The 57432-nt window shown below is 52.7% G+C and carries 52 protein-coding genes (2 of these 52 running past the window's edge); 33 read left to right on the plus strand and 19 right to left on the minus strand.

Annotated features, from left to right (window positions below; genetic code table 11):
* A protein-coding gene (locus tag ACIP1X_RS02670; protein ID WP_400749074.1) for a 3-keto-5-aminohexanoate cleavage protein crosses the window boundary here: on the plus strand, positions 1-24 show its 3' end. It extends 915 nt beyond the left edge of the window; only the last 24 of its 939 coding nucleotides appear in the window; its start codon lies beyond the left edge, outside the window; the stop codon is at positions 22-24.
* Between the two features lie 123 nt (positions 25-147).
* The gene (locus ACIP1X_RS02675; RefSeq protein WP_400749077.1) at positions 148-1512 is read left to right on the plus strand and encodes an MFS transporter; all 1365 of its coding nucleotides are present in this window, start codon (positions 148-150) and stop codon (positions 1510-1512) included.
* Between the two features lie 202 nt (positions 1513-1714).
* Here the strand turns inward: ACIP1X_RS02675 and ACIP1X_RS02680 are convergent, their stop codons facing one another.
* On the minus strand, positions 1715-2194 hold the full coding sequence (locus ACIP1X_RS02680; RefSeq protein ID WP_400749426.1) for a MarR family winged helix-turn-helix transcriptional regulator: 480 nt from the start codon (positions 2192-2194) through the stop codon (positions 1715-1717).
* Positions 2195-2488: 294 nt separating this feature from the next.
* On the opposite strand from ACIP1X_RS02680, the gene ACIP1X_RS02685 reads away from it, so the two are divergent.
* Complete coding sequence (locus ACIP1X_RS02685) at positions 2489-3979, plus strand: glycoside hydrolase family 1 protein (RefSeq protein ID WP_400749080.1); 1491 nt, start codon at positions 2489-2491, stop codon at positions 3977-3979.
* Between the two features lie 12 nt (positions 3980-3991).
* On the opposite strand, the gene ACIP1X_RS02690 is transcribed toward ACIP1X_RS02685, so the two are convergent.
* Positions 3992-4957, minus strand: a complete 966-nt coding sequence (locus tag ACIP1X_RS02690) for a helix-turn-helix domain-containing protein (protein WP_400749082.1) — start codon at positions 4955-4957, stop codon at positions 3992-3994.
* A 142-nt stretch (positions 4958-5099) separates the two neighbouring features.
* Here ACIP1X_RS02690 and ACIP1X_RS02695 point away from each other — a divergent pair, with 142 nt between their 5' ends.
* The 4 genes from ACIP1X_RS02695 to ACIP1X_RS02710 all read left to right on the plus strand — a co-directional run bounded on the left by ACIP1X_RS02695 (position 5100) and on the right by ACIP1X_RS02710 (position 8943).
* Entirely contained in the window at positions 5100-5633 is a 534-nt protein-coding gene (locus ACIP1X_RS02695) for a 2,4'-dihydroxyacetophenone dioxygenase family protein (protein WP_259197963.1), read from the plus strand.
* A 17-nt stretch (positions 5634-5650) separates the two neighbouring features.
* A complete protein-coding gene (locus ACIP1X_RS02700) occupies positions 5651-6703 on the plus strand; it encodes a Rieske 2Fe-2S domain-containing protein (protein WP_400749084.1) in 1053 nt (350 codons plus the stop codon).
* Positions 6700-7653, plus strand: coding sequence for a PDR/VanB family oxidoreductase (locus tag ACIP1X_RS02705; RefSeq protein ID WP_400749086.1), 954 nt, complete (start codon positions 6700-6702; stop codon positions 7651-7653). Before ACIP1X_RS02700 ends, ACIP1X_RS02705 begins: the two co-directional genes overlap by 4 nt.
* Positions 7654-7926: 273 nt before the next feature.
* Positions 7927-8943: an NAD(P)-dependent alcohol dehydrogenase gene (locus ACIP1X_RS02710; RefSeq protein WP_400749088.1), complete on the plus strand. Its 1017-nt coding sequence runs from the start codon at positions 7927-7929 to the stop codon at positions 8941-8943.
* Between the two features lie 98 nt (positions 8944-9041).
* On the opposite strand, the gene ACIP1X_RS02715 is transcribed toward ACIP1X_RS02710, so the two are convergent.
* Positions 9042-10196 (minus strand): MFS transporter, encoded by a 1155-nt coding sequence (locus ACIP1X_RS02715; protein ID WP_400749091.1) that lies wholly within the window; start codon positions 10194-10196, stop codon positions 9042-9044.
* Between the two features lie 290 nt (positions 10197-10486).
* On the opposite strand from ACIP1X_RS02715, the gene ACIP1X_RS02720 reads away from it, so the two are divergent.
* On the plus strand, positions 10487-11245 hold the full coding sequence (locus ACIP1X_RS02720) for an IclR family transcriptional regulator (RefSeq protein ID WP_400749094.1): 759 nt from the start codon (positions 10487-10489) through the stop codon (positions 11243-11245).
* Positions 11246-11387: 142 nt separating this feature from the next.
* On the opposite strand, the gene ACIP1X_RS02725 is transcribed toward ACIP1X_RS02720, so the two are convergent.
* From ACIP1X_RS02725 to ACIP1X_RS02745, 5 genes are read right to left on the minus strand one after another with little or no spacing between them, the layout of a single operon-like run.
* Positions 11388-12317, minus strand: coding sequence for a 3-keto-5-aminohexanoate cleavage protein (locus ACIP1X_RS02725; RefSeq protein WP_400749097.1), 930 nt, complete (start codon positions 12315-12317; stop codon positions 11388-11390).
* Positions 12314-13237 carry a 3-hydroxyacyl-CoA dehydrogenase family protein gene (locus ACIP1X_RS02730; RefSeq protein WP_400749100.1) on the minus strand — a complete coding sequence of 308 codons (924 nt, stop codon included), beginning with the start codon at positions 13235-13237 and terminating at the stop codon, positions 12314-12316. Before ACIP1X_RS02730 ends, ACIP1X_RS02725 begins: the two co-directional genes overlap by 4 nt.
* Before the next feature lie 11 nt (positions 13238-13248).
* Entirely contained in the window at positions 13249-14040 is a 792-nt protein-coding gene (locus tag ACIP1X_RS02735) for an SDR family NAD(P)-dependent oxidoreductase (protein ID WP_259197949.1), read from the minus strand.
* Positions 14041-14391, minus strand: coding sequence for a cupin domain-containing protein (locus ACIP1X_RS02740; RefSeq protein ID WP_259197947.1), 351 nt, complete (start codon positions 14389-14391; stop codon positions 14041-14043).
* A 5-nt stretch (positions 14392-14396) separates the two neighbouring features.
* A complete protein-coding gene (locus tag ACIP1X_RS02745) occupies positions 14397-15218 on the minus strand; it encodes a cyclase family protein (RefSeq protein ID WP_259197944.1) in 822 nt (273 codons plus the stop codon).
* Between the two features lie 744 nt (positions 15219-15962).
* Between ACIP1X_RS02745 and ACIP1X_RS02750 the strand changes: the two genes are divergently transcribed.
* Genes ACIP1X_RS02750 through ACIP1X_RS02780 form a run of 7 tightly spaced genes read left to right on the plus strand, consistent with a single transcriptional unit; the run spans position 15963 to position 23578 of the window.
* Entirely contained in the window at positions 15963-17336 is a 1374-nt protein-coding gene (locus ACIP1X_RS02750) for an outer membrane beta-barrel protein (RefSeq protein WP_400749105.1), read from the plus strand.
* Positions 17337-17384: 48 nt separating this feature from the next.
* Positions 17385-18590 (plus strand): amino acid ABC transporter substrate-binding protein, encoded by a 1206-nt coding sequence (locus tag ACIP1X_RS02755; protein WP_400749107.1) that lies wholly within the window; start codon positions 17385-17387, stop codon positions 18588-18590.
* 9 nt (positions 18591-18599) lie between these two features.
* A complete protein-coding gene (locus tag ACIP1X_RS02760) occupies positions 18600-19475 on the plus strand; it encodes a branched-chain amino acid ABC transporter permease (RefSeq protein WP_259197938.1) in 876 nt (291 codons plus the stop codon).
* Complete coding sequence (locus ACIP1X_RS02765) at positions 19475-20449, plus strand: branched-chain amino acid ABC transporter permease (protein ID WP_400749110.1); 975 nt, start codon at positions 19475-19477, stop codon at positions 20447-20449. The genes ACIP1X_RS02760 and ACIP1X_RS02765 overlap by 1 nt, the downstream gene beginning before the upstream one ends.
* Positions 20446-22038, plus strand: a complete 1593-nt coding sequence (locus ACIP1X_RS02770; RefSeq protein ID WP_400749113.1) for an ATP-binding cassette domain-containing protein — start codon at positions 20446-20448, stop codon at positions 22036-22038. Before ACIP1X_RS02765 ends, ACIP1X_RS02770 begins: the two co-directional genes overlap by 4 nt.
* On the plus strand, positions 22035-22862 hold the full coding sequence (locus ACIP1X_RS02775) for an IclR family transcriptional regulator (protein WP_400749115.1): 828 nt from the start codon (positions 22035-22037) through the stop codon (positions 22860-22862). Before ACIP1X_RS02770 ends, ACIP1X_RS02775 begins: the two co-directional genes overlap by 4 nt.
* 26 nt (positions 22863-22888) lie before the next feature.
* Positions 22889-23578 carry a DAPG hydrolase family protein gene (locus ACIP1X_RS02780; protein ID WP_400749118.1) on the plus strand — a complete coding sequence of 230 codons (690 nt, stop codon included), beginning with the start codon at positions 22889-22891 and terminating at the stop codon, positions 23576-23578.
* A 61-nt stretch (positions 23579-23639) separates the two neighbouring features.
* Here the strand turns inward: ACIP1X_RS02780 and ACIP1X_RS02785 are convergent, their stop codons facing one another.
* Together ACIP1X_RS02785 and mhpT are read right to left on the minus strand one after the other, a co-directional pair.
* Positions 23640-24884, minus strand: coding sequence for an OprD family porin (locus ACIP1X_RS02785; protein WP_400749121.1), 1245 nt, complete (start codon positions 24882-24884; stop codon positions 23640-23642).
* A gap of 80 nt (positions 24885-24964) precedes the next feature.
* Positions 24965-26179, minus strand: coding sequence for a 3-(3-hydroxy-phenyl)propionate transporter MhpT (gene mhpT, locus ACIP1X_RS02790; RefSeq protein WP_400749124.1), 1215 nt, complete (start codon positions 26177-26179; stop codon positions 24965-24967).
* A gap of 431 nt (positions 26180-26610) precedes the next feature.
* Here mhpT and ACIP1X_RS02795 point away from each other — a divergent pair, with 431 nt between their 5' ends.
* From ACIP1X_RS02795 to ACIP1X_RS02835, 9 genes are all read left to right on the plus strand, one after another.
* On the plus strand, positions 26611-27441 hold the full coding sequence (locus ACIP1X_RS02795; protein WP_400749127.1) for a p-hydroxycinnamoyl CoA hydratase/lyase: 831 nt from the start codon (positions 26611-26613) through the stop codon (positions 27439-27441).
* 85 nt (positions 27442-27526) lie between these two features.
* Positions 27527-28975 (plus strand): aldehyde dehydrogenase, encoded by a 1449-nt coding sequence (locus ACIP1X_RS02800; protein ID WP_400749130.1) that lies wholly within the window; start codon positions 27527-27529, stop codon positions 28973-28975.
* A 138-nt stretch (positions 28976-29113) separates the two neighbouring features.
* Positions 29114-31003, plus strand: coding sequence for a feruloyl-CoA synthase (locus ACIP1X_RS02805; RefSeq protein ID WP_400749132.1), 1890 nt, complete (start codon positions 29114-29116; stop codon positions 31001-31003).
* Between the two features lie 70 nt (positions 31004-31073).
* The gene (locus tag ACIP1X_RS02810; protein ID WP_400749135.1) at positions 31074-32822 is read left to right on the plus strand and encodes an acyl-CoA dehydrogenase family protein; all 1749 of its coding nucleotides are present in this window, start codon (positions 31074-31076) and stop codon (positions 32820-32822) included.
* A gap of 1 nt (position 32823) precedes the next feature.
* Positions 32824-33699: an amidohydrolase family protein gene (locus tag ACIP1X_RS02815; RefSeq protein WP_400749137.1), complete on the plus strand. Its 876-nt coding sequence runs from the start codon at positions 32824-32826 to the stop codon at positions 33697-33699.
* Positions 33696-34148, plus strand: coding sequence for a MarR family winged helix-turn-helix transcriptional regulator (locus tag ACIP1X_RS02820; RefSeq protein WP_259197915.1), 453 nt, complete (start codon positions 33696-33698; stop codon positions 34146-34148). Before ACIP1X_RS02815 ends, ACIP1X_RS02820 begins: the two co-directional genes overlap by 4 nt.
* A 28-nt stretch (positions 34149-34176) precedes the next feature.
* Positions 34177-34794: a TetR/AcrR family transcriptional regulator gene (locus ACIP1X_RS02825; RefSeq protein WP_400749139.1), complete on the plus strand. Its 618-nt coding sequence runs from the start codon at positions 34177-34179 to the stop codon at positions 34792-34794.
* A 175-nt stretch (positions 34795-34969) separates the two neighbouring features.
* Positions 34970-36940 carry a CocE/NonD family hydrolase gene (locus tag ACIP1X_RS02830; protein ID WP_400749142.1) on the plus strand — a complete coding sequence of 657 codons (1971 nt, stop codon included), beginning with the start codon at positions 34970-34972 and terminating at the stop codon, positions 36938-36940.
* 83 nt (positions 36941-37023) lie between these two features.
* Positions 37024-37689 (plus strand): TetR/AcrR family transcriptional regulator, encoded by a 666-nt coding sequence (locus tag ACIP1X_RS02835; RefSeq protein WP_400749145.1) that lies wholly within the window; start codon positions 37024-37026, stop codon positions 37687-37689.
* A gap of 88 nt (positions 37690-37777) precedes the next feature.
* Here ACIP1X_RS02835 and ACIP1X_RS02840 read toward each other — a convergent pair whose 3' ends face one another.
* Positions 37778-38647 carry a helix-turn-helix domain-containing protein gene (locus tag ACIP1X_RS02840; protein WP_400749147.1) on the minus strand — a complete coding sequence of 290 codons (870 nt, stop codon included), beginning with the start codon at positions 38645-38647 and terminating at the stop codon, positions 37778-37780.
* Positions 38648-38799: 152 nt separating this feature from the next.
* On the opposite strand from ACIP1X_RS02840, the gene pobA reads away from it, so the two are divergent.
* Positions 38800-39984, plus strand: coding sequence for a 4-hydroxybenzoate 3-monooxygenase (pobA, locus tag ACIP1X_RS02845; protein ID WP_400749149.1), 1185 nt, complete (start codon positions 38800-38802; stop codon positions 39982-39984).
* A gap of 280 nt (positions 39985-40264) precedes the next feature.
* Here pobA and ACIP1X_RS02850 read toward each other — a convergent pair whose 3' ends face one another.
* Together ACIP1X_RS02850 and ACIP1X_RS02855 are read right to left on the minus strand one after the other, a co-directional pair.
* Positions 40265-41170: a carbohydrate kinase gene (locus ACIP1X_RS02850; RefSeq protein WP_400749151.1), complete on the minus strand. Its 906-nt coding sequence runs from the start codon at positions 41168-41170 to the stop codon at positions 40265-40267.
* Between the two features lie 68 nt (positions 41171-41238).
* Positions 41239-42189 (minus strand): AraC family transcriptional regulator, encoded by a 951-nt coding sequence (locus ACIP1X_RS02855; protein WP_400749154.1) that lies wholly within the window; start codon positions 42187-42189, stop codon positions 41239-41241.
* 294 nt (positions 42190-42483) lie between these two features.
* Between ACIP1X_RS02855 and ACIP1X_RS02860 the strand changes: the two genes are divergently transcribed.
* From ACIP1X_RS02860 to ACIP1X_RS02880, 5 genes are all read left to right on the plus strand, one after another.
* Positions 42484-43791, plus strand: coding sequence for an ABC transporter substrate-binding protein (locus tag ACIP1X_RS02860; RefSeq protein WP_400749157.1), 1308 nt, complete (start codon positions 42484-42486; stop codon positions 43789-43791).
* A gap of 66 nt (positions 43792-43857) precedes the next feature.
* Positions 43858-44784, plus strand: a complete 927-nt coding sequence (locus ACIP1X_RS02865; protein WP_400749160.1) for a carbohydrate ABC transporter permease — start codon at positions 43858-43860, stop codon at positions 44782-44784.
* Positions 44785-44794: 10 nt separating this feature from the next.
* The gene (locus tag ACIP1X_RS02870; protein ID WP_007936731.1) at positions 44795-45625 is read left to right on the plus strand and encodes a carbohydrate ABC transporter permease; all 831 of its coding nucleotides are present in this window, start codon (positions 44795-44797) and stop codon (positions 45623-45625) included.
* Between the two features lie 70 nt (positions 45626-45695).
* Positions 45696-46793 (plus strand): ABC transporter ATP-binding protein, encoded by a 1098-nt coding sequence (locus tag ACIP1X_RS02875; RefSeq protein WP_400749163.1) that lies wholly within the window; start codon positions 45696-45698, stop codon positions 46791-46793.
* 64 nt (positions 46794-46857) lie between these two features.
* Positions 46858-47631, plus strand: coding sequence for an L-iditol 2-dehydrogenase (locus ACIP1X_RS02880; RefSeq protein ID WP_400749166.1), 774 nt, complete (start codon positions 46858-46860; stop codon positions 47629-47631).
* A gap of 123 nt (positions 47632-47754) precedes the next feature.
* Here the strand turns inward: ACIP1X_RS02880 and ACIP1X_RS02885 are convergent, their stop codons facing one another.
* The gene (locus ACIP1X_RS02885) at positions 47755-48978 is read right to left on the minus strand and encodes a DUF3422 domain-containing protein (protein WP_400749169.1); all 1224 of its coding nucleotides are present in this window, start codon (positions 48976-48978) and stop codon (positions 47755-47757) included.
* A gap of 213 nt (positions 48979-49191) precedes the next feature.
* Positions 49192-49815 (minus strand): TetR/AcrR family transcriptional regulator, encoded by a 624-nt coding sequence (locus ACIP1X_RS02890; protein WP_400749172.1) that lies wholly within the window; start codon positions 49813-49815, stop codon positions 49192-49194.
* 248 nt (positions 49816-50063) lie between these two features.
* Here ACIP1X_RS02890 and ACIP1X_RS02895 point away from each other — a divergent pair, with 248 nt between their 5' ends.
* From ACIP1X_RS02895 to ACIP1X_RS02905, 3 genes are all read left to right on the plus strand, one after another.
* A complete protein-coding gene (locus ACIP1X_RS02895; protein WP_400749175.1) occupies positions 50064-51245 on the plus strand; it encodes an NAD(P)/FAD-dependent oxidoreductase in 1182 nt (393 codons plus the stop codon).
* 642 nt (positions 51246-51887) lie between these two features.
* Positions 51888-52565 (plus strand): GntR family transcriptional regulator, encoded by a 678-nt coding sequence (locus ACIP1X_RS02900; protein ID WP_400749177.1) that lies wholly within the window; start codon positions 51888-51890, stop codon positions 52563-52565.
* Positions 52566-52604: 39 nt separating this feature from the next.
* Complete coding sequence (locus ACIP1X_RS02905; protein ID WP_400749180.1) at positions 52605-53354, plus strand: AraC family transcriptional regulator; 750 nt, start codon at positions 52605-52607, stop codon at positions 53352-53354.
* 38 nt (positions 53355-53392) lie between these two features.
* Here ACIP1X_RS02905 and ACIP1X_RS02910 read toward each other — a convergent pair whose 3' ends face one another.
* The 4 genes from ACIP1X_RS02910 to ACIP1X_RS02925 form a co-directional block, all read right to left on the minus strand.
* Positions 53393-54829, minus strand: a complete 1437-nt coding sequence (locus ACIP1X_RS02910; protein WP_400749183.1) for an NAD-dependent succinate-semialdehyde dehydrogenase — start codon at positions 54827-54829, stop codon at positions 53393-53395.
* A gap of 39 nt (positions 54830-54868) precedes the next feature.
* The gene (locus tag ACIP1X_RS02915; protein WP_400749186.1) at positions 54869-56491 is read right to left on the minus strand and encodes a choline dehydrogenase; all 1623 of its coding nucleotides are present in this window, start codon (positions 56489-56491) and stop codon (positions 54869-54871) included.
* A gap of 76 nt (positions 56492-56567) precedes the next feature.
* Entirely contained in the window at positions 56568-57290 is a 723-nt protein-coding gene (locus ACIP1X_RS02920) for an amino acid ABC transporter ATP-binding protein (RefSeq protein WP_400749188.1), read from the minus strand.
* Positions 57283-57432: the end of an amino acid ABC transporter permease gene (locus ACIP1X_RS02925; protein WP_400749191.1), read on the minus strand. It continues 501 nt past the right edge of the window; the window shows 150 of its 651 coding nt (coding positions 502-651); its start codon lies beyond the right edge, outside the window; it ends in the stop codon at positions 57283-57285. Before ACIP1X_RS02925 ends, ACIP1X_RS02920 begins: the two co-directional genes overlap by 8 nt.

Here is a 57432-nt window from a genome sequence, read left to right on the forward strand (position 1 = left end):
GGCGCGCAAAACGTGGGTTTCTAAAATCCAGTCCGGCGAACGCCACCCCTAACATCCATGTATGCAGGTCGATGACCACTTATCGAGTGGTCGCTGCTAAGCGCTTCGTGGAAAAAACAATAATAATACCAGTGCGAGGGTTTCACTATGACCAACATCCAGACGGTCAGCGAAAACGATGCTGATGCAAGTAGCACTGCCAGCGGCTCAATAGCGGAAAATGCTGTCTATCGAAAGATCACCTTGCGGCTGGTTCCGTTGCTTTTCTTAGCCTACCTGCTCGCTTTTTTGGATCGTATTAACGTCGGCTACGCAAAGCTTCAGATGAGTGCCGATCTGGGATTTTCAGAAGCCGTATATGGATTGGGCGCAGGCATTTTTTTCATCAGCTATCTGCTGTTTGAAGTGCCTAGTAATCTCTGGCTTGAGCGCGTCGGCGTACGGATTACTCTGTTGCGCATTATGGTTCTCTGGGGGCTTGTATCTGCCTCGACCATGCTCGTGCAGACCCCTGAGCAGTTCTATTTCGTGCGACTGCTTCTAGGCGTCTGCGAAGCCGGTTTTTTCCCTGGCATCATCCTCTACCTCACCTACTGGTTCCCCAGTTCACGGCGTGGAAAGGTTACAGGCCAGTTCATGTTTGCGATCCCTGTTGCTGGCATCATCGGTGGGCCACTATCGGGTTGGATTATGTCTTCGATGGATGGCGTCAGCGGTCTGCACGGCTGGCAGTGGATGTTCTTGATTGAGGGGATACCGACTGTCTTGCTCGGATGCCTTTGTTACTTTCTTCTCGCAAACCGCCCCTCCGAAGCGAAGTGGCTATCGGCTAGCGAAAAGCAGGTAGTTATCATCGCCATGGAGAGGGATACGGATTCCAGCGTGAGTAACGGGCATGTCGGAATGCTGTCCAAAATGCGCCTCGCCCTGAGCGACTCCCGGGTTTGGTTACTTGCATTTATTTACTTCACCACCGCCTGTGCCAATTACACCTTCACCTTTTGGTTGCCCACGATCATCAAAGGGTTGGGTGTCACGAACGTCTCGCATATTGGGATATATTCGGCAATCCCCTACGTGTTTGCTGCACTCGGCGTGCTCTTTGTGTCGGCGAGTTCTGACAAGCGCAAGGAGCGTCGTTGGCACGTAGGGGGATCACTTATCCTTGGAGCAATTGGTCTGGCTACCACTCCATTTCTGAACAACTCGTTACCGGCAACGTTGCTTGTGCTCAGTTTCGTGGGCTTCTTCCAGTTCGGTGCAGGTATCGCCTACTGGGCTATTCCTTCGACCTACCTAAACAAAGCCACGGCAGCGGTAGGCATAGGGTTGGTCAGCTCGATCGGCGTAATCGGTGGATTCGTCAGCCCGGCATTGCTTGGTTTCATCAAGGATCTAACAGGCAGTCTCGACAACGGTATTTTCACCATCGCATTGCTGATGCTTGCAGGCGGGCTGGCAATCATTGTTGCTCTGCCTGCAAGAGCAGTACGTGTAGGTACTGAACCGTAGAGATACACGTTCACCAATCTCCCGGCAGCCATAACGTCTACGGCTCCGCGACCGTCTTGGCTGACCAAGTGATTTTGCTTTGAGTACAAAAGGGCCCTTAAAGGGCCCTTTTCAATCGTGCAGGATTCGAGAAATTCTTCTTCGCTACTTATTCATCTTTATCAAGGGGCGATGTCCTTCCCGGCAGTCTGCTACCAGCCAACTACCGGTAAACCTTCTGCAGTAATCTCAACAACTCAGCCCTCTCGGCATTGTCCAAGCTGGCGGTAGACGCCTCGTCACTACTAGCAGCGACTTCTTGTAAACGCGCTAGAAGCTTCTCACCCGCCTTACTGAGATACAGACCGTAGGATCGCTTGTCTGCCTTGCTACGGATCCGTAACGCTAAACCAGCTTTCTCTAATTTGTTAACCATCTGAACTACTTGGGGTGGTTCGATTGCGAGCGCCTTCGCCAGTTCAGTCTGAGTAGGGCCAGGGTTCCGGGCTATGATGGCCAGGGCTGAAAACTGCGCGGGGCGTAGATCGTATTCCGCTAATTGCTCTACGAAATGCTGAAATACCTTGATCTGTGCTCTGCGCAGAGCATAACCGATGAGGTTATCGAGGCCTGTAGAATTGGCTTCGGCGTCCAGTGCGTCGCTGTCAGCATGAGCGCCGGATTTGACTGTAGAGGTTCTCATATTTGGAGGCGCCTTGGAAAAATCAGTTAATGAGTATAACTGAATGGACGGCTTTCGATGGTGACTTTGAGCGGGCAGCATAGGGGATTCGCCTTTTATCTGAGGCTAAGCCGTACGAAGGGGCATAACCAGAGACCTTTTGGTGCAGAGCATTGGGCAGGCGACGCAGCACAAGACGGCGATCAACTGTATTTAGTCATCATCTGATGATTAAATGCCTCGCGGTCATCGTTCGCGGTTCGTCAACGAGCTGTGCTGTACATATTTCGCGTCGCCCGATCAAAGGAAACTGTCATGAAAACAGGTCTCATTGCCTGCATATCGTTAGCCATATCCCTCAGTGCCCAAGCTACCGTGCCCACCAAGGCCTCGGAACCATTTCGCTGGGGAGCCGCTTCCGCTGCTTATCAAATTGAAGGTGCGACTCGAGTGGACAATCGAGGCCCATCTGTATGGGATGTCTACCTAGACGACCACAGCCTAGCGGGGCCAGGTGTCTCAGGGGCAACTGCAATAAATTTCTATGATCGCAGGCAATACCTGAAAGACATCGCGTTGATGAAGAGCCTCGGATTCACGAGCTATCGTTTTTCCATTTCTTGGACGCGTTTGCTGCCAGACGGTCTGGGCCCTGTGAATCCTCTTGCTGTTAACCATTACCGACAATTCATTAATGATTTGAAAGCTGCCGGTATCCAACCAATGCTGACTCTCTACCATTGGGACATGCCAGCGAGCCTCGCGCGCGATGGTGGCTGGGCTAACCGAAAGTCGGTTGCCTGGTTCCAACGCTACGCTGAAGTAGTATTTGCCAACTTTGCAGATCAGGTAGACCTGTTCGTCCTGGTTAACGAGCCTTCTGTGGAGAGGGCCACTCAGGTCATGGCCGAAGAGCGACTCAATGGTCAACCTGGTGATTTAGCTATCGTTCCGAGCGCTGCTCATTTAGGGGAGGCGTTGAAGGTCTTCAATCACATCCTCTTGGCGTCTGCTGCCGCCAAAGAAAGCTTTACTGCCCATGGCTACAAAGGTCGGTTGGGCCTCGCTTTGCCCTTGTTCCCGATTTTGACTGCAGAAAATGCCTCGTCGTCCGACGAACAGGACGCCAAGTCTGCTGATGGCGTGTTGAATCGTTGGTTTCTTGATGCCATTTACAAAGGAACCTATCCAGCTGATGTTCTGAAGCTTGCCGATACCATGCACCTTGATATTGATGTTCAAGCCGGTGATGCAAAGAGGGTAGGTGCAGCTGAATTCGATTACCTGGGTGTCAACTACTACTCACCGCTGTTCATTAGCCATAAAACTGGTGCAGAGGGTTACGCGCCAAAAATGTGGTTGCCAGAAGGGGCCTTAGCCGCGTTCAACGGCGCAGTTCGACCTGACCAGTTCAAGGCATTGCTTGATCGTATCCGCGTCGAATACGGTAATCCTCCTGTCTTCATCACTGAAAATGGGGCGGGTTTTCCCGGAGAGGACGTGCTCGTTAACGGCGAAGTCCGGGATGAAAACAGATGCAGATATATTGTGGATCACGTCGCCGCTATGGTGGAGGCGATGAAAGCCGGTGCGGATGTACGCGGTTACCATGTCTGGTCAAGCCACGACAATCTCGAATGGTTGAGCGGCTACGGTAGCCGGTTTGGTCTGATCTACGTGGATTTCGATACGCAAAAGCGAACTCCCAAGAACAGTGCGTTGGTCTATGCACGTTTGGTCAAGGGGGATCCCGTCAAATCCAAAGACTGTGACTCACCAGTCTCATCAGCTCAAAAGATTAATTGATAACGAATGCGTTTATTCCTTCTCGGTTTGGTTGCGGATTTCGGAGGGAGTCATACCAAACCGTTCCTTCATCGCTCGACTGAAATGGGCCTGGGTGGAATAACCACAAGCGAAACCAATCTCCCCAACCGTTAAAGCTCGCTTCATCGGATTGAGCAAGTCATCGAAGGCGCGCAACGCTCTCTGTTCCCAGACATAGCGGGCCGGACTTGTACCTTCCTGGTGAAAAAGTCGATTCAATTGGCGCAGCGAAAGGCGGATTGCCTGAGCAACCTCGGCGGGCGAAAGCTCAGGATTTACTAGGTGCTGAAGAATGTAGCGCTTGGCCAATAACTTGGATAGCTCACTGGTAGCACTCGTTCGCTGGTCATCAAGCTGAGTCCTTAGCAGCATGCTCAAGGTGTCATAGATAACACCCGAGAGATGATCTTGTTCACCCGAGGACTCCTGAGTCATACATTCGCTGACGGTGCGCTTGAGGAGACTGGCCGACATTCTCGAGGTTTGGCTATCCGGGGTGATTTTAATTGGGAGCTGATCCGCAGCTATACCGGTGCGTCGAGTAAAGGCGGCTTCTGGTACATCCACCAAGCTCTCGTGCATCTCAGTGAGAAAGCCCAAGAGGAACGGGGTGCGAGTGTCGTATATAACCAGGTCACCCTGCGTTAGCAGCAAATGACGGCCATCCTGTACGAAGAAACCAGAGCCTTGCTGGATCTGGCAGACGAAAACTGAGTTTTTGGGGCACTGCTCGACCAGCAGCGCATCGCGCTCCACAAAATGATCATTGCCTGAGATGTCAGCTAACCCTATCTCTCCAACCCTGTGATTCGCTTGGCGAGCCATCAGTCCTTGGTAGGATAAGGAGGACGATCGCAGTCCCACGAGTGCAGTGCGGTTATAAGCGTTCCAGTAGTCCACCCTTTGAAGAGGCGGAACGCTCAGAGTATCGGCATAGGTACGAATTAGAGAGGCCATTGAGCAACCGCCTTCTTGTTGTTGTGATTATCCCAATGTCCCAGCGAGTCAAGCATCGCGTCCCGGCGAGGCAAATGCCCTAGACAGTGAGTGGTTACAGTCGTCACCAGAACATAACAACAACGCACTGGAGACAACAACCATGGTAGCCAACGCAATCTCAGAGTTCTGGCGCGACATCCGGCCAATCGAGTCCCCGTTCAAGCCTGATGCCTTGCCCGAAGCCTACATACCCAATGCCGCCACTGAGGATGAGCGGTATTACGTGCCTTTTACTGAAACAGTTGCATCCCGCCCGTTATGGATTTCCCCACAGCAAAATCGTTGGTGCGACATCCTGCTCGCTCGTGAAGCCGGCTTGGTCAATCGCCACTACCACCCTCATGAAGTTTTCGCCTATACGATCTCCGGCAAGTGGGGTTATCTCGAGCATGATTGGACTGCCACGCGCGGTGACTTCGTCTATGAGACTCCCGGAGAAGGACACACATTGGTTGCCTTTGAGCATGAGGAGCCAATGCGTGTTTTCTTTATCGTTCAAGGGCCGTTGATATGGCTTGATGAAGCAGGCAACTCCATTGGGCATTTCGATGTGCATGACTACATCGCAATGTGTCGTGAGCACTACGAAAAGGTTGGGCTCGGCGCTGACCTTGTCGATACTCTTTTCCGCTAGTGCAGCGAGGAGGCCCTATGAGCTTCTTGAAGAACGTTTGGTATGTCGCGGCCCTAGAACACGAGCTGGATGCGGGCCCGCTGGCCCGCAAGATTTGCGGTGAACCCATCCTTTTGACAAGGTTGGGTGATGGCACTCCCAGTGCATCTAGCAACCGGTGCCCTCATAGATTTTCGCCCTTGGATCAAGGGAAAATCGTGGGGGACGGTGTTATCCAGTGTCCTTATCATGGCCTTCATTTTGATGTTAAGACGGGGGCTTGCGTACACAATCCTCATGGTGACGGACTGATTCCCAGGGCGGCTCGCTTGTTGACGTACCCTGTATCCATCCGACATGGCGCATTGTGGATTTGGATGGGTGAACACACCGCGGCCGACACTAATCGTATCCCTGATTTCTCGTTTGTCAGTGATGAAGGGATGCGAACATTGGCAGGGCTGATTCCAGTCAATGCAAACTATCAATTGATCGCCGACAACCTGATGGATCTCTCTCATGTCGAGTATCTGCATGCAGGTGGCTTAGGTAGTGACGCAATCAAGCATGGTAAACACGAGGTTATCCAAGAGGGTGACACAGTGTTTTCCAATCGCTGGTGCCCGGATGACCTTGCTCCTCCGGTGTGGGATGCGTTATTCGACAACTACGGCAAACCCGTCGATCACTGGTTGAATATGCGATGGGATCCACCGGGTATCATGCGGCTGGATGTTGGAGTGTCGCCAGCAGGGCTTGGGCGAGAACAGGGGGTTTGGGCATACTTCAACCACTTCCTGACACCCGAAACAGAAAACTCTACGCATTACTTTTGGTCTGTCAGCCGTCCATTCAAACTGCATGATACTGAAGTCGATCAGGCTATCGACTCCACGGTGAAGGTCGCGTTTGTCATGGAGGATGTGCCCATCATCGAGCGAGTCCAGGTAATGATGGACGGGCAGGATTTCGATGCGTTGCGTCCAGTTCTTTTGGGTGTCGATACGGGAGCTCTGAGGGCGCGTCGGGTCTTAAAGCAACTTCGCGAACGCGAGCTTGCTGCCATAGACGCGGGGAGGGCGCAGTCATGAAAAGCGAGCGCTTGCCCTTTGAAGTCACCGTGGTAAAGCGAACAGATAGTGCAGTGGGTGTAATGGTGCTTGATCTTGTTCCGTTCGAAGGTGGCACGCTGCCCTCCTTCGAACCTGGAGCCCATATCGACGTCCTCACACCGGCTGGGGCCATCCGCCAATATTCCATATGCAATAACCCGGAAACCTCCGGGTATCGACTGGGTATTCTCCTGAATCCAAGCTCCAGGGGGGGATCGGCAAGCATGCACAGTACGATCAGGGAGGGTGATCGCTTGCACATTGGTGCTCCCAGAAATCTCTTTCCGTTATTAGAAAGCAGTGAGCCGAGTCTTCTGCTCGCAGGTGGAATTGGAATCACTCCTTTACTGGCGATGGCCTGGCACCTTCATGTCAATGACCGTCCGTTCGTTCTGCATTATTTCGTCCGTTCTCGAGCGCGCGCCGCATTCGCCAAAGAAATTCTTGAGGGGCCGTTCTCGGGAAGCGTTCAAATACACGCCGATGATGACGTCCGGATAGACTTGGAGAGTCTTCTCAATTCTTCTGATCGCGGGCATCTTTATCTGTGTGGGCCAGAAGGATTCATGGAGGCGGTGATCAGAGCGGCGGATCTGTGCCGTTGGGATCAGCGTCGAGTTCACAAGGAGCACTTTCAGCCACTACCGTTTGACGGTGTAGAAAAAACTTTCACCGTCGTCGCGGCTCGTAGCGGTGCAGCATTCAAGGTTAATCCTGGAGAGAAGATTGCGGATGTGCTCGAAGCGGCAGGAGTGGACGTGCAACTGTCCTGCGAGCAAGGCGTCTGTGGCACCTGTTTGACGCGGATCATTGAAGGAACGGGTGATCACCGCGATAGTTTCCAGAATAGCGCGGAGAAAGCGCTCAACACTCATCTGGCCATATGTTGTTCAGGATCTCTGTCCGAACGCCTGGTGCTGGATATCTAGCAAGCTGCGAAACCTGCTGCACATCGTCGTTTTGCCAAGCCATGGCCGACATGTGCAGCCTTCCCATGTTTTAACGCTCCAATCCCCTCCGTTTCTTAACCATAATCAGCCTCTTGTCGTTCAAGCTTGCACCCTGAGAAGTCGGCCTTGAATTCGGTTTGACGATAAGCTCGTACGCGCTCATGATAAATCATCCATTGATGATTATTTTGTTTCGGCTGCACTGAGTCAATGGAATGCACATCCGCCATTTTCATAACAAGGAAAGGTCAGATGCTAGTAGCACGGTTAGGCTCAACACCAGGTATCGACAATATTTCGATCCTGACAGAAAACGATTTATCCCAACCAGATCCGGGGCCCGGTGAAATATCTGTGAGGCTACAAGCGAGCTCACTGAACCAGCATGATTACAATGTAATTTTAGGACGTCTTCCTGCTGAGGCTGGTCGCATCCTTTTGTCAGATGCTGCAGGAACCGTCGAAGCTGTAGGCGCTGGAGTAACTGAGTTTTGTGAAGGCGACCAAGTCATATCCTGTTTCTTCCCGCAATGGATTGACGGGCGGCAAGGCATTCCAGGGTTCTCCACTGTTCCGGGGGATGGTGTGGATGGATACGCTCGCGAACACGTCATCCGGCCAGCGAGCTGGTTTGTTAGGGCTCCTCGACATCTTAATGTGCTCGAGTCGTCATCCCTGCCAACCGCTGCCCTTACCGCATGGAGGGCATTGGTGGTTGAGAATAAAGTTAAACCTGGTGATTCAGTTTTGATTCTTGGTACCGGGGGCGTGTCGATCTTTGCTTTGCAGTTCAGCAAAATGCTCGGCGCGCGGGTCATCGCCACGTCCTCTAGTAATGAGAAACTGCAGCGAATCAGTTCGCTTGGAGCAGATGATCTCATCAATTACATCGAGGTGCCTGAGTGGGGGCAGCGCGTCAGGGAGTTGACCGATGGACAGGGTGTTGACCATGTCATTGAAATAGGGGGACAAGGTACGCTCCCTCAATCCATTGAAGCCTGCCGAGTGGGAGGGCGAATAGCGTTGATCGGCGTGCTTACAGGTATTGGAGGTTATGTGCCTTTAGCAGCCATGATGGGCAAACAAATCCGCTTGCAAGGTTTGACGGTGGCTTCGCGCAGTGACTTGCAGGAGATGATTTCGGCAATGGAGGTCAATAAAATCCGGCCGATAATCGATGCGACGTATTCGCTCTCAAACTTGCGTGATGCACTGCGTCAAATGGAGAGCGGTAAGCATTTCGGGAAAATCGCGATCGATCATCGATAGGCAGGCTCGCCGGTCGCCTCTACGCTTATCCTGAAACTGATACGAGGAAGGTTGCCAGTCGGGTCAGCCTTCCTCGAATCCTTAGTTGCTACGCGTCTTCAAGAAGTGGAGGTGCGGAGTCGCTGATGGCTGGTGCGTAAACCCACTGCGCTAATGACTGCCAAGCCCGCCGCGCAGGCAAATATTGCACTGGGTCTTCCAGGGATCAGCTCCATTCCCGCAGAGACAAACTGTCCGAAGAAAATAGCCATGGAAAGGTAGGCTAAGTTGCGCCCTAGAAGTTGGTTGTGACTTTGCTCAATTGTCATATGGTTCACCAGCGGCACGGATAGTCCAAAGCCTGAGCCCAATGCAACAGCGCCGATCAGGTAGGTCGAGACGCCTTCGCCTACTGCAAAGAACATGTGGGCAATGGCGTAACAGATGAAGGAGATCGCGAGCGTTGCATGCTCGCCAACGCGCTTCACGACGCGAGGCATAATGGCCGCGGCGGCGACTGCGATCAGCGACACAAAGGAGAGGAAATAGCCTGTCTTTGCCTCATTCATCCCCATTTCATTCAGCGAGATCGGCAGCACAATTATGCCGGTAAAAAAGCTGAGCATAGATAGCACTGCTGCAACGTAGACAATCTTCAGGGCCTTTGGCATCGCGGTGTGGGTCATGGCGTTGCTAACCGGCTGAACGCTCGACTGCGTGCGGGGTACGAATAACAACAACATTCCAGCAAACACCCATGCAACGAGATACAGCGTGAATGGCCAAGCCCATCCGATCGTGGCCAGCAGTCCACCGATGAACAGGAAAATCACGCCACCGAGTTCGATGGCCATGCCTTGTCTGGCAATCATCGTCAGGCGGGCTGAGCCATCGTACAACGCAGAGATCATTCCCGTGCCGCTGGACATCACCAATGCAGTCGCAGCTCCAAGCAAGAGTCGATCAGCGAAGACTGCCCAAGGGCCGTGCAGTACTGCGCCAACGATGCCTAGGGCGCCATAGGCCACCAGTCCAATAAGCAGTGAGTTATACAAGCCGTAACGTTGCACCAGCCTGGCAGCAAGCGGCCCGAATAGCACGACTCCTAATGCCGGCAAGGTAACCAGTAACCCAACGCCATGATCAATGCCTAACTCCGCTGCGATGCGTGGCAATCCTGGGACGATGACACATCCCACCATGATGGTGAGACAAGCGACTGCGAGAAGCGTAAACGCCGCAAAGCCTGAAGGGGGGGATGGTGATGTGGGCATACTCACTCCGAGAAAACACTGTCCGTTCTATGGGATTAAAATCCGTTGTGCGGAACAGATGCTCGGTTTTTTCCCCTCGGGTGTCAAGGCGTGTCCGCCTAATGGCTGATTGCGAGGGGGTGACACAGGTTGAGGATAGGGACGGATTTAAGTGATTGGAGACAGCAGGGCAGGCGACGGATTTAAGAAAATGGAGCGCTGTCCTCTCTTAAGTGCTGTCACTAGGAGAGAAAGGTGATTGGGTTGATAGGGTATGATTCTCGCTTTCTGGTAACGCCTAGAGATCCCAAATGAGCCAAGACAAGGAAGCTTCCAGTAAACAGGTGATCGCTCGTGCGGCAGCTATGCTATCGGCACTCGAAAAATTCCCGTTTGGTGCGAGCCTCAGTCAACTTAGTGAAGCCTGTGGACTGCCGCGTACGACAGTGCATCGCATGGTGGGATCCCTCGAAGCTCAGCAGTTGGTAATCACTGATACAAATGGCGTGCGTCTTGGGCCGGCTTTGGTTCGACTGGCGGCTTCAGCGCATAAAGATGTCATTGGCATTTCTCGCCCATACATCGAGGCGTTGGGGCGTAAAACAGGAGAAACCGTCGATCTCTGTATTTATCGGGGCACCCATTCCGTCTTGGTAGATCAATACGTATCTAATCAAGAGTTGCGTGTTGTTTCTCCAATCGGCACCGCCTTCCCAATCCATTGCACCGCCCACGGCAAGGCGTTGCTGGCTGTGCTCAAGGAACAGGTTTTGGAGACGATGTTTTCCACAATTGATTCGTTCGACACGCGCACGGCGAACACCTTGAAAGACGTGAAGGCACTCCGAAAAGAATTAGTGAATATCTCACGCGCCGGTTACGCCGTGGATCGAGAGGAGCACGCTCGCGGGGTTTGCGGAATTGGTATCCACCTGCACACGGGATTTGTCGACCAATATGCGCTCGCGCTTGCGGTTCCGATGCTGCGTTTCGAAGAAAACTTCGACGAACTGAAAGCGGCTCTGTTGCAATGCAAAGCAGAGATTGAATCGGTGATAGGTGTTCCCTGACGTAGCTGATCAAGTGTTGGGCTTGCTAGATCTCCAGGGCTACGAATGATCAGTGATGTTGCATGCGGCACCTGGTGAATTTTGGCACTCATTGAAAAGCCCCTGGCGGGGCAGGGGCTTAGTGGGAGCGCTGAAAGGCAATTCAGAAATTGACGTTATCTTTCCCTTTCAACCCGAGGATCGCTCGAGCCTCAGCGGGCGTTGCAATCTCCATACCTAGCTCAGTGAGAATCGCCTTTATCTTGGTAACCTGCTCGGCGTTACTTACAGCAAGCTGGCCCTTACTGATGAACAGGCTGTCTTCCAAGCCGACCCGTACGTGTCCTCCTAGCATCGCAGACTGCGTGACCATCCCCATTTGTGCTCTACCGGCGGCGAGTGTTGACCACACGTAGTCCTTACCGAACAGCTTGTCCGCGGTGCGCTTCATGAAGACCAAATTTTCCGGATCCGATCCAATGCCTCCCAGAATGCCGAAGACCCCCTGGATAAAGAACGGCGGCTTCAGTAAGCCTTTGTCTACGAGGAACGCGAGGTTGTAGAGATGCCCAACGTCATAGCACTCGTGCTCGTAACGGGTGCCATGATCACGCATCAACTCAAGCGTGCGCTCAATATCGCGGAATGTATTACGGAAAATGAATGCGTCGCTGGTGGCGATGTAATCTTTTTCCCAGTCGAACTTCCACTCCTTGATTTTGCCCGCGAGCGGATGAAAGCTGAAGTTGATCGACCCCATGTTGAGCGAGCACATTTCAGGACTGAATTTCAACGCGGCGGCGAGTCGGTCTTCAGGCGTCATTTCCGGACTGCCGCCTGTGGTGAGGTTTATCACCGCGTCAGTCGCTTCCTTGATGCGTGGTAAGAATTTTCCAAATACTTGCGGATCACCTGTCGGCCGTCCGTTTTCCGGATCGCGTGCATGCAAATGAAGGATAGCGGCGCCGGCGTTAGCGGCATCGATCGCTTGCTCTGCGATTTGATCAGGAGTGTAGGGCAGGTGAGGTGACAGCGTTGGGGTGTGTATCCCGCCAGTAATCGCGCATGTCACGATGATTTTTTGATTGCTCATTTCTGACGCTCCGTCTGTGGCTTGAGCATCCGGGTCAGGTGGTTATTCAGCCGTTCAGTCACTTCGGCTTGACGCCCTGCAGGCCACTCAAGAAAGCCGCGCCCCGTCTTCGCTCCCAACTCGCCGCGATTGACCCGCTCAGTGAGGCTAGGCAAAGGTTGGCTGGACTTGTCCAGGTCGGAAAGAATCACCGAATGAATGTCCAGGGTTAAATCAAGCCCTACCATGTCCGCGTTCTCTATAGGCCCGAATACTGGCAGCCGTAAGCCGAAGCTGTTTTTGACGACAAGGTCGACGGTGTTAGCGTCACAGACACCATTGCTGATGATCGCGTGGGCTTCGCGCCAGAGTGCATGTTGAAGGCGATTGCCAACGAAACCGGGCACATCTTTGTTTACGCGAACAGGCAGCTTTCCGCATGAAAGCAATAGGTCATAAACACGGTCGATCGCCCAGTCAGCTGAATCTTCCGTACGAATGACCTCGACCAAAGGAATCAACGGTGCTGGGTTCCACCAATGCGCGCCTACGATTCGGGCGCGAACCTGTGAATCAAGATGCTCGCCGATGTACCTGATCGGGATTACAGAAGTGTTACTTGCAAAGATTGCCTCTCGCGGTGCCAACCTTGCCAGCTCAGAAAAGATCTCCTTTTTTATTTCCAGTTTTTCCGGGCCAGCCTCGAACACTACATCAGCTTGCGCAACTGCCTCGCTGAGTTCAGTGCAAGGCTTAACGTTCACGGCCAGGCCATCATCAAGTCCAAGGTTTTGCAGCCCGTTGCGAACCTTAGTCGTAAGCGATTGAAGGCTGGCCTCAGAGGAGTCATATACCCGTACGGTATATCCATTGGCGGCAAAAACCTGAGCGATGCCGGCCCCCATTAGGCCGGAGCCTATAACAGCGATTTGGGTAGTCATATGTTTAATCCCTAGCCGGCGGTATAGCCGCCATCGATATAGAAAATCTGACCGGTGCAGAAATCCGATGCCCCTGAGAGCAGGAACTGCGTAGCACCAACCAAATCTTCGGGTTCGCCGAGTCGACCGAGCGGGATACGGGCCAACATTCCCGTACGGGCATTGATTCCCCTTTCTGTGTCTTCGAACATCCATGCCGTAAGAGGAGATCGAAACACTGTGGGAGCGATGGCGTTTACCTGGATACCTTGGCGTCCCCATTCACACGCCAAGGAGCGGGTAAGCCCATCCACGGCATGTTTCGAAGGGCAGTACGCGCTATAGCCAGCAGAGTGCCCCAGCTTTCCTCGAGTAGACGAGACGAAGACGATTTTTCCACCGCCCTCTTGTTGCATGAATTGATCGGCAGCTGCTCGAGCCATCAACCATGAGCTCTTCACGTTCGCATCCATGACTGCCTGCCATGCGTCGACAGGAAAATCAGAGGCCAGTCGAACGTCGTTAACACCGGAAGCAATTAAGACTCCATCCAAACGCCCAAAATGTTGGATGGTCTGCTCAATGATTGAGCGAGTGATCTCGTCTGATTCAGGACGAGCTGAGATAGCGAGGATATGAGCGCCTTGGCCGGAAAGCTCTTCACTGAGAGTGGAGAGCTTGTCTTTTGTGCCTGCGACCAAGACGAGCTTGGCCCCCTCCGACGCCAGAGCTTTCGCAGCGGCAGCTCCCAATGCTCCGGTCGCACCAGTGATGACGATGACCTTACCGGCCACGGAAAATCGTCCAGATGTATTGTTTGACATTCAGACCTCCTTCGCTGGAATGGGCAGCATCACAACCAGCATGCTTGCGGGAAGATTGCTTCGATTGACCACGGCACGGCGTTCACCGGCCTGGATGCAACAAGAATCAAATGGTTTGAGGACTACTTCCTCGTCATCAGTGCAGACGGTGACTTCGCCACTGCAGACGAAGTACACCTTCTCTTGGCCAGATGCGTCCCATACCGCTCCACCCTGGGGGAGCAGATGGGAAAGGCCCACTACTGTCTCGCGAGCAGGGGTTGCATCAGCCCCCTGCAGCCGCAAGCAGTAGATGTCGTGATGCCCAGGAGGCTGGTAGGGATGTGCGTCCTCAATGCGAGTGACGAACATAGCCCTTACTCCTCAGCGCCAGCTTCGATGCGGAATTTCTGCTCGGGATCGACCATGGCAACCAGGCGGACGATGCAGCCGTCGCCCTTCGTCCAGCGCCATGGAAAGGCGGCAAACGTAACGCGCTTGCCGGTAACCTTATCGAGATCACCACCCACGTTCTCAATGCCTGGAATACCGGCAGTAAGCAGGGCGCGGTGCGCAGGCTCCCACAGAGGGAAATCCTCGATGACCTCTCGGCCAGTTTCTTCTTTGTATTCCTCCATAACGCGCGGCAGTAATGGGCCAACACCGTGTGGGCCAATGGCCGTTGCGAGAGGGTGATCTAACGCCTGCTGATCAACGCCTACCATCTTCACGCCTTTTGCGGCCAGCCACTCCCCAGCGTCTTTGTAGAGGCCAGGCGAATATGCGTAGTACATGCTGTTGTCACCATAGTGATGGTGCCAGCCAGTGTTGATGATCACGATGTCGCCAGGACGGATGCGAGGGCGCGCATTCTCCAAGTCCTGGGCAGTGATTACCTCCCACTTCTTCTTCGGAATCGACACAACTACGCCGGTGCCGAAGAAACGCTCCAGAGGGATTTCATCGAGGAAGGGAGTCCCCTCTACCACGTGGGCAGGAGCATCGATATGGGTACCGCTATGCATCACCGTGGTGATGCGCTGAGTGAGGACACCAGATTTGGCGTGGTAGTGAATACGTTCGATTTTGACGTCTTCGAAATACGGCCAGTTCGGAACGCCGAGACCCCAAGGATGGCTGAGTTCGAAAAATTCGACGGAGTCTGTGCTGCTTGGAGCGGCTTTTGGGTAAGAACTCATCTCGTATCACCTTTTATGTTGTTTTTGGTGTGTACCGCATTACGGTTATCAACGCCGCAATGTGGTTAAAGTTTTGATCGCAACTTTGTTTGCTGTCAATACAAGTGCAGTGTCCATCTGACGGAATCACGGACTAAGACTTCTTGTTTTGCGTTCTACTTCTTGATTTAAAAGAATTTTCACGTAGATGATTTTTTTTAAGAAAATTAGCCTCAGCTTTGTTGCTGTACCGCATTGTGGGTTTTAGTCATATTTTTATAATGTAAGTTTAGATAGTAACCTAATCGTTTTATCTTTGAGTACGCTGGTACTAAGTCCTACAGGTACATAAGAATGTAACTGAAATATATAAATATCTTTGTCATTAAATTCTCCTAAGCTATTGAAAATAATGGTAATAAATCATCATCGCGACGATTATTTTCGTGCTCGTTCACTGTTGTGATGATGACCTGTCATCGATTCGTGTTGACAACCAAAGGGGTGAGAAATAGTCTTTTAGTCATGTGGATGGTGTGTACCGCAATGCGGTCAACATAAAAATAAGAGGCCTCACATGTTCAAGACTAAACGCTTTAAATCGACTGTCCTTCTCTTGGGGGCAGGCTGTCTCTTAATCTGGTTATTAGTAGCCAGTTTCTATGCTTACATCCGCGAAATAATTCGGCTCACGCTAGAGGAATACTCTAGGCCGTGGCTTTGAGTTGCGTGTAATTCCACGATAAAAATAAGAAAGGTGTTGAAATGTCTAAGTATCGATGTGTCTTCATGTCGTGTGTCGCGGCGAGCTTTTTAGGAAGCTCGGTCGGTGTGTGGGCGCAAGGAGCCGAAGAAGAAGCATGGGGAGACGGCGCTTTAGCTCGATCCATGTTTGGAGATGACTTCGAACAGTCTTCGGGTGTTCGAATCAAAGGCGTGGCTCAGATTGGCTGGTCTCACAATGACGCTTCCGATGCCGGGTGGTCGCCAAATGATGGCCATACCAACTATCCGGTGGTTGGTGCAAATGATGAGGGGTTTCAGCTCAATGGAATCCAGCTGACTGCTGAGAAATCCCTAAAATCCAACATCCTTCCTCGAATCACTCCGCTCCCTGGGCCTAAGCCCGAAGAGTTCTCTTGGGGTTTCACAGCCGAATTAATTTACGGCCGCAATGGCTTGATGGCGGGAATGTATGGTTTTGATCAGCAATGGGCGATCAACCGTCCTGGCAATGATGACTCAGTAAAGGCTGCTACTAGCCATCAGAACTATCTGGCGGCGCCTCAGGCATATCTGCAGTTTTATATGCCTGTATTGGATGGGCTTGCAGTGACTGTCGGCCGATTCGGCTCTGGGGTTGGATACGAGATTCCTCCGGCAACACGTCCTAGTCCTAACTTCTTTTACACCCACACTTACGCACTTGTGTCGCAGCCCGATCAAGTTGCTGGCGTACTGGTCTCCACGAATGTGTTCCGTAACAACTACGGTTTGCTCGCAGCAGAGTTGGGCGTCGTGAATGGACGTCAGAACTGGCAAGACAACAATGCCCAGAAAAGCGCTTTGGGAGCTCTCCGCTGGAGAAGTCCTGACATGCGAACTTGGGTTGATTACAGCTTCATGAGCGGGGACGAACAGAACGATTTGGATCACGACATTCAAATGCCGGTCTCAAGGATCCTATCTGACACAGGGCTGCGGCGAGATCACCATTCGTTGCTGGTTCGTCACCACTTCGATGAGCGTTGGATGTTGGCGGTGGAAGGTCTTAGCGGCAAGCAGCGAGGTAACGCCGATCATTCGATTGACTTGATCACTGGCCAGCCCTTCTCGGGTGCACATTACCGCGGCGCGAATGCCACGCTGCGATACAAAAGCAGCAAGTTGGTTGAGTACGGCGTACGAGTCGAACGATTCGAAGATCCAGACGGATTTGCACTGCTGCCTACGACAACAGTCGCGGGGTCATATAACGCCGTGACCGTTGGCGCCAACCTGAATCTCCATCCCCATTTAGTGGTGCGTCCGGAAATTCGATATGACTGGCAGTCAGACAACGATGGTGTGCGCGCTTACGGTGCCGGCCGCGCTGAACACCAAACCACTTTCTCGATAGACGCGTTGATTTACTTCTAACCCCCTCAATCGCACTGCATTGACTACCACACAGGTTAGGTGATCGAAATGGCTCGTGAAATTAACTCGATTGACAGCTTTCGTTTCAAGCTTTTTTTAGTGATGGCGTTGGTTCTGATGTGTCATCACGCTGCTTTTGCGTCGGACAAAATCGTGATTGGCGCATCGTTACCATTGTCCGGGCCGCTCGCAGGTTTTGGGGGTTATCAGCGTTGGGGTTATGAAGCTGCCGTTGCGGACATCAACGAGAAAGGCGGGGTGTCGATCAAGGGTGAGAAGCGCCTGGTGCAATTGGTTGTTCGGGACGACAAAACCGATCCGGTCACCACCTCCCGAAATGTTCAGACGCTTATCAATCGAGATAACGCGGTGGCATTACTAGGGTCGTGTACACCCGCGCTGGTTAATGCCGGAGGTCTAATGGCCGAACGCAGTCAAATACCAATGGTCACGGGTTGTAGTCCGCTTGCGAGCTTTCGCTCCGTTCGGCAATGGAAATATGTTTGGTCGATTTTCTTCGATGAACCAGACGTCGCTCAAGCTCCTTTTAAGATGCTGCAAGAACTCGCGATACCGACTAATCGGAAGATCGCAATTCTTCATGACAACGGGCCCGACGGCACTGCTGTTGGCGGTGAGTACTGGCCAAAAGCTGCGGCCGAAGCAGGTTACGAGATTGTGGTGAAGGAATCTTTCCCGATCGACAACACCCAATTCGGCTCAATGCTCATGAAGGCGAAAGACTCTGGAGCCGACATCGTATTGGTCAACGCAATTACGCCGCAGGCAGTTGCCATTCGCAAGCAGATGGAAACCGCAGGGTTGCGTCCAAAAGTGCTCTTCATGGAAAAAGGCGCAGAGCCAGAGCAATTCGCAACAGCCCTCGGCAAATTAGCAGATGGGGTGATGGTCGGTAGCTATTGGGATCCGAGCTTTCCGTATCCAGGATCGAAAGCGCTGGGCGATCGTTTTGAACGTGAGTCAGGCTCCAGCTTCAGCCAGCATATTGCAGATTCATATGCTGCGGCACAGGTGCTGTTGGACGCCATTGAGGCCGCCGGCAGTGTTGATCGGGATGCGATCAACACCGCGATAGCCGCCACCGATAAAAGCTATGTAGTGGGGCCTGTAAAGTTCGCAGCTGATCATACTTCCAAGATTCCGACTGCGATCGTGCAGTGGCAAGCGGGTAAACCAATCGTCGTGTGGCCCCAAGAGCGAACCACCGGCGTAATTTTCGCTGTCACGCAGTAGGAGGCTGACATGCCAACCTTTGAAGTTATTGCAAACAGCATTACCTCAGGTGTTTTGCTGGGTGGAACCCTCGCACTGACCGCTCTCGGGCTCTCTATCGCGCTCGGTGTTATGAGGTTAGTAAATCTCGCTCATGGCGAACTGTTGGTCGGCGGAGCGTACCTGGGATACTTCCTCCTCACCCGGTTCGGAATTGATCCCCTATGGGCATTGCCTTTGATTGGAGGTGCCATAGGGTGTCTTTCCTACCCTTTGCAGCGAATATTAATAACGCCATTGGCGGGGAAGGGCATGGAGGCATCGATGATGACGATGTTTGCCGTCTCCATCATCCTGCAAAACCTGTATTTGCTCGTGTTCAGTGCAGACACGCGTGCTATTGACCTTCCTTACGCATCTACAGCAATACATGTTGGCGGTTTGACCATCTCGACCAGTTATTTAATAGGATTTGCTGTGTCGATTGTCGCAATCGGCGCCGTGTACTGGCTAACGTCCCGAACTCACTTTGGTCGTGAGCTGCGGGCGAGCGCCAGTGACCCCATAGCCGCTTCTATCAATGGGGTGAACGTGAAACGGGTTCACTCGCTAGCTTTCGCCCTGGGTGCTGGCTGCGCAGCAATGGGGGGAGTGTTGGTCGGTACGGCCTTCGCGTTCACTCCAACCACTGGTGCGGGATATCTCCTGACTGCTTTCACGATTGTTGTTTTAGGTGGTTTAGGGAGCATACCCGGCACGTTGATTGGCGGGGTTGTCCTTGGAGTTCTCCAGAGCTTTGGTGCTTTGGCGCTGGGAGACGGTTATCGCGACCTGGTAGGCCTGACTCTCTTCTTGGTCGTTCTGACTTTTCGTCCTGCTGGCATGTTCAATCGAGGAGCTGCGTAATGGGGCAGATCATCGCAAAAACCACGAAAGTTCCGTCGGTTGAGACGCTGAAAATCCAAAGCGGCGGGTTGATGCTGATGGCGCTTATCGTCATTGGTGCGTCTGGCCTTTCCGCTGGGAATTATGCGTTAGAAGTCGGGTTCCAGTTCTTGCTTCTGCTCATCATGGCCGAGGCCTGGAATCTAATGGCTGGCTATACGGGACTGGTATCGCTGGGTACTGCATCCTTTGTAGGGATTGGCGGCTACACACTTGTCGGTTTGATGAATCGATTTGACGCGTCGCTGTCAGTAGCGGTATTTGCCGCAGGTATCGCGGCAATGGTGTTAGCTCTTTTGGTTTCCAGAGCAGTCTTCCGGATGCGAGGGCTTTATTTCACCGTAGGCACGTTGGCTCTAGCCGAGGCGCTCAGGATGTTCATGGTGAACTCCGACTACTTTGGCGGCGCAACTGGGATTTTTCTTGCCAAGGATTCGCCATCTCTTAAAGCACTGTTTTGGATGGCATTCGGCGTCTTGGTCTTAACTACGATGCTGATGCAGATTGGTACCCAGGGACGCTTTTCAGTGCTGCTTCGTGCTGTGCGAGATGATGAAGATGCTGCTGCACAGGCAGGTGTCCGGGCGTTTCGCGTGAAACTGGGTGTCTTTGCTCTCTCTAGCTTTCTGATAGGGCTTGCGGGCGGGTTACAGGCACTGAAACTGGGTGTCATCGAACCCTATGGAATGTTTGGTCTTCAGTGGACGGTAAATGTGCTGACGGTCGTGATCATTGGTGGTCAAGGTAAGCGATTTGGCTCGCTCGTTGGCGCCGTACTGGTTGTTGCACTCAGCGAAGCGCTTGCCGACTATCCCGCAGTGCATCTTCTGCTGATGGGCTTCGCTTTGATTGTGATCATCCGCTTCGCCCCCCAAGGGCTTGCCGGTTTACTTGAGCGAACTTTCAACCGTCGGGCGCAGGGAGGTGTGAAGTGATCAAACATCAATGCGAGGTGGATACTACCGTCCCAGCATCAACTCCTTTGCTTCGTACCGAAGACCTTAAGAAGTCATATGGTGGCGTACATGCCATCCAAGGCATTTCTTTCGAGCTTCACAAGGGGGATGTCTGCGGTGTTATCGGCCCGAATGGAGCGGGCAAATCTACGTTCATCGGGTTGCTGGGAGGAGCATTGTCACCGAGTGGCGGGCGGATTTACTTCGAAGGCAATGATGTAACCCGGCTACAGGCGCCTTACCGGGCTAGTCTTGGTATTGGCCGTACCTATCAGGTACCTCGGCCTTTCTTAAATATGTCGGTTATGGAGAATCTGCTAACGGCCAAATTTGCTCTTCACCCCCTTATTGGCGCTGGAGAGGCTAAAGCGTTCTGTGAGGAGATTCTCGAGCGTACCGGTTTGCTTGAACAAAAAGATTGGCTGGCTAAAGACCTTCCGCTGCTACGGCGCAAGCGATTGGAAATTGCCAGAGCGCTGGCCATCCGACCGCGACTCCTACTTCTGGATGAAGTGGGGGCAGGCCTGATCGACAGTGAAGTCAGTGAGCTAATTGAGCTGATTCTTTCTCTAAAAGACAAGGTCGATTCGATCATCATCATCGAGCACGTGCTAAGAGTGGTTCGAGAGTGTTGCAATCGGACGCTGGTTATAAACTTTGGCAAAAAGATTGCCGAGGGCCCAACCAGCGATGTGCTAGCGAGTAGGGAGGTCGCCGAAATTTACCTGGGGAATGCCGCCAATCGACATTCTCAATCAGTTACTGAAAGCCCTCATGAACAGAAAACTACGTCCCCTGTCGGCGTGCTGCCACAAGCCGTCTTGGACGATGCAGAATGTCTGAAGCCTAGTGAGCCTTTGCTGGAGCTCCTCCAGGTTCACGCTGGTTACGGTCAGGCGAAAGTACTGCAAGGGGTGAGTCTTAAAGTCTTCCCAGGCAGCACTGTAGCCATACTGGGCACCAATGGCGCGGGCAAAAGTACCCTGGCCAACGTCATCAGTGGTGTACTGAGACCAACCGCTGGACAGTTCAGGATCGATGGAAAAGATGCGGGCTTGAGTCTGCCCTATGAACGGTCTCGCTTGGGCATCGCACAATGCCAAGAAGGGCGGAAGATTTTTCCTAACCTAACAGTGGAGGAAAATCTGCTGATCAGTACCCGTGGTCTCACTAGGAATCAGCGCCTGGATCGCCTCGATGGTATCTACACTTTGTTCCCTGATCTCCATAAGCGACGTCATGATGGGGGGACTGCGATGTCCGGTGGTCAACAGCAGATGTTGGCAATTGGTCGGGCCCTCATGGCACGACCGCGACTGATTGTATTTGACGAAATTAGCCTCGGCCTCGCACCGGTAATGATGGATAGGTTGTACATGGCCTTAATGGAGCTTAAGAAAAGCGGACTCACCTTGGTGATCGTAGAGCAGGATGTCGCTAGGGCGCTGGAATTGGCGGACGAGGTTCACGTGCTTGAGCATGGAAAAATCGCGTTGACCGGGGACGCGCGGAGCGTGAAGCACGACCCCAGATTGAAATCGCTATATATCGGAGAAGCAATAGCATGACCGAGAGCCTGAAAAATCTGGTGCATGCCTCCAGCACGATTTATGGAGATGAACCTACCCCACTTGGTAGCAAAGTTTCTCGAGAAAATGGGATTCAGGTTATCGCTCGCGCTGCGGCGGTGCTCAATGCTTTAGGGGCGGAGCTCGATGGCTTGAGCCTGGGGCAGATCGCGGCGCGAGTGAATCTCCCACGCTCCACGGTACAGCGCATAGTTTATGCGTTAGAGGGCGAGGGCTTGGTGTCTGCAACTCAACAGGGTGTGAAGCTTGGGCCTACCATCGCACGCTTAGGAAGCTTGGCCCGAATGGACGTGAAAAACGTTGCTCGTCCTCATCTCCAGGCGCTGGCCAGGGAGGTCAACGAAACCGTCGATCTATCGATGCTCGTTGAAGATCAATTTCTGTTCATTGATCAAGTTGTGTCAGATCGGAAGCTTCGGATCGTGTCATCAGTAGGGGCGATGTTCCCTCTGTATTGCACAGCTCACGGCAAGGCTTACCTCGCTCAGTTGCCTGATGAACAGGTAAAAAATCTGCTTTTCGGCAAGATGCGTCGGCATACCGCTAATACCATCACCGATATCAATCAGTTGATCCGGCAGTTGGAAGAGGTGAGGGCTACTGGCTACGGATACGATTTTGAAGAGCACTCCGAGGACGTCAGTGCAGTAGGCACCATGGTCGACGATTCGGCGGGTCTTCAGTATGCATTGAGCATCACCGTCCCGGCGTCACGTTTCACTCGCGACTTTAAAGAGCTGACCCTCGCGTTGGGTAAATGTAAGTCTGCGATTCAAGAAACCCTGAATGCTGCACGTGTCTGACTTTAAATAATTTTAAGGAGCGGCTCATGGAGCTGAACCAGGTTTCCGCGTTGCTTGAAAGTGCTCCAATGAAACTCGAAACAGGATTCGAGCGCCTTGAAAGCGGAGTGCTACATGTCGCTTGCCGGACTGACATGCACGGTTGCTCAGGTGAAATGTTTGAATGGTGGTTCCGGTCGAGACCCGATACTCAACGCTACATTTGGTGGCACCCTGTCGATCATGTTGCGAGTCATTGGATTGAGGGCGCGGCTGATACCCATATTGGCTCAATCCATTTAGCTGAAGAATATTTTTCAGGCCTGCCTTCTCAGAAGCTGGCGATTCAATTTCGCCATCCTCATGAGTTTTTTGAACCGGACGGATACGAACGAGCGAAGCGTGATAAGCGGGTTTCCGCGGCGATCTGCGCTCGTATTGCGCCTGAGGAAGGGCTTTCCAAACGAGACAACGAGGGTCGCCTACTAGGGGGGCGGTTGTTACACATAGGAAGGGACACAAGCTGGGGACTTGTGCTCAGAAGCCATTTCTACCTAGGGCAAGACCTGGTGTCCCAGGGCCTGGGAGCGGAAACTATTACAGAAATGGTGCCCGAAGAATTTGGTCAGGCGCTGCTTATGCATTGTTACAACGAGTTCACGTTTTTATCTCGCTTCCTCCCTTCGTTGTACGTTAGTGAGAACCGCGACAAGCTGTCTGTTGGAACGCCCTGGTAACATTGGAAACCCTAAGCAGCCTGCAGGGATGGCTGCTTAGGGTCGACAGTTCATTGCTAGCTCACCATAGCTTAAACGTGTAATCAATGTTGAGCCTTGTCTCGTCAACGTTACGAGCAAAATCGCTCTGGTAGTGGCCTTGTCGAACACGGAAGGCGACGCCTGAGAAAGTGCCTTGCTGAATAACGTAGGCAAGTTCGATGTCTCGTTCCCATTCGGAGCCTGACCAGTCATATTGTGGGAGGTGAACGTTATCACCTCGAACAACTCGGATCATGCCGGTTAATCCAGGAATTGCCATCGCAGCAAAGTCGTATTGATACTTGGCTTGCCAAACGCGCTCGTCCGGATTTATGTACTCTGAGACGAGGCTCCCACCAACGATAAGGTAAGGATCGGTGCCAGCAAGATAAGGCATCGCGCTTTCGCCCGAGAGGCGCATATGACCCAAGCTGAAGGTGTGAGCCTTATGGCGATAGCTTAGGTTAATGTTGAAGTTGTAATTGTCGACGTTGCCTGCACGTTCTGCACCATCGCCCAAGCTCCGAAACAAATAAGCTTCTGTAGTCAGCGAATCGCTGCCGATGGCCGCTTTGTGGGTAGCGCCTACAAAATGCTGCGTATAGATGTCCTGAAGTTGCGCGAAGTAGTAGCTAGTCTTCAAAGAAGGATTCCACTGGTACTCGGCCCCACCATAGTAAAACGAATCGGACTCAGCACTGCCGATAAACCGGTTATTAGGACTACTTACCCTTAGCTTGTCACCGTTGGTTGAGTCGCGATAAATCTGCCGATCAAATGAGGCTGCATTGATTGTCAGATTGTCGATCTCTTTTGACTGAAGGGTTGCGCCCTCATAGTAAGGGGCAAACAATCTAGCAGTCACAGGGAATGCGACCGGCACCAAGGTCGTGACGCTCCCTATTTGAAGTTCGGTCTTCGAGATTCTTGCCTTCCCTGCTACGCCTGCCTTGCTGTAATTGGGGCGTGGCTCTCGGTCGCTGGTGTCATAAGGGAGTAAGCCTGTGCCTGTGCGGTCAGGACTAGAGTCAAGCTTGAACCCTGCCATAGCTAACGTATTCACCCCGAAACCAACCGTCCCTGGGGTAAATCCCGAGCTGAAATTAAATTGGAAGCCTTGAGCCCATTCCTGAGCTTGCGATTGTCCGCTACCGTCGCGAAAGTCACGATCCATGTAGAAGTTTCGAAGAGCGAGTGTGGCGCTGCTGTCCTCGACGAAGCCGCTCGCTATAGAGCAGGTCGCGTGCGAAAGCAGCAGCGCAGTTACGTACTGAGCCGCATTCATGATTGGATTCTCTATTATTATTTTTAAATGAGTCGAAAGAGCATGGCGACTACTCAGTCGCCTTATGAAGCGTTCAAGCGTTATGCAATTCTCAGCGCCATTTTCCGTTCTTCTCTACGAAGTAGAACAATGACGCTTGCAGCCGCGGCCAAAATTCCAGGAGATGCCGCCAGCATCAGTCCTGCCACTCCCGTACCTGACGCAAGCATTTGACCGGCAATCAAAGGGCCGCTCATGGAGCCTAAACGACCTATTGCTACTGCCGAGCCAACTCCTGTCGCCCGAATCGCGGAGGGATAGAACTGTGGGGCCAAGGCATACAGGATCAGCTGCGCGGCGAGCACGAAAAAGCCTGCGATAAATCCGGCGATCAACATATTTACGAAGCTGGCTGATACTCCTAAGCCGAGCAGGGCCAGCAGCATGCCGCCATAGATCAAGGCAACGAGCTTGATGGCGTTCCAGCGATCGAGGAGTACGCCGGCGAGAATGGAGCCGGAAGCCATTCCCAGATTCAGTAGCGTTTGAACTGTCCCAACTTCTGATCGACTGAACCCTTGGCCCGCCAGCAATGTGGGAAGCCAGTTCAGCAACATGTAGACAACGGTCAGTGTGAAGAAACAACTGATCCACAAAAGCAGGGTCGGCATTGCCTGGCCCCTTCCAAACAAACCATCTGCAATACCAGTACGGGGTTGAGCGTTCGGTGATCTGGTCGTTGCTTGGTACGAAGATGATTCAGGCAAGAAAAAGTAGAGCACCGGCGCGACGATTATTGGAGCCCACCCACCGACATGGAAAACCAACTGCCATTGCTCAGCCCCACCAAGCATCGCTACCAACGAAGCGGTCGCTCCTCCTAGAGGCACTCCGCAATACATCAGGCTCACTGCAGTTGCGCGCCCAGTCTCTCGAGCCGATTCGGATGACAGCGCGATCAAGTTGGGGAGGGCAGCTCCAAGCCCCAGCCCAGTCATGAACCTTGCCGACAGCAAACTTGGCAAATCCCAAGCCATGCTGGTGACGATAGAAAAGGCACCAAACAGCAGGACGGAGCCAATGAGCACTGTCTTTCGTCCGATCCTGTCAGCTAGTAGCCCACCAATAAATGCGCCAGGCAGCAGGCCCAAAATACTCGAACTGAATACCCAGCCCATCTCCGCCTTACCCAGTTGGAAGTGAGCGGCGATTCCTGGCCCTGCGATTCCCGCCGATTGAATATCCACGCCTTCGAGCAGTGCGACGATGAAACACAAGGCCACGGTGATTACGGCGTGGTTACGAGCAGGCTTCATAAGTCACCCCCGAAATACCTTGGTTCTGTGCTGGTGAGATCGATACGGACGACAGGTGGTTTCGCCCGATGGTGGAGTGGCTTGCATGATTCAAAGGCCATGATTGCGCTCTCGTTGGTATTGTTATTGTGATTCGTTAGGTCTGTTAACGAGTTTTCGCGATCATAGATGCAAATTTCAAGGATAGTCAACGAGTGATGATTTATTCCTTTTGGGGCGGAAATCGGTAATTGTAACGAATATAATCGTATAAGCACCGTATTCAAAGGCTCCATCGGCTAGCCGCCTAAGCTTTTGTAGGGCTGCTAAATGCGCCAGGCAACATTTCACTAAATTTGATCACGAAGAAAATGATTAATTGACATAACTATATTTCGAAGATTATTGTCGTTTCACCATGAACGGCCATCGAGCCAAACCCGGGGTGAGATATGAGCAAGTACGAAAACCGTTGGAGCACCGTAAAAGTCGAACTGGAGGAGGGCATCGCTTGGGTGATCCTGAATCGCCCCGAGAAACGCAATGCGATGAGTCCTACGCTGAATCGCGAAATGCGCGATGTGCTGGAAGTCCTCGAGCAGGACGCCGAAGCTCGCGTGCTGGTATTGACTGGCGCTGGTTCAGCCTGGACTGCCGGCATGGATTTGAAGGAATACTTCCGAGAAATCGATGCGGGCCCGGAAATTCTTCAAGAGCGTATCCGTCGTGATGCTTCTGAGTGGCAGTGGAAACTGCTGCGGATGTACACCAAGCCGACGATCGCGATGGTGAACGGGTGGTGCTTCGGTGGCGGTTTCAGTCCTCTGGTTGCTTGTGATCTGGCAATCGCGGCAGATGAAGCCACCTTCGGCCTCTCGGAAATCAACTGGGGTATTCCGCCAGGCAACCTGGTAAGCAAGGCAATGGCCGATACCGTCGGGCATCGTCAATCGCTTTACTACATCATGACTGGCAAGACTTTCGATGGGCAGAAAGCCGCCGAAATGGGTCTGGTCAACAAAAGTGTCCCGCTGGCCCAGCTTCGCGATGAAGTTGTATTGCTGGCTCAAGATCTCTTGGACAAGAACCCTGTCGTGCTGCGGGCAGCGAAAATTGGTTTCAAGCGCTGCCGTGAACTCACCTGGGAGCAGAACGAAGATTACCTGTACGCCAAGCTTGATCAGTCACGCCTGCTCGACACCGAGGGCGGCCGTGAGCAGGGCATGAAGCAATTCTTGGATGATAAATCTATCAAGCCGGGTCTGCAGGCCTACAAGCGCTGAGGTCGTCAACCACGTAGCGCTGCAGATTCGCGTCGCTACGTCACGCCCGATCGTCAATCAGCCTTTGCGTAACTAGGAGAGATCAATGTTCAACGTTCCTCTGTTGATAGGCGGTCAAGCTAGGCCTGCCTCAAATGGGAAAACCTTCGAGCGATGCAATCCTGTGAGCGGTGTTGTCGTTTCTCAGGTAGCAGCTGCCACTGTGGAAGATGCAGATGCAGCTGTCGCGGCAGCCAAGGATGCATTCCCTGCATGGGCTGCTTTACCGCCAAGTGAGCGTCGTGCGCGACTGCTGCGGGCGGCTGAGCTCATGACTGAAAGAGCTGCGGAGTTCGTCGCTACTAAGGGTGAGACCGGCGCCATGGCGAACTGGTACGCCCACAACGTGTTCTTGGCGGCGAACGTATTGCGTGAGGCTGCATCGATGGTTACCCAGATTCAGGGGAACGTGATTCCATCGGACGTACCAGGTTCTTTTGCCATGGCGATACGTCAACCTTGCGGAGTGATTCTGGGCATCGCACCGTGGAATGCGCCGGTCATTCTCGCGACTCGAGCAATCGCTATGCCGTTAGCGTGTGGCAACACGGTGGTATTGAAATCTTCAGAAATTAGTCCTGCCGTTCATCATCTGATCGGACAGGTGCTCCAGGATTCAGGTCTTGGAGATGGCGTGGTCAACGTCATCAGTAATGCCCCGGAAGATGCCTCTAAGATTGTTGAACGATTGATCGCAAATCCTGCGGTACGACGCGTTAACTTCACAGGGTCAACACATGTCGGGCGGATTATCGGAGAGCTGTCAGCGCGTCATCTGAAGCCAGCCTTGCTTGAGCTAGGCGGTAAGGCTCCTCTGGTCGTGTTAGCCGATGCTGACCTCGAAGCCGCAGTAGAGGCCGCTGCATTTGGCGCCTACTTCAATCAAGGCCAGATATGCATGTCCACCGAGAAGCTAATCGTGGACGAGAGCGTCGCCGACCGCTTTGTTGAGATGCTGACCGTTAAAGTTCAGACGCTCCATGCAGGTGATCCGGAAGATGAAAATTCTGTATTGGGATCTCTCGTGGATAGTGCTGCCGCACGACGAATTCAAGGGATGGTAGGTCAGGCAATCGAGTTGGGGGCAAACCTCATTTGTGGCGGCAAAGTGGAGGGCAGCATCATGCAGCCTGTGCTACTCGATGGCGTCACTTCGGACATGCAGCTATATCGCGAAGAGTCGTTCGGGCCTGTCGCGGTAGTCATCCGCGGAAGCGGGGACGAGGAGTTGATTCGTCTGGCCAATGATTCAGCGTTCGGACTTTCCGCAGCCATTTTCAGTCGAGACACTTCGCGCGCCCTGGCGTTGGCTCAACAAATTGAGTCGGGTATTTGCCACATCAATGGCCCAACCGTCCACGACGAACCACAGATGCCTTTCGGCGGCGTCAAGGCCAGCGGTTACGGTAGCTTTGGAGGCAAAGCTTCCATCGACCAGTTCACCCAGTTGCGATGGGTGACCATCCAGCATGGTAATCGAGCCTACCCAATTTAACTGCGTACCCACGCTTTATTGGTTCTCTACTGCTTCGAATAAAAACAACACGAGGCGCTGACTCTTCAGTGCTTCAACACGCTGAAGGCTTGATCTCTTAGAGATCGCCTTGCGTTGCAATCTGCAGAGGTTCAATACGTGAATAGCGAAACTACGTGGAAAGAGTCGCCCGAGGTAGGGGGGCATGCACTGCCTCCCATACGCCCGGTTGTCATTGGTAGGCCTGGAGTGACGATCGAGCAGCGTGGTGGGGCTATCTACCTTCGATCGAACGAGTATTTGGAAGCCTATCCAAAACGCTTGATGGATCGTCTCGTGCACTGGGCGCAAGCTAAACCTGACCATACGTTTGTTGCACGCCGAGATTCGGATGGGGCGTGGGTGCGAATTAGCTATTCGCAAATTCTGCAGCGAGCTCAGATCATTGGTCAGCATCTGCTGTCGTTCAATTTAAGTGAAGAGCGCCCACTGGTCATCTTGTCGGGCAACGATTTGGAGCATTTGCAGTTAGCCACTGCGGCCCTTTATGTCGGCATACCTTACTGTCCGGTCTCTACGGCCTACTCAACGGTCGCGCAGGATTTCGGCAAGCTCAAACACATTATCGACACGCTAAACCCTGGCCTAATTTTCGCGGCCAATGGGGCAATGTACGAGCGCGCGATAGATTCAGTAGTGTCGATTGATACGCCTGTGGTGCTGACTTGCGGAGAGCTTCAGAAACGACGTCATATTTCGTTTGAAGATCTATGCCAGCCCATCGATACGCGCGACGCTCTTGCGGCGTTCGAGCAGGTTCAGCCCTCCACCATAGCCAAATTCCTGTTCACGTCCGGTTCCACCAAGTTGCCCAAAGCGGTGGTTACCACGCAGCAGATGTTGTGCGCGAATCAGCAGATGCTGCGCCAGACGTTCCCGGAGTTTATCGAGGAGCCACCCGTCTTGGTGGACTGGTTGCCCTGGAACCATACCTTCGGCGGCAGCCATAACGTCGGTATCGTTTTGTATAACGGCGGGACGCTGTATATCGATGATGGAAAACCGACGCCTCTGCATTTCGCGGAGACGCTGCGTAATCTCCTCGAAATCTCCCCTACCGCATACCTAACAGTACCAAAGGGTTGGGAGGAGCTAGTCTGCGCGCTGGAGAAGGATGCAGTTCTCAGGGAAAGATTTTTCTCGCGTATGAAACTGTTCTTCTTCGCCGGTGCAGGCCTTTCACAATCGGTATGGGATCGTCTGGAGAAAATCTCTACTGAACATTGTGGTGAGCGCATCCAGATCATGGCCGGGCTTGGCATGACCGAGACTGCTCCCAGCTGTACTTTTACAACCGGGCCTCTGTCCGTGTCCGGCTACGTGGGCCTGCCAGCGCCAGGCTGCGAAGTGAAGATGATGCCAGTCGATGGTAAGTACGAAGCTCGCTTCCGTGGGCCAAATGTCATGCCTGGCTACTGGCGGTCTCCGGAGCAAACCGCAAGCGCTTTCGACGAAGAAGGTTTTTATTGCTCAGGCGACGCCGTGCGTTTTGCTGACCCGGCATGCCCAGAGTTGGGGTTGATGTTCGACGGCCGAATTGCAGAGGACTTCAAGTTGTCTTCAGGCGGATTTGTCAGTGTTGGCCCCCTGCGCGCGCAAGTGATTGCAACTGGTGGCCCGTACATCATGGATGTGGTCGTAGCCGCGCCGAATCGCCAGCGTATTGGATTACTGGTGTTCCCTCACATTGAAGAGATGCGAAGCCTCGTTGGCGCAGACGCTACAGCGCGCGCCCAAGATATTTTGGAAAGTCCTGTAGCACGTGAGTGGTTGTTAGCTCTAATCAATCGACTGAATGAAAAAGCTACAGGCGTTGCCACTCGCATCGATTGGGCCGCCTGGCTTACAGAACCCCCAGCGCTAGATAAAGGCGAGATCACTGACAAGGGATCCGTAAATCAACGCGCTGTGCTGACGCATCGGGCGGAGAAAATCGAAAGTCTCTATGACGGTACCGATCCTAGCCGGTTGCTGGCCAGTCAAGACTAAATAAAAAGGTACGGATGGGATTGTCGACGGTCGATGCTCCCATCGTGTGCTCTCACATCTGGAGCTCGAGATGTCTGAATACTCTGCACCCCTGCGCGATATGAACTTCGTGATTGAAGAATGGCTCCAGGCTCCCAATGCTTGGCAACAGTCTCAGTTGTTCACTGACCTAGACATTGAGCTTGCCTCGCAGGTGCTCGAAGAGGCCGCGAAATTTGCAACTGGCGAATTGGCTCCTCTCAATGCGATAGGTGATCGTGAAGGGTGCAGGTGGATCGACGGGGAGGTTCGCACTCCGACTGGGTTTGCCGCGGCGTACGCACAATATGTTGAAGGTGGCTGGCCAGCGTTGGCATGTGCAACTGAAGATGGGGGCCAAGGACTGCCTCAATTATTGAACGCAGCGCTACATGAAATGCTCTTCAGCGCTAATCACGCGTGGGCGATGTACACAGGCATTGCGCACGGTGCTTACGAATGCCTACGCGCGCACGGATCAGAGGAGCTGCGTGCGAGATATCTTGAACAAATCGTCTCCGGTGAATGCCTTCCAACCATGTGCCTGACCGAGCCCCAAGCAGGCAGCGATGTCGGATTAGTGCGTACCAGGGCTGATCGGCAAAACGACGGTACCTACACGCTGACTGGCAACAAGATTTTCATTTCTGGTGCAGAACACGATTTCACTCAGAACATTCTGCACTTGGTCTTGGCTCGTGTACCGGGAGCTCCGGCGGGTAACCGAGGTATTTCGCTTTTTCTGGTTCCTAAATACTTCAGCGGCGCCCAGGGCGATGAGCAGAACGGAATTCGCTGCGTTGGAATCGAACATAAGATGGGAATCCATGGCAGTCCGACATGCAGCATTGCATTCGAGGGCGCTAAGGGGTGGCTGGTCGGTCAGGAAGATGCTGGATTGAACGCCATGTTCATCATGATGAACTCTGCGCGTCTCCATGTCGGGTTGCAGGGACTTGGGCATGCACAGATGGCATTGCAGGAAGCAACTGGCTATGCCGCGGAGCGCACGCAGATGCGCGCTCCTCGTCGACCAGAAGGCGTGCCTGCTGCACCTGTTGATCCTATTGAGTACCACCCGGCGATGCGTCGCAAGCTTCTGGAGCTTCGAGCATACACAGAGGGCATGCGTGCTATTGGCTATTGGGCTGCCCATTTACTTGATATGGCAGAAGACGCTTCAGAGGCTGAACGGCACCGCCTAGAGCAGCAAGCGAGTTTATTGACACCAATAATCAAAGCCTTCTTCAGCGAGCAAGGTTTCCGGCTGGCCAGCGAAGCTTTGCAGGTACATGGTGGATACGGTTATGTACAGGATTACAGCATCGAGCAGACACTAAGGGACAGCAGGGTAGTCATGCTCTACGAGGGCACCAATGAAATTCAGGCCAATGATCTGCTTCTTCGAAAGGTGTTAGGCGACAAACATAACGCCTTTGGCAATCTGATAGAGCTCATCCTGAATGAGGCTCACCAGGAGGCTCACAGCGTTTCTGGGTATGGCGTTGTGCTCGAGGTTCTCTGCGCTGAGTTACGTGAAGTGGTGAGTTCACTGCACGATAGTAAAGATCCCGAGCAACCCTATCGAATAGCGACTGATTTTTTGCGCTTGATGGGCCTAGTGCTGCTTGGCTACGCGTGGGCGCGAACATGGCGAATCTCATTAGAGCGAGCCGGGCCTTTCTACCAAACCAAAATTGAAACGGCTCAGTTTTACTTTGACTACGTCCTGCCGGAAGCCGATCTGAGAATCAAAATTATCCGCAAGGCAGCCGTGCTGCCGTTCAAGCGGAGGGGTTGAAATGAATGCTGCCGACCTGATTGCTATCGACATTCATACTCATGCAGAGGTCTCCTGTCATGCGCCAGACGATGACTACAGGATTGAGTTTGAAGAGGCTAAGCGCAAGTACTTCAAATCTGGAGCCCCGCCATCCATTGCGGAAACCATCGCGTACTACAGAGAAAGAAAAATCGGTTTGGTGATGTTTACGGTCGATTGGGAATTTGAGATCGGTCGGCGCCGCATCCCCAATGAAGAGGTAGCGCTTGCGGCGCAAGACAACGCGGACATGATGATGGCGTTCGCAAGCATCGATCCTCATAAAGGGAAGATGGGTGTCCGTGAAATGCGTCGGCTGATTAACGATTTTGGTATCAAGGGGTTCAAGTTTCACCCTACCTGCCAAGGGTTCTTCCCGAACGACCGCATGGCTTATCAGCTGTACGAGGTTATTGCTGAGCATGGCCTGCCAGCAATCTTCCATAGTGGTCATTCCGGTGTAGGCTCAGGCATGCCGGGCGGCGGCGGATTACGTCTAAAGTACTCTAATCCCATTCACCTGGACGACGTTGCCGCGGATTTTCCTGATATGAAAATCATCGTCGCGCACCCATCATGGCCTTGGCAGGATGAGGCGTTGTCCGTCTGCCTTCACAAACCCAACGTTTACATAGACCTTTCAGGGTGGTCGCCAAAGTACTTTCCCCCGCAACTCGTTCAATACGCGAATACTTTGCTTAAAGAGAAAATGCTCTTCGGTTCAGATTTTCCATTGATTACGCCCGATCGCTGGATGAAGGACTTTAAGGAAGCTGGATTTAAGGAGGAGGTGCACTCTCTCATCCTCAAAGAAAACGCGATGCGGGTACTAGGGCTGAGTTCGGAGGCCGTATGAATATGGTGAATGCTCCGCCAGGTGCCGATCAAGATGTCGATGTACGTCTCGATGATCTGCTTGGCTATACGTTCCGTCGAATACAAATTCGAATGAGCCAGCATCTTACTGAGCAGTTTTCCGACTTCAGACTCAGACCTGGACAGTTTTCCGCGATGCTCATATTGGAGCAGTTTCCTGGAATCACCCAAGTGGATTTGGCTCGGAGCTTAGCCATGGAGCCTTCTCAGGTTGTCCAGCTGATTACGAAGCTCGAGAGACGAGCACTTGTAATCCGACAGCGGGGACTTCAGGACAGGCGAGCAAACTTCCTCCATTTGAGCGAAGAAGGTCAAGAGCTGGTTAAGAAGCTAAAGGTCGTCGCTTTACGAAGTGACGACGTAGTTTGTTCAGCTCTTAGTGATGACGAGAAGGCCCATTTGCACCTTCTGCTCTCCAAAATGCTTTAACCGCATTAATAAATTGGGTTTTGCTGTTATGAATAACTCATTGAGGGTGACTACCTCCAGGGAGGGAAACGACCGTGGCGCCTTTGATGGGCACCGGCACACTGCGCTCAAACTCTTTGCGCAACATGGATTTCGCCAGATAAGCATGCGAGATTTGGCTCTGCATATCGGCTTGAAACCTGGATCGATTTACTACTACATAGAGAGTAAAGAACAGCTACTGTTCGAATTTATAGAAGAAATTTATGACTTTTTAAATGTCCCAGGTTTTCTAACATACAACGTCTATGCGCTTAGTCCTGTAGAGCGCTTGCAGAAATTCATTGAATATCATGTACATATCTATAGCTCGATGCCTTTGCATTTCCAGTTACTGCAAAGGGAAAAGGTAAATTTAACAGACGTCTATGGCGATGCGCTGAGAGCCCACGCGGACAAGTATGAGGCGTATACCCTGACGTTGATTGATCCCCTCATAGACGGACAATTCAAGAGCTGCGCGACTCAAAAAGCTGGTGACATCGTTCAATTGTTGAATTCCGTACCTGGCTGCCTGCTAGGTTCCGGCTTCGGACTGGAGGAGATCTCGCGAATTCTGTTCGACCTCGCGACGCAGGTAATCCAGGCACGTTCGTCTTCGTGTTGAAGCCTATCCCGGTGGCTATACCTCACCATTGCACCCTTCCAAAAGCTATGCGAGCAAGAAGCCCGTGCTTGAGCCTCAGCGCCAATATTCGGTTTAAGCGAAGCATTTCTTCTTTGACAGGACAGAGCATTGCATCCATGATAAATCATCATTTGATGATTTTCTGAGGTCTAAATTGGATCGTAAAGAAATGCCCGGCCTGCTCGTAATGTCGCGTCGAACTGTGCTTGCGAGTGCGGTAGGCGCTGCTCTGATGTCGACCTTCGGTGGCGTGGCGCGCGCCACCACTCTAGGAGATGACGTGATGACCCGAGATTTTCCGACCCGTATCTATGGTGACGATGCGGCAGAAATTCCTTACCGCAAAGCTCTGCCACCTGAGGCTCCTCGAGCACGTTACACAGGATTTAAGCCCGAGCAGGTAACCTTGCCGAAAGGTTCTATTCGCCGTGCGGGTGCGAAACCCCTTCCTGTTGACATAATTCTCGAGCGAGATGTTGCGGTTAAGATGCGCGATGGGGTCACCATCTATGTTGATGTTTTCCGTCCGGCCAAGAGCGGTAAATTTCCTTCGCTGGTCGCATGGAGCCCCTACGGCAAGGAGATTGGGGGGCAATGGCTGGATGACATTCATGGTCGCGCTGGTGTGCCCTTAGAGTGGGTGTCCGAGCTGCAGAAATTCGAAGGGCCGGATCCAGCATTTTGGGTCGAACAAGGCTATGTGGTGCTGAATCCTGACCCTCGAGGCGCATATAACTCAGAGGGCAATATCAGCTATTGGGGCCGTCAGTTAGCCGAAGACGGCTACGACTTCATCGAGTGGGCGGCTGAGCAGCCTTGGAGCTCTGGCAAGATTGGGATGGCTGGTAACTCATGGCTAGCAGTGTCGCAATGGTTCATAGCGGCGGAACAACCCCCACACCTAGCCGCGATCGCCCCCTGGGAAGGCTTCAGCGACCATTTCCGTGACACCGGTAACCGCGGCGGCATTCCAGCTCCGGCATTCCCCGAGGCAATCATCCAGACCTTTGCAGGCAAAGGGTACATCGAAGATCAGCCTCGCATGATTGTTAAACAGCAGGTGATGAGTCCCTATTGGGCTGACAAGAAAGCCCGGTTGGAACGCATCCAGGTTCCCGCCTATGTCGTCGCGAGCTACACCAACGCTGCGCATACCCATGGCACGTTTGATGGTTTCCGAAAAATTGCTTCGAAAGAGAAGTGGTTGCGAGTGAACAACACGAACGAATGGCTCGACTTCTACACCCCGCAGTATGAGCAGGAGTTGTTGAAATTCTTCAACCACTACCTCAAGGGGGAGAAGAACGGTTGGCAAGAAACGCCTCAGGTGAGGATTTGTGTGCTTGATCCGAGCGGCACCGACGAGGTTGATCGAGTTGAAAAACAGTGGCCACCAGCTCGAGTAAAATCGACGAAATTGTTCTTGGCGGACAAGGGCAACCTAGATACTGCAGCACCGCCTAAAGAGGCCAAGATATCTTACGAAGTCGGGCCAAACGGTAAGATCTCGCTGACCTACAAATTCGATAAGGACGTTGAACTGATCGGCTACATGAAGCTTCGCCTCTGGGTAGAAGCGAAAGGCTCGAACGATATGGAACTAGCCGTAAGCGTCGAAAAACGCGATGCTACGGGAAATCCCTACAATCGCGAGTTGGGTGAGGGCATGGTCGGGCCGGTGGCCTCGACCGGGCTGCTGCGCGTATCCCAGCGCGAATTGAATGAACAGCTCTCAACCGATTTCGAGCCTTATCTGAAGCATGAACGAGAAGAGCTGCTGAAGCCCGGGGAAATTGTGCCAGTGGAGATTGGTATTTGGCCTATGGCAATGCGCTATAAGGCTGGAGAAGAACTCTATCTGACGATTGCAGCTCACCACCCGATGAGCACCGACTTCGACATGGGTTTTGGCGCAGCTAAGATCGAAATATCTGAGCAGAATTTCACACATGACCGGAGCAACCCTGGGGCATTGAAGAGCATGGGGGGCGGTGCTAACACATCACCGAGCGCCATCCGCGAACAGAAGGTTCCAACTCCCACAAGCCGTAACAAGGGAACTCATGTGTTCCACCTCGGCGGTAGGTATGATAGCCACTTGTTAATCCCAGTGATTACCCTCTGACTAATCAGTGCCGGCCTTGGCTGTAAGCCAAGGCCGGCAACCGCAGCAGGGGCATAGCAATCTTGCATACAGAGGTATTTTGCTTGAAATCCGAAAGCGCCGTCCCTCCTCAAAAGGCTCAACGTGGTCGCAGACGTAGTGGAGAGGTAAGCGGTCGAGAGGTTCTACTTGAGTCAGCTTTACAAGCATTTTCGAAGTTCGGCTATGAAGGTGTTTCTCTGCGATCAATCGCCGCGGACGCTGGTGTCGATATGGCACTGGTTGCTAGGATCTTCGGATCGAAGGCCGATCTCTGGGATTATATTGTAGATAGTTTTGCGGTACGACAAGTTGATCATTTGGCGCAGATACGCAATCTTAATGACGAAGCGGAGAAGAACCCCGAAAAAGCCATGCAACGATTTATTCAGCTCTTCGCTGATATTTCTTTCCACATGCCAGAGTTTCCTGCTTTTCTTCTGCTGGAGGCAAGCAACCCTGGGCCAAGACTTAAAAAATTGAATGAAGAGCTTATCGAGCCCTTTAAAGCCGCAAGCCTTCCTCTAATTTCAAAAGCGCGAGAAGCAGGAATAATCATCGCGCATAATGACGAACTATTCTTTGGTATGTTGATATCGGCGATTTCTTTGCCAATGGTTGCACCGGCTGTATTTTGTGGAAAGCCAACACTCAGTGCTCGATTGAAAAACAGCATTGCCAAACAAGCCATGGCAATGTTTATTGTACGAACGGAAAATCTTTCTTCCTAACATAAGCCAATTCGCCCGCTAGGCATTCAGTTTGCGAGCGGGCGCAATCACGTCTGCTTTCTGTGTCATAAATATCAAACGAATGATTTCATCGCGCGGAGCGAAATTCTTTGGGTGAAACACCGCAAGAGCGTTTGAAGAATCTAGAGAAATAGGCGGGCTCGGAAAAGCCAAGACTGTCAGAAACTTGATTGATAGTCATTTCGGTGTATATGAGACATCGTTTCGCTTCGAGCGAAAGCCTTTCGTTGATCATCTGTAAGGCCGATTGCCCGCCCAGGCGCCGACACAAGGAGTTTAAGTGGTTAGCGCTAATTCCCAATGCCGAGGCATATCGCGAGATTGGCCAATGCTCCCGGTACCGATGCTCAAGCATTGATACGAAACTTTGGAGGTGTTCTAGGCCCCGTTCAGTCGTATGCAGGTGGCTCTCAGCTTCTTCGGAGTTTTTTCGGAGAATCCAAACCATCAGCAAATTGATCAATGAATGCAATGCAAGTTGCCGGCCCCGGTGTTTTTGCCGGTATTCGGTACTGATTGCGTTGAACAGCATGTCGAGGTGCGCAGCATCCTCACCCACTTCATGGCACACGTTTTTATATATGTCAGCTCCCTCAAGCGCCGAGGACAATCCCTGCAACAACGGTTGTGCAAATGTCAGGATATGCCCCTGTATGTCTTGGGAGAACTTAAAGGAGTGAATGCTCATCGCAGGGACTACCTGGAGCGTAGGACGATCTACGTGGACGACAGCATCCTCAACCTTAAGTACTGCATTACCTCCCTGTACATATAGCAACTGCATCAAATCGACATGTCGATGAGCCTTGATTTCCCAATCATGAAGTTTGCTCCGCTCTGGTATGGATTCACAATGCATCAAATCCGGGGTGGGCCAGGAGGCTGTCTCACCGTAAAGCTTGAAAGCTGGTATCCCAACATCAGGTGTCTTTACCATCAGGATCGCCTCGGTGGATCATTCAAAAATCCAAATAATGAAATGGATATTGCCTTCTTATCCACTCCTTTGTCACTAAAAATACAGGAGACAAAAATAATCACACTCCCAGACCCTGCGCGGTTTCAGGGAGCTTACGACGGAAAACCACGATGAAAACTCAAGTCGCAATTATCGGCTCTGGGCCATCCGGCCTTCTTCTCGGTCAGCTGCTCCAGCGTGCCGGCATCGATAACATCATTATCGAACGCAAGAACCCCGAATATATCCTGTCCCGCATACGCGCTGGGGTGTTGGAACAAGGCACCGTGGATTTACTGCGCGAGGCGGGAGTGAGCGATCGCATGGAGAAGGAGGGGTTAGTCCACGATGGTTTTAAAATCGCGTTCGATGGTCGTAGTGAGCACATCAATCTCAAGTCGCTGACCGGCGGGAAAACCGTAATGGTCTATGGACAAACTGAAGTCACGCGTGACCTTATCGATGCTCGTAGTCAAGCCGGTGGAATAACAATTTACGACGCGGATGAAGTAACGCCGCATGACATGAAAACCGACAGCCCCTATGTCACTTGTATAAAGAACGGAGAGGTCGTAAGAATTGATTGTGACTATATCGCTGGTTGTGATGGATTCCACGGTATATCTCGACAGTCAATTCCGGCAGAAAATTTAAAAATTTATGAGCGCGTTTATCCATTTGGCTGGCTAGGTGTACTTGCGGATACCCCGCCGGTTGATGATGAGCTCATCTATGCACGACACGAACGTGGATTCGCTCTATGCAGTATGCGCTCGCCCACCCGGACACGTTATTACGTTCAGGTGGATGCGGAAGAAAAGGTTGAGGATTGGTCGGATGAGAGATTCTGGACAGAGCTTAAAAGCCGTCTGCCAGAAGAGGTGGCAGCACGTTTGCAAACTGGCCCTTCGATTGAAAAAAGTATTGCTCCCCTGCGAAGCTTTGTTGTAGAGCCTATGCAGTATGGTCGGTTATTTCTGTTAGGCGATGCTGCACATATCGTCCCCCCAACTGGCGCGAAAGGGTTAAACCTGGCGGCTAGCGATGTTAGTACGCTCTATCGAATTCTTATAAAAGTTTATAAGGAAGGGCGCACAGAGTTTGTCGAGCGATACTCTCAAATCTGCCTGAAGCGCGTCTGGAAGGCAGAGCGTTTTTCTTGGTGGATGACGTCGATGCTCCATAATTTTCCGGGAACGGACGATTTTAGCCAGCGGATACAGCAGACAGAGTTGGACTACTTCGTTTCATCGGAGGTCGGCAAAAAAAGTATGGCAGAGAACTACGTTGGGCTTCCTTACGAGAAAATCGATTGAGGCTTCAATGCTCAGGAGCGATCACAATTGGACTCAAGGGCTTCAAAATCGACTAAATCTGATGATTAAGACGGACGTCATGTTATAGGAGAGTTAGAGTATTCTCTGGCCGCTTTTTTGTGATGCGGAGTAGCGTCTAGCGAAGCGGTGTTGCCACGCACAACACCGCTATCGCTCGTTGGTAAATGGCAACTGCGTAGCCAAAACATCCATTGCCTACTGGTTCGTGTCGATTCTGCGCACCGGATTACGCATTCTTCGATAGAGCAGCATCCAGCGATCAATAACCTAATACGTTCAGCAAGTCTTTCACCTCAGCTAGCGCGGGAGCATGCGCTCCAGCATGGCGGCAGGATATGGATGCACAGGCTGCCGAAAACCGTAAACGATCCATCAAATCGGCTATACCCAGCAGATCGGCAGCCAGCCAACCAGCCATGCAGGCGTCTCCTGCCCCGACAGTATCAGCGACGTCCACAGGAATCGCTGGCTGCTCATGTTGGCTGTCCGGCGTGTGCAGAATCATTCCGTGCTCACCGCGAGTAAAAAGGATGTGGGCCAGGGGATTTAGGGCCCGTATCTCGTCTATCGCCTGACTTTCGGTGAGCCCTGGGTAGATTTGCCTGATGTCTTCGTCAGAAAGCTTAATCATGTCGGCTAAGACGGTCATCGTTGGGAAGGTTTGTTCCCGGTAATGTCTGTCCATCAAATTACGCCAGTTCGGGTCATAGCTAATCCGTTTACCTGTAGCTTTTGTATGCTGAGCGAGTTTTACCAGTCGGTCTCCTAACGGCTGACGAGTCAAGCTGATACAGCTGAAGTGACAAACTTCAACCTGGTCTTCCCATCCCTGTGGCATCAGAACTGGATCAAAGGACAGGTCGGCTTCACCGGCGAAAAAATATCTTGGAGGATGACTCGAAGGAACGATGGCAACCAGGGGATCTCGGTTTACGCGTTGTATAAACCTCATGTCCAGGCCTGCCAATCCAGACTGCCGCACGATTTCGTCGCCTAGGGTTTCGGTGCTGATAGATCCTGCGAAGGCACTGCTGATACCCAGGCGGCTTAGCGTACGTGCAACATTCCAGGGAGCTCCGCCTGGATAGCCCTGCCATTCCCCGGGCAAGCCTTGGACAAGGTCGGTCAGCGCTTCACCAAATACAATTGCGCGCGGCAATGCCATCATCATTTCCTCAGTTTGTTTTTGTTGGGCAGCGGCTGACGATTCATCTTCGATGAGTCATCACTGGCTTAATGCGCCTTGGTGAAAGGAAGAGATTGATGAGCACCGTCTCGATTAAACAACGTCATCGCGGTTCCACGACGGTACTCGCTCGGTGTCTGTCCCATTTCGATGCGAAAGTGCCTGTTGAAGTTAGATAGGTTTTCATAGCCAACATCAAAGCAGATGTCGGCCACTGACCTTTCTGTTTGCAGCAACAGTCTGCAGGCGCGCTGAACCCTGAGCTTGCGCATGAGATCTATGAAGCCGTGGCCGGTAACCCTTTTAAAGAAGCGCGAAAAACCTGGTTCGCTCATCTCCAACTGGAGGGCGATAACTGAAAGGCGGACATCACCTGTTAATTCAGTCAGCAGGTAGTCAAATGCCCTGTTGATTCTTTCGGAGCTGCGGGCGTCCAGCTTTGGCGTGTAAAAGGCGCTGGCGAGCATGTGAACGTTTTGGCCAGGCGCTTTGATGAGCGTATTGATCAATTGTAAAAACAGAATCAGACGCTCGAGACCTTGAGCCGGGCCGATCTCCTCTAACAGTCGCGCAGCCTGTACAGCTGTTGCGCCTGTGAACTCAAGGCCACGACGAGCATTTTCAAAAAGGTGTTGAAGTTCGCCCAGCTCAGGCAGCGTACCCCGTAAGGCAAGGATCGCCGCGCCATCAAACTGCAGTACCACATCGCGTCCCGGCAGAAACTCTCCAGGTGCCACATCACCTATCCAGTCGTGGGGTAGATCGGGGCCGATCAGCGCAACATGACCTGCACCGAATGCACCTATGTAGTCGCCTGCAACCAGCTTGCCGCTTCCTTTGCGAATCAAATGAACTTCAAATTCAGGATGATGGTTCCAGCGAGCCAGGGAGTAGGGGTAGTCGTGTTCATACCAGCGAAAGAAATGATCAGGCTCGGGGAGAATTACCTCCAACTCGGCCGGTCGCTGCTCAAACAGGGCTGTTCGGTTCTCAGGCATGTCATGCCCCTTTTATAGTTGTTTTTCTTCGTACACGGCCAACATACGCTCTCTTGGTGGGCACGTGCTAGCTCACATATTGCGCACGACTAATACTTTTTTGATCGCGAGCTTGATCCGATTTCTCGGTTAAAAAAGTATCAGTTGGGCGTCCGTTATGCGTTTGTCTGGGGTTTTTTTAGGTGCTGTAATCAGGTCGTCCAATCATTGTGGGTCAGATGCATTTGACCAGCGGTGGTTAACAACAAAAATAATAGCTCCCGTCGTCCAAGGCGCGGAGCGGAGAGCACTACGATGAAAATCCCGAAAGCGCTTTTCCTTTCCGCTGGTCTGTCCTTCGCCTTTCTTAGTCAAGCCGCCGAAACAGTGACTATTGCCACTGTGAATAATGGCGACATGATCCGCATGCAGCGGCTCTCCAAAATTTTTGAACAGCAGCATCCTGATGTGAAGCTAAATTGGGTGGTGCTGGAGGAAAACGTCTTACGTCAGCGCCTTACCACCGATATCGCCACACAGGGCGGCCAATTCGATGTGCTGACTATTGGCACATATGAAACGCCTTTGTGGGGGGCCAAGGGTTGGCTTGAACCGTTCACGGCGTTGCCACCGGAGTACGACCTACAAGACATCTTTCCTTCAGTCCGTCAGGGGCTGTCGATCAACAATACGCTCTATGCATTGCCATTCTATGGCGAAAGCACGATCACCTATTACCGCACTGATCTTTTCAGGGACGCAGGGTTGAGTATGCCGGAGCATCCGACCTGGACGCAGCTCGGCGAGTTTGCCGCCAAGCTTCACCAACCTGATAAAGGGCTGTACGGGATGTGCCTGCGTGGCAAGGCGGGGTGGGGCGAGAACATCACATTGTTAAGTACTATGGCAAACGCCTTTGGTGCCCGCTGGTTCGATGAAAAGTGGCAGCCTGAGCTTTCCAGTCCGGAGTGGACGGCAACGGCGCACTTTTACGTCGATACCATGAAGAATTATGGGCCGCCAGGTGTGTCGAGCAATGGCTTCAATGAAACCCTCGCGCTGTTCAACAGTGGTAAGTGCGCAATCTGGGTGGATGCCAGTGTCGCGGGCTCATTTACTACCGATAAAGAGCAGAGCAAGGTGGTCGACAGTGTGGGCTTTGCTCCTGCACCTATCGAGGTGACCGACAAAGGTTCGTCGTGGCTGTATGCGTGGTCGCTGGCGATACCGGCCACCTCCAAACACAAAGACACCGCAAAAGCCTTTATCACCTGGGCAACGTCGAAAGAATACATCCAGTTGGTTGCTGAAAAAGATGGTGTCACCAATGTCCCGCCTGGTACTCGGCAATCTACTTACAACGAGGCCTACTTGAGGGCTGCGCCTTTCGCGCAGGTGACCTTGCAGATGATGCAGAACGCCGATCCTGCGCACCCTTCGATCAAGCCTGTTCCTTACGTTGGAATCCAGTACGTCACCATTCCCGAGTTCCAGGCGATAGGCACTTCCGTGGGGAAATTGTTTTCGGCCGCTCTCACGGGGCAGATGTCAGTCGATCAAGCACTCGCAGCAGCACAGACCTCCACCGAACGTGAGATGAAGCGCGCCGGTTACCCGAAGTAATCGAACGCCTTAATGGCTCGGGGCATCGGCCTCGGGCACACCCGCACCCAATCGGTTCTGAACGCTATGAATATTACAACCGCCAAAGCTCATACGGACGTTCTCCACCCCCAGTGCAAAAGCCGCGTGGCCAACCCTGGCTGGTTTTTGGTCAGCCCCTCGGTCGCTCTGTTGTTGCTGTGGATGATCGTGCCGCTGGGCATGACCCTGTACTTTTCGCTGATTCGCTACAACCTGCTCAATCCGGGTGAAAACGAGTTCGTCGGCCTAGAAAATTTCACGTATTTCCTGACTGATTCCGGGTTCCTGCCTGGCGCCACCAACACCCTGTTGCTAGTGGGCAGCGTGCTGCTGATCAGCGTGGTGCTCGGCGTACTGATCAGCGCCCTGCTGGAGGCCAGCGAATTTTTCGGCCGTGGCATCGTGCGGGTGCTGCTGATCTCGCCGTTCTTCATCATGCCCACCGTCGGTGCGCTGATCTGGAAGAACCTGATTTTCCACCCGGTGTCGGGAATTCTCGCCTATGTCTGGACACTGTTCGGCGCGCAACCGGTGGACTGGCTTGCGCACTACCCGCTGCTGTCGATCATCATCATTGTCTCCTGGCAATGGCTGCCCTTCGCGATCCTAATCCTGATGACGGCAATGCAGTCCCTCGATCAGGAGCAGAAAGAGGCCGCACGCCTCGATGGCGCCGGGCCGGTCGCGATTTTCTGGCACCTGACGCTGCCGCACCTGGCGCGACCGATTGCGGTGGTGGTGATGATCGAAACCATCTTCCTGCTCTCGGTGTTCGCCGAAATCTTCACCACCACCAACGGCGGCCCCGGCTACGCCTCGACCAACCTCGCCTACCTGATCTACAACCAGGCGCTGGTGCAGTTCGACGTCGGCATGGCGTCGGCGGGCGGCTTGATCGCGGTGGTGATTGCCAACGTCGCGGCCATCGTGCTGGTGCGCATGATCGGCAAAAACCTGACTGACAAAGCCTGAGGCCCGCGCCATGACCCTTCAACAATCCCGTCGTTTGCAAAGCCTGCTGCTGGGCACCTTGGCCTGGGCCATCGCGATCCTGATCTTCTTCCCGATCTTCTGGATGGTGCTGACCAGTTTCAAGACTGAAATCGATGCGTTCGCCACACCGCCGCAGTTCATCTTCACCCCGACGCTGGAAAACTACCTGCACATCAACGAGCGCAGTGACTACTTCAGTTTCGCCTGGAACTCGGTGGTGATTTCCTTCAGCGCCACGGCTCTGTGCCTGCTGATCGCGGTGCCGGCAGCCTACTCGATGGCGTTCTACGAAACCCAGCGCACCAAAGGCACGCTGCTGTGGATGCTCTCGACCAAGATGCTACCGCCGGTGGGCGTGCTGATGCCGATCTATCTGCTGGCTAAGAGTTTCGGTCTGCTCGATACGCGTATCGCCCTGATCGTGATCTACACCCTGATCAACCTGCCGATCGTCGTCTGGATGATTTACACCTACTTCAAGGACATCCCCAAGGACATCCTCGAAGCCGCCCGCCTGGATGGCGCCACCCTGTGGCAGGAAATGGTTCGAGTACTACTGCCGATAGCCAAGGGCGGCCTGGCGTCGACCGTCTTGCTATCGCTGATCCTGTGCTGGAACGAAGCGTTCTGGTCGCTGAACCTGACCTCATCCAAAGCTGCGCCACTGACCGCATTGATCGCCTCGTATTCGAGTCCCGAAGGGTTGTTCTGGGCCAAGTTGTCAGCAGTGTCGACCCTGGCCTGTGCGCCGATCCTGATCTTCGGCTGGATCAGTCAGAAACAACTGGTGCGTGGACTGTCGTTCGGCGCCGTCAAGTAACCAATGGTCTTTTGCAAGCGCGAATTCAAGGTTCGTGCGCATTGATACAAACACAGCGGGGATTCATTTCATGGCCACTCTGAAAATAAAAAACCTGAAGAAAGGCTTCGAAGGTCTGTCCATCATTAAGGGCATTGATCTCGTTGTTCGCGATAAAGAATTCGTTGTGTTCGTTGGCCCATCGGGCTGCGGCAAATCTACATTGCTACGGTTGATCGCCGGCTTGGAGGAGGTCACCAGCGGCACTATTGAATTGGATGGTCGAGACATCACAGAGGTCAGTCCGGCCAAACGCGATCTGGCAATGGTATTTCAAACTTATGCGTTGTACCCGCACATGACGGTGCGCAAGAACATGTCCTTCGCACTGGATCTCGCGGGGGACAACAAGCAGGACGTCGAGCGCAAGATCACTGAAGCGGCACGAATCCTAGAGCTGGAGCGCCTACTTGAGCGTAAGCCAAAACAGCTTTCTGGAGGTCAGCGCCAACGAGTCGCTATCGGTCGCGCAATTGTTCGCAATCCCAAGATTTTCTTGTTCGACGAGCCGTTGTCTAACCTCGACGCGGCCCTTCGTGTGCAGATGCGTTTGGAGCTATCCCGGCTGCACAAGGAGCTGCAGGCGACCATGATTTATGTGACTCATGACCAGGTCGAAGCCATGACGCTCGCCACGAAGGTAGTGGTTCTTAATGGGGGTCGCATTGAGCAGATTGGCTCACCACTTGAGCTTTATCACCAGCCCGCGAATCTGTTTGTAGCAGGATTTTTGGGCACGCCAAAAATGGGCTTCCTCAAAGCCAAGGTGGTTTCCAACAATCATCTAGGGGTGGAGGTCGAACTGGCATCTGGGCGGAGCCTGCTCATACCTCGCGACGGAAGCTCTCTGTCCGTGGGCAGTGAAGTGACTGTAGGCATACGTCCCGAGCACCTAAGCCTAAATGATCAAGGCCAACTGCCCATCATCACTGATGTAACTGAACGCCTGGGTAGCGACACCTTCTGTCACGTTGTCGCCAAGTCCGGCGAAGCACTTACCGTGCGAGTAAATGGCGACTGTGATGTTGCTTATGGAGAACATCGGTGGGTTGCGCTGGATGTTTTGCATTGCCATTTGTTCGATGAGCACGGAAAAGCTGTAGGGCCGTTAAAACGTCTCGCTGCCTGATTTTACGCCACTCCAATGCCCTCGGTTGGGCGTACTCAATTTTCAGAAAACGGATGAAGAATCAATGAAACGACTAGAAGGTAAAAGCGCGCTGGTGACTGGCTCCGCCCGAGGCATTGGACGTACTTTTGCGCAGGCTTACATCCGTGAAGGGGCAATGGTCGCTATTGCTGATATCGATTTGGAGCGCGCTCAAGCTACTGCTGACGAGTTAGGGCCTAACGCTTATGCAGTCGAAATGGACGTGACCAACCAGGCCTCTATTGATGGAGCAATTGCTGCCGTGATCGCGCAGACGGGTAAGTTGGATATCCTGGTAAACAATGCCGCGTTATTCGATCTTGCTCCCATTACCGAAATCACTCGCGAGAGTTATGAACGCCTATTTTCGATCAACGTATCGGGAACCCTATTCACCTTGCAGGCGGCGGCTCGCCAGATGATCAGTCAGGGACATGGCGGGAAGATAATCAATATGGCCAGTCAGGCCGGTCGCAGAGGGGAGGCGCTTGTCGGTGTGTATTGCGCGACCAAGGCGTCAGTAATCAGCCTTACTCAGTCTGCAGGTCTCAATCTAATCAAGCATGGGATCAACGTGAATGCTATTGCTCCAGGGGTTGTCGACGGCGAGCACTGGGATGGCGTCGACGCAATGTTTGCGAAATATGAGAATCGACCATTGGGAGAGAAGAAAAAGCTGGTAGGGCAGGAGGTGCCTTTTGGGCGAATGGGCACAGCAGATGATCTAACGGGAATGGCTATTTTTCTCGCGTCATCTGAGAGCGAGTACGTTGTAGCTCAGACTTACAATGTCGACGGTGGCAACTGGATGAGTTGACGTCTTGCCATCGAGATGATTTGTTGTGTTGCACCTCAGCGGCATCGAAGAAAGCCGATGCCGCTGAAGATATGAGCGCGATCGTACGACTTTATCAGTAGTGTCCAGTTGGTTCGGCTCGGCTCAAAACGTTCTTGCCTTGCGGATACGAAACAGAATCGCGAGTAACGCAGCAACCGCCACCGGGCCCATGAATAGGATTGCAGTTTTGGAGGTAACGTCGAGACCCAGAGCGTGCAGTCCTAGATACGACATTTTGAAAAGGTTGAGCAGGTAATAAGTAATCGCGATGATCGATAGGCCCTCTACCGCATGCTGTATTTTGACCTGAGAGTCTGCACGCGCATTCAGGCTTTTCAGGATCTCAGCATTCTGTTCCTCCATCTCGACTTGAACTCTGGCCAGCAAAAGATCGCCGAGATTGGCGACACTCTTCGCCAGCTGTTCCAGCCGCTGTTCAGTTGCTGCGCAGTACCTGACCGTGGGCTTGAAGCGCCTATCAATAAACACCCCCAATCGCTGATATCCGCCGACGTGGCTTTCACGCAATTCTGCCAAGCGCTCAAAGACAAGCTGCGCGTACGCTTGGGTGGCGCTGAAACGATGGCGATGCTCCGCTGTTTCACGCACAACATCTGCGGATATCTTTGTTATATCGGCGAGCAAAGCCTTTGCCTCACCTGGTTGAAGCTCTGCATTGCGCCGGGAGAGGTCTACTAGGGCTTTGTCGAAATCGCTCAGGCGAGCGCTTAGTGTTCGGGCTACAGGCAGGCTGAGAGAGGCCATCATTCGGTAGGTCTCGATTTCCAGCAGACGTCTGATCATTCGTCCTTGGCGATAGGCATTCAGGCCTTTGTTGATGAATAAAAACCGGTTTGTACCCTCCAGACAAAGTCGGAAATCACTCCAGACTACCGCATCAGATCCACCAATGATGGAGCCGCAAGGGTCTTTAAATGAGTAGTTTTCGAGGTTCTGGTGCCATTCGGAATCGCTCTCTACAATTATCTGGACTGAATTAATTAGCTTGGGAAGGAGTGGCTCAATGGCTTCAGATAACGCCGGCGGCAGTGCAGTCCAGTCTCGGAGTCCGCGCTCACAAGGCACTACCCAGGTCACTGTAAAAAATTCGGCATGTTGCTCCCATTTGAACGGGTGGCCGCCCAAGCGCGAGATACCTTGAACACAATTTGGGTCTACCGATGAATGGCAAAGTTTTTCAACAAGCGTTTTGCATTCAAGCGGATCACCGATGAATGCCAAGTGATAAACATGCGCGGGCTCTTCGAAGTAGAGCGATGGTCGAGCGTGCAATTCGTTATGGAGGGACTGTCTTAGACTATGCATGAAAGGCTCGGATTGAAAGTGAACTGCCACGTATTCATTCAGGGAGCGTTAGAAATGACCCGCCCAATACTTGCTGCTCGCGCTTGTGAAGACCCGCGAATGGCGCCTTTGCTCTGAGACCCATTTCCGTTGCTCTCAGAGTCTTGATCCACGCTACGCATAGGAGGTGTTCAGCGAGACTCATGCTGATCCCGGCCTGCGTCGTCGATAGAGTTAAGAGCATCGAGAAGCCTCTTTTGCCGCTGACAGTAGTTGGTTCACCATGCCAATGATGAGGCTCACAAGTGTTGGTTCTGGCAGGTCGTGATGCTGCTTCAAAGTCACTGTGCAGGTAATTAACCCGAGAATTCCGCATGCAATGACTTCGGCATCAATGTGTTGAAAAATGCCTTCTTTCATCCCTCTCTTCAAAATGCATTCGAGCTCACGTGTATACACTTGCTCCTGTTCCAAAACGCGCTTCTGCTGGATAGGGTCTAGATGATAAGCCTCCATTTTGAGCAGACGCTCCTCTGGTTCACAGTGAATGTGCCTTTGCACGTTGAATCGAATGAATGCATCCAGCCGTGGGCGAGTTGATCGGTGCTTCGATTTTTCCCGACGCCATGACGCCAGCCGCTTCTGGTGAAGCTGCTCCATTACCTCCTCAAGCAAATCCTGTTTGCTTGAGAAGTGGTAGTAAAGACTTCCTGCGTGAATCCCAACTGTTTTCGCAAGGCCACGCATGGACATTCCAGAAAAGCCTTGATCGGTGATTAGTTGGCACGCCGAGTCCACGATGTGCTGACCGATGGTATCTGCGCAGGGCGCATGAGCGGTGCCAATGGCGGTATTCATGTTCAAGTCGATCCCTGTTACTGGGGCGATTTGTGTTTGACGCAGTACGGATCTCGAAGAAAAGAATCCTGACGTCTGTTTTTGTGCTGAAATCCGTTTGTCTTTAGCGCCTTGCTGCACAGTTTTTCATGCGTCCGTAAATGTGCCGAAATGAATATAGAATTTAATCATGCCCCAAGTAAATAGGGGGTTTACAGTGGATCCACGAAAGGATACAAAGTCACCATCAATCCAGCAGGTGGCTACAAATGACTCAGAAAAATGTGCAGAAATTCGATGTTGCTATCATCGGGGGCGGCATCATCGGCTCCAGTGTCGCGTACCATATTCTCAAGGCATCACCTGGTACGTCGGTGTGCGTGATCGAACCAGATTCAACCTATGAGTTCGCAAGTGCATTGCGTTCCTCAGGCGGTTGCCGAGTTCAATTCACCGGTGCTGAGAACATCGAGATGTCGCTCTACAGTATTGAGCGCATCAAAAATTTCGAGCACGAGATGGAGTCGAAGGGGCGCCCAGCTCCTGTGGATTGGGTCGAGGGTGGATACCTTTTTGTTGTCGAGCCTGAACATGTCGCGGCCATCGAGCGCAATGTGCGTAAGCAGCAAGAGCACGGATGCGTGGTGGAACTCCTTGACGCAGCAGCTCTCAAGAATCGCTTTCCATCTATCAACAGTGATGACTTGGGCGTGGGCGCATATACCCCCCATGACGGCTGGTGCGATCCGAACGGTCTGCTCTGGGGCTATCGCCGCAAGGCTGTAGAGCTTGGGGCGGTCTACATCAAGGATAAATTCGTCGATGCGGTGGTGGATGTACACAAGGCGCAGACGGCAATCCTGGAGTCTGGCTTGCGTATTGATGCTGAAGCCTTCGTCAATGCCGGCGGAGCATGGTCAGGACTGATAGCTGAGAAATTCGGTATGCACCTGCCGATTGTCCCTATGCGTCGATTCGAGCACTACTTCACACCTGCCACCCCGATGGAGCGGTTGCCGTACGTCAAAGACCTTTCGCGCTTGGCATTTCGCTCCGAAGGGGAAGGTTTTTCTGGTGGACTCGTCAACGGTGCGGAGCCACGTGGTTTCAATTTCGAAGTGGATCATGATTACTGGGAGCAAGTGGTTTGGCCAGCCGTCGCGCACCGCTTCCCTGCGTTGGAAGCTGCTAAATGCCATCGCACTTGGTCGGGTTTGTATGAGGTCAACGAGCTGGATGGTAACGCGGTAATTGGCCGCTGGAACTCCAAACTGCCTAACCTATACACCGTGGCCGGTTTCTCAGGGCACGGAATGATGCATGCGCCCGCAGCAGGCCGAGCGATCGCAGAGCTACTAATCCAAGGTTCGTACCAATCCTTGGATCTGACTCGCCTGGGTTACGAGCGTGTGGAGGCAAATGTGCCTTACGCTGAAGAAGGTATTCTCTGATTTCCCGCATTACTCAGAATACGAGTGATAGAGGTGCCACTTGCTGAGTGTCCCCGTCCATCAGCCAAACTCGGGCTGGCGGCAGGGTAGGTGAACCCTCTTTATCTGACCGGGCATCTTGCCCAATGTTATTTCCTCACTTGCCCAACTGTTTTAGTTGGGCAATTTTTTGAGGAGGCGCATTGACTCATTTGGTGGAGCTGCTTCGATTTCCTGTCGATTGACAAGCAGTCAATAACTAGGAGCTCCCCTCCATAATCTGAACAGCAGGTGAGCTGCTAGTTTTATGCAGAAATGCGTATCAACGAAAGTCAGCTTATGTCGACGGAGAACTGCCCAGACTCTCATACAAGAATCTAGCAAGAGTCAGTAGACGCTAGTCTTTACAGTGGATCCATAAAAGGATACAAAGTGGATAAGCTAGGTCGGTCGGGTGTGTATTCGCACAGGAATGTGCAAAAAAATGGTGATCAGCGTAGCCCTATCAGGATCATCATTTTTTCCTGCCCCATCTGATCGCCAAGCAAAAAACCCTATTCAAACTCATAAGATGCATATCTCAGACGTTTTCGCCATTCAGGCGGGATCGGAATCTCCTGGTACTGGGTTTTGCTCTCAATTGTCCATCAAAAAGATCTTTATATGCCCCTGCAAAACGCTCTCGAAGAAAACAAGATCGGCTTAAGCGCCGACGCCGTCACGAACCGCCTTCGGGAAATGATATTGAGCGGGACTATCGGTATTGGCGTTCAACTCAAACAGGTTCATTTGGCCAAGCAATTTGGAGTGAGCCGGCTGCCAGTTCGTGAGGCGTTGAAAAGACTGGAAGCTGAGGGGCTTATTCGCCACGTTGCGCGTCAAGGTTCAGTCGTGGCGAACAAGTCAATTGCTGACCTGATTGAAACGCTGGACATCCGGATCGCCCTAGAGAGCCGAGCGCTCCAGCTGTCGATCCCAAAGCTCCAGGATTTCGACTTCAGCGCCGCTCGGGATGTGCTGCATCGATACGAAGAAAGTACATCTCCACGAGAATGGGGAGAACTGAATCTGGAATTCCATTCCATTCTCTACCGGGCCTGTCAGCGTCCAATGCTGTTGAAAATGATCGCGGACACCGTCAAGGGTGTAGACCTGCATCTCAAGGTGTTGCAGTCCAATTCAGTAGGCCAGAAATCCTCACTCAAGGAGCACGCTGACATCTTGGATGCGTGTGAGACTCGGGATGTTACGACTGCGATCCGCTTGCTAGAACAGCACATAGAACACACGCAAAATGCATTGTTGGAAATGCCTCTGCTTCCAGAGCCGTTCGCACTTTGACCTAGATACATCACCACAGTTTAGAAACAGGATTACGAAATGGTCGATCTTGATTTTTTAACGGATCTCTCCTGCTCCGGAACGAATTTGTCCTTCGTCGAACAGCTCTTTGATCTTTTGCCGGATGTCCAATTTTTCATCAAGGATCACGCTGCTCGATATCTGGTGGTGAACCAAGCCATTGTTGAGCATGCTGGCCTATCGGACAAAAGGGACATGATCGGCCGCACATGCGAAGAGATTTTCACCAACCCAGGCGGAAAGATTTCACAGCAGGATTTGCATGTCATAGAGACCGGTAAAGAAGTCCTGAATGCGTTGGAAATGTGCCTTTCCCTAAACAAGCAGCGCAAGTGGTGCCTGAGTTCAAAATTTAAGGTGCGAGGGGCGGTGCCGGGCGGAGCGGCGTTGGTTGGGATTTCGAGGGTGCTCCCTGCGACCGAGGAGCGGCATGACAACTACAAGACGTTGAATTCATTTTTGGCGTATCTAAAAGAGAACTGCAACACGCCCATCCTAATAAAGGATGCTGCCAAAAAGTTTAATTTTTCTCCAGATGTGCTTGAGCGTCTGACCCGAGAGCTATTCAGTCTCACGCCTAAGCAAATTCTGACCCAGCTCCGCATGGAGAGAGCCTGTACGCTGCTGGAGACAACGACTCAGAGCGTAAATGAGATCGTTGGTGACTGTGGGTACGTCGATCACAGTGCATTCACACGTCAGTTCAAGGCGAGTACCCATTACACCCCCCTTCAGTATCGAAATGCGGTTGCAGGTTTGCGTCGATAATGAGTGCTCCAACCTGGGTAGGTTGGAGCACCTTGTAACTAAACTTGCGCGTCAGCGACCATTTTGGTTCGGAGATAAGCGTCTAGGCCTTCCAGCCCACTTTCATGGCCGTATCCTGATTCATTGAACCCTCCGAATGGGGTCTCTGCCTCATGGACGGACATGTGGTTGATGCCTACTACACCCGCTTCAACCGCTTGGCTTGCTCGTGCAGCAGTCGTTCCGTCGCGAGTGAAGATGTATGCCGCCAGCGCATATGGCAGCGCGTTCGCTCTCTGAATCACCTCTTCGAAAGTGTCGAACACGGTCAGGGGAGCCAGCGGGCCAAACGGCTCATCGATCATTATCAATGCATCATCAGGGACGTCACGCATTACCGTTGGGGCAAAGAAGAAACCTTCACGCTTCAGCCGGCTTCCCCCAGTGAGCACTTTGGCGCCTTTCGCGACTGCATCGGCCACCAAAGTATCCATGTTATCCAAGCGGCGTTCGGTGATCAGTGGGCCCATTACTACGCCTTGCTCCAAACCGTTCCCGATGACCAGGCGTTTGGTACGTTCCAGAAAACCCGCAATGAATTGCTCATAGATTGAGCGATGGATAAAGAATCGGGTAGGGGAGGTGCACACCTGGCCAGCGTTTTTGAATTTCGCTGCAACGAGTTGATCGAGAGCACGCTCCAGATTTGCATCCTCAAACACTAATACAGGAGCGTGTCCGCCCAGTTCCATTGTGCAACGTTTCAGGGTGTCCGCAGCCAGCTTCTGCAGTGTTTTGCCAACAGGAGTGGAGCCAGTGAGTGAGACCTTCTTAGGTATGGGCGAGCCAATCAGGTATTCCGAGATCGGGCCCGGCGGGCCAAATACCAGACCGATAACTCCTGCTGGAATGCCTGCGTCCTGGAAGCAACGAACTATACCCACCGCAGTACCAGGAGTTTCATTGCTTGGCTTCACGATGATGGAGCAACCCGCTGCCAGCGCGCCTGCGATTTTCAGTGCAACGTTACCTGCGGGGAAATTCCACGCCGCGAACCCAAGGGCCGGCCCGACAGGTTCTTTGAGAACGCTCTGACGAACCAGCGGGTTTCGTGCAGGAATGATTCGACCATATGCCCGTTTGCCTTCCTCGGCGTACCAGCGAATGGCGTCTACACAGAACTGAACTTCACCAGTGGCTTCCTGCAACGATTTTCCGTTCTCTTGGGTTAGCACACGGGAAATCTCTGGTTTGCGCGCTTCCAGCAGATCAGCTGCTTTGCTGAGCAGCGTCCATCGCTGGGCCGCAGTCAGCTGTTTCCATTCTTCAAACGCTCGCTGGGTGGCATTGAGAGCCCGGTCGAGGTCTTCAATGCTCGCACAGGGAATGGTGGCGATTTCTTCTCCAGTGGCCGGGTTGAGCAGAGGGAGAGTTTCACCCTCACTGCCAAGGCACCATGCTCCATCAATCAGCAATTCGATCTTTTCGTTAAACATGTGAACTCCAATGAATTTGGGTATGACGCAATGCCCGAATCAGCTTCGATAAAACGATGCTGTTGATGGGGGAAGAGGAGTTTTGCCAGCGATGCGGTCGCTGATTTTTTCAGCCATCATCATGATTGAGGCGCTGAGGTTAGCTGTGACTACGCGCGGCATAATCGATGCGTCTACGACTCGCAACTTCTGAACACCACGCACGCGACCTTCTGAGTCAACTACCGATCCATCATCAGTTCCCATCCGGCAAGTTCCGGCGGGGTGATACGAAGTGCCGGTATTAGCACGGATGAATGCCTCCAGTTCTTTGTCGGTCTGGGCGTCAGCACCGGGTGCAAGCTCCTCTCCGCGAATGCCATCCCAGACCGGTTGCGCAATTAGTTTGCGAGCGAGGCGGATCGAATCGATCATGTCGCGCATATCCTGCTGAGTGCTCAGATGGTTGAATACGATCAGAGGCGCGTCGGTCGGGTCTATGGAACGCAGGGTCACCGAACCACGGCTTTCGGGGCGAGAAAGATCGACCCAGAATTGGAATCCCGGTACAGCTACGAGCTTTCCATTGCGCACAAACCGGGTCAGCGGTAAAAACTCGAACTGAACGTTGGGAAATTCGACGTTGTCACGGCTTCGTAGAAATGCACCCGTTTCGAAGAAGTTGGTCGCCCCCAAACCTTTTTTCTGCAACAGCCACTGCGCCCCCATTTTTACCTTGCCGATGGGCCCAAGCTGGGAAACGAGAGAATCCTGATGGCGTGCGGCGTACTGGATATTTACCCCTGGGTGGTTTTCCAGATTTTTGCCCACGGCAGGAAGGTGTACTTCGCTTTTGATACCAAGCTTATTGAGCTCGTCCGCGTCACCAATGCCCGACAGCATCAGAAGCTGTGGAGAGTTAAACGCTCCTGCGCACAGAATCACTTCGCGTCTGCATCGAATTGAGTGGGTTTTACCCTGATGATCTACCTGTGCGCCAATGGCTATTTTCTTCTCGATATCAATCCGGCGCACTGTCGAATGAGTCCAGACTTCGAGATTTTTACGATTTTCCACTGGGTGGAGATAGCCCCTTGAAGAAGACCAGCGCACGCCGTTGTATACCAGTGCCTGAGCAATATGCAGGCCTTCCTGCTTATACCCGTTATGGTCATTGGTCAGCGCATAGCCGGCTTGCTCGCCGCAGCGCAGGAAGGTGTCATAGAGCTTGTGCTCGGCTTTGCAGCGAGTGATCTGCATCGGGCCTTCACCACCTCGCCATTGATCGGCGCCACCGGAGAAAGTTTCCATACGGCGGAAGTAGGGTAAGCAATGAGCAAAGCTCCACTCGGGGAGGCCGTTGGCAGCCCAGCCCTCGAAGTCCAACGGATTACCACGGTTGAAAATCATGGCATTGATAGATGAGCTGCCACCGAGTACTTTGCCGCGCTTTTCGTCGATCAAGCGATTGTTCAGGTACGGTTCTGGCCCTGAATCATACTGCCAGCCCAATTTCTTGCTTCCATACGCAAATGGCAAAGCCGCTGGCATGTCGATGATGAGCGACTTGTCTTTACCTCCTGCTTCAATCAGCAGAACTCGTACTGTCGGATCCTCAGTAAGTCGATTAGCGACAATGCACCCAGCAGAGCCCGCGCCAATAATTATGTAATCGTATTCCACGTGAGCCTCGATATTCATGTGACTCGGATTTGGGGTGGCGGCGATACTTCGATCCCATCACCGTCCATAGCGCTGATCACTTAATGGACTTCAGGAAATCAATCGTCTCTGGACGTTTGGGATTGCGGATGACTTCGTCGGGAGTGCCCAGCTCATGAATGAGGCCATGGCGGAAGAAGGCCACTCGATCTGAAACCTCTCGGGCAAATGCGATCTCGTGCGTCACCAGCACCATAGTCATGCCGTCCTCAGCGAGCATTCTCATCGTATCGAGTACCTCGCCGACGAGCTGAGGATCCAGGGCGGAGGTGGCTTCATCGAACAGCATGTAGTCGGGATTCATCGCCAGTGCCCGAGCGATCGCCATGCGCTGTTGCTGGCCCCCAGAGAGTCGGGTAGGAAACACGTTGAGCTTCTCTCCCAACCCCACGTGCTTGAGTTGACGAACGGCTTCTTCCTCTGCTTCTTCACGGCTTTTACCCAAAACCTTGCGTGGCGCGAGCATCACATTTTCGAGCACCGTGAGGTGCGGAAAAGCATTCCATTGCTGGAAAACGATTCCGATCTTGCGACGCAGTAGGTTGAGGTTGGTTTTCGGGCTGTGAACATCAATGCCGTCAACCTTGATCGTCCCAGACTGAATTTTTTCCAGTCCGTTTATGCACATGAGCAGCGTAGATTTTCCAGAGCCCGAGCCCCCAATGATCGAGAGCACTTCGCCTTTCTTAACATCCAGGGATACGCCTTTGACAACTTCTAGATCTCCAAAGGATTTTCGAACTTGATGGATATTAATCATTGCTGTTCAACCTTTTTTCAACGTGAGCACCGCACCAGGCGACACCCCAACTCATGATGTAGTAGATAAGGCCAACGATGCATAGCACCAACAAAGGCTCTTGTATTCTGGTAATTATCGATTGAGACGATCGCAATAGTTC

Origin of the sequence: Pseudomonas sp. NPDC088885 (assembly GCF_044750025.1) — a bacterium.
GTDB classification, from domain to species: domain Bacteria; phylum Pseudomonadota; class Gammaproteobacteria; order Pseudomonadales; family Pseudomonadaceae; genus Aquipseudomonas; species Aquipseudomonas rustica.

What these genes read in the sequence shown, in the direction of transcription:
- ACIP1X_RS02890 (WP_400749172.1), bottom strand. Translation starts at nt 49,815, where the DNA reads ATGAATACCGCCATTGGCACCGCTCATGCGCCCTGCGCAGATACCATC.
- ACIP1X_RS02705 (WP_400749086.1), top strand. Translation starts at nt 6,700, where the DNA reads ATGAAAAGCGAGCGCTTGCCCTTTGAAGTCACCGTGGTAAAGCGAACA.
- ACIP1X_RS02800 (WP_400749130.1), top strand. Translation starts at nt 27,527, where the DNA reads ATGTTCAACGTTCCTCTGTTGATAGGCGGTCAAGCTAGGCCTGCCTCA.
- ACIP1X_RS02740 (WP_259197947.1), bottom strand. Translation starts at nt 14,391, where the DNA reads ATGTTCGTCACTCGCATTGAGGACGCACATCCCTACCAGCCTCCTGGG.
- ACIP1X_RS02820 (WP_259197915.1), top strand. Translation starts at nt 33,696, where the DNA reads ATGAATATGGTGAATGCTCCGCCAGGTGCCGATCAAGATGTCGATGTA.
- ACIP1X_RS02865 (WP_400749160.1), top strand. Translation starts at nt 43,858, where the DNA reads ATGAATATTACAACCGCCAAAGCTCATACGGACGTTCTCCACCCCCAG.
- ACIP1X_RS02920 (WP_400749188.1), bottom strand. Translation starts at nt 57,290, where the DNA reads ATGATTAATATCCATCAAGTTCGAAAATCCTTTGGAGATCTAGAAGTT.
- ACIP1X_RS02700 (WP_400749084.1), top strand. Translation starts at nt 5,651, where the DNA reads ATGAGCTTCTTGAAGAACGTTTGGTATGTCGCGGCCCTAGAACACGAG.
- ACIP1X_RS02900 (WP_400749177.1), top strand. Translation starts at nt 51,888, where the DNA reads ATGCCCCTGCAAAACGCTCTCGAAGAAAACAAGATCGGCTTAAGCGCC.
- pobA (WP_400749149.1), top strand. Translation starts at nt 38,800, where the DNA reads ATGAAAACTCAAGTCGCAATTATCGGCTCTGGGCCATCCGGCCTTCTT.
- ACIP1X_RS02855 (WP_400749154.1), bottom strand. Translation starts at nt 42,189, where the DNA reads ATGCCTGAGAACCGAACAGCCCTGTTTGAGCAGCGACCGGCCGAGTTG.
- ACIP1X_RS02875 (WP_400749163.1), top strand. Translation starts at nt 45,696, where the DNA reads ATGGCCACTCTGAAAATAAAAAACCTGAAGAAAGGCTTCGAAGGTCTG.
- ACIP1X_RS02755 (WP_400749107.1), top strand. Translation starts at nt 17,385, where the DNA reads ATGGCTCGTGAAATTAACTCGATTGACAGCTTTCGTTTCAAGCTTTTT.
- ACIP1X_RS02765 (WP_400749110.1), top strand. Translation starts at nt 19,475, where the DNA reads ATGGGGCAGATCATCGCAAAAACCACGAAAGTTCCGTCGGTTGAGACG.
- ACIP1X_RS02885 (WP_400749169.1), bottom strand. Translation starts at nt 48,978, where the DNA reads ATGCATAGTCTAAGACAGTCCCTCCATAACGAATTGCACGCTCGACCA.
- ACIP1X_RS02685 (WP_400749080.1), top strand. Translation starts at nt 2,489, where the DNA reads ATGAAAACAGGTCTCATTGCCTGCATATCGTTAGCCATATCCCTCAGT.
- ACIP1X_RS02795 (WP_400749127.1), top strand. Translation starts at nt 26,611, where the DNA reads ATGAGCAAGTACGAAAACCGTTGGAGCACCGTAAAAGTCGAACTGGAG.
- ACIP1X_RS02690 (WP_400749082.1), bottom strand. Translation starts at nt 4,957, where the DNA reads ATGGCCTCTCTAATTCGTACCTATGCCGATACTCTGAGCGTTCCGCCT.
- ACIP1X_RS02680 (WP_400749426.1), bottom strand. Translation starts at nt 2,194, where the DNA reads ATGAGAACCTCTACAGTCAAATCCGGCGCTCATGCTGACAGCGACGCA.
- ACIP1X_RS02675 (WP_400749077.1), top strand. Translation starts at nt 148, where the DNA reads ATGACCAACATCCAGACGGTCAGCGAAAACGATGCTGATGCAAGTAGC.
- ACIP1X_RS02775 (WP_400749115.1), top strand. Translation starts at nt 22,035, where the DNA reads ATGACCGAGAGCCTGAAAAATCTGGTGCATGCCTCCAGCACGATTTAT.
- ACIP1X_RS02825 (WP_400749139.1), top strand. Translation starts at nt 34,177, where the DNA reads ATGAATAACTCATTGAGGGTGACTACCTCCAGGGAGGGAAACGACCGT.
- ACIP1X_RS02750 (WP_400749105.1), top strand. Translation starts at nt 15,963, where the DNA reads ATGTCTAAGTATCGATGTGTCTTCATGTCGTGTGTCGCGGCGAGCTTT.
- ACIP1X_RS02710 (WP_400749088.1), top strand. Translation starts at nt 7,927, where the DNA reads ATGCTAGTAGCACGGTTAGGCTCAACACCAGGTATCGACAATATTTCG.
- ACIP1X_RS02785 (WP_400749121.1), bottom strand. Translation starts at nt 24,884, where the DNA reads ATGAATGCGGCTCAGTACGTAACTGCGCTGCTGCTTTCGCACGCGACC.
- ACIP1X_RS02725 (WP_400749097.1), bottom strand. Translation starts at nt 12,317, where the DNA reads ATGAGCAATCAAAAAATCATCGTGACATGCGCGATTACTGGCGGGATA.
- ACIP1X_RS02910 (WP_400749183.1), bottom strand. Translation starts at nt 54,829, where the DNA reads ATGTTTAACGAAAAGATCGAATTGCTGATTGATGGAGCATGGTGCCTT.
- ACIP1X_RS02840 (WP_400749147.1), bottom strand. Translation starts at nt 38,647, where the DNA reads ATGGTAAAGACACCTGATGTTGGGATACCAGCTTTCAAGCTTTACGGT.
- ACIP1X_RS02745 (WP_259197944.1), bottom strand. Translation starts at nt 15,218, where the DNA reads ATGAGTTCTTACCCAAAAGCCGCTCCAAGCAGCACAGACTCCGTCGAA.
- ACIP1X_RS02810 (WP_400749135.1), top strand. Translation starts at nt 31,074, where the DNA reads ATGTCTGAATACTCTGCACCCCTGCGCGATATGAACTTCGTGATTGAA.
- ACIP1X_RS02895 (WP_400749175.1), top strand. Translation starts at nt 50,064, where the DNA reads ATGACTCAGAAAAATGTGCAGAAATTCGATGTTGCTATCATCGGGGGC.
- ACIP1X_RS02780 (WP_400749118.1), top strand. Translation starts at nt 22,889, where the DNA reads ATGGAGCTGAACCAGGTTTCCGCGTTGCTTGAAAGTGCTCCAATGAAA.
- ACIP1X_RS02850 (WP_400749151.1), bottom strand. Translation starts at nt 41,170, where the DNA reads ATGGCATTGCCGCGCGCAATTGTATTTGGTGAAGCGCTGACCGACCTT.
- ACIP1X_RS02870 (WP_007936731.1), top strand. Translation starts at nt 44,795, where the DNA reads ATGACCCTTCAACAATCCCGTCGTTTGCAAAGCCTGCTGCTGGGCACC.
- ACIP1X_RS02880 (WP_400749166.1), top strand. Translation starts at nt 46,858, where the DNA reads ATGAAACGACTAGAAGGTAAAAGCGCGCTGGTGACTGGCTCCGCCCGA.
- ACIP1X_RS02760 (WP_259197938.1), top strand. Translation starts at nt 18,600, where the DNA reads ATGCCAACCTTTGAAGTTATTGCAAACAGCATTACCTCAGGTGTTTTG.
- mhpT (WP_400749124.1), bottom strand. Translation starts at nt 26,179, where the DNA reads ATGAAGCCTGCTCGTAACCACGCCGTAATCACCGTGGCCTTGTGTTTC.
- ACIP1X_RS02905 (WP_400749180.1), top strand. Translation starts at nt 52,605, where the DNA reads ATGGTCGATCTTGATTTTTTAACGGATCTCTCCTGCTCCGGAACGAAT.
- ACIP1X_RS02860 (WP_400749157.1), top strand. Translation starts at nt 42,484, where the DNA reads ATGAAAATCCCGAAAGCGCTTTTCCTTTCCGCTGGTCTGTCCTTCGCC.
- ACIP1X_RS02720 (WP_400749094.1), top strand. Translation starts at nt 10,487, where the DNA reads ATGAGCCAAGACAAGGAAGCTTCCAGTAAACAGGTGATCGCTCGTGCG.
- ACIP1X_RS02735 (WP_259197949.1), bottom strand. Translation starts at nt 14,040, where the DNA reads ATGTCAAACAATACATCTGGACGATTTTCCGTGGCCGGTAAGGTCATC.
- ACIP1X_RS02695 (WP_259197963.1), top strand. Translation starts at nt 5,100, where the DNA reads ATGGTAGCCAACGCAATCTCAGAGTTCTGGCGCGACATCCGGCCAATC.
- ACIP1X_RS02730 (WP_400749100.1), bottom strand. Translation starts at nt 13,237, where the DNA reads ATGACTACCCAAATCGCTGTTATAGGCTCCGGCCTAATGGGGGCCGGC.
- ACIP1X_RS02715 (WP_400749091.1), bottom strand. Translation starts at nt 10,196, where the DNA reads ATGCCCACATCACCATCCCCCCCTTCAGGCTTTGCGGCGTTTACGCTT.
- ACIP1X_RS02815 (WP_400749137.1), top strand. Translation starts at nt 32,824, where the DNA reads ATGAATGCTGCCGACCTGATTGCTATCGACATTCATACTCATGCAGAG.